The organism is Salmonella sp. SAL04214 (assembly GCF_046550615.1).
GTDB classification, from domain to species: Bacteria; Pseudomonadota; Gammaproteobacteria; order Enterobacterales; family Enterobacteriaceae; genus Salmonella; species Salmonella enterica.
The window spans coordinates 398191-455861 of record NZ_JBGDXT010000001.1; the positions used below are offsets into that span (position 1 = coordinate 398191).

The window sequence follows — 57671 nt, forward strand, 5'->3', positions numbered from 1 at the left end:
GTCATGGCGCTTCAGGATAATCCCCCTAAGCTACAAAGCGCGCCTGCTTATCGACGTAAAAGAGGTTAAGCCACGCAAATTATGCTCACTCGCCTGCGCGAAATAGTCGAAAAAGTGGCCAGTGCGCCGCGTCTGAACGAGGCGCTGAATATTCTGGTCACGGATATCTGTCTTGCGATGGATACTGAGGTTTGCTCGGTTTACCTGGCCGATCATGACCGACGCTGTTATTACCTGATGGCGACGCGGGGGTTGAAAAAACCGCGTGGTCGAACCGTTGCGCTTGCGTTTGATGAGGGGATCGTCGGTCTGGTGGGCAGACTGGCGGAACCCATTAACCTTGCCGATGCGCAAAAACATCCCAGCTTTAAATACATTCCTTCGGTAAAAGAGGAGCGTTTTCGCGCGTTTCTCGGCGTGCCGATCATTCAGCGTCGCCAACTTCTCGGCGTGCTGGTCGTACAGCAGCGCGAATTGCGCCAGTACGATGAAAGCGAAGAGTCTTTCCTCGTCACGCTCGCTACGCAGATGGCGGCTATCCTGTCACAGTCGCAGGTCACAGCGCTGTTCGGGCAATACCGGCAGACGCGAATCCGCGCGCTTCCTGCGGCGCCGGGCGTGGCTATCGCAACGGGCTGGCAAGACGCGACCATGCCGCTGATGGAACAGGTTTACGAAGCGTCTACGCTGGATACCTCTCTTGAACGCGAACGACTGACCGGCGCGCTGGAAGAGGCGGCGAACGAGTTCCGACGATACAGCAAACGCTTTGCCGCTGGCGCGCAAAAAGAGACGGCGGCCATTTTCGATCTGTACTCACACCTGCTTTCAGATGCCAGACTGCGTCGCGAACTCTTCGCCGAGGTCGACAAAGGCGCTGTTGCGGAGTGGGCCGTTAAAAAAATCATCGAAAAATTTGCCGAGCAATTTGCGGCGCTAACCGATAACTACCTCAAAGAACGTGCGGGAGACTTACGCACGCTGGGGCAGCGGCTGTTATTCCACCTTGATGATTCAGTTCAGGGGCCAAACGCCTGGCCGGAACGTTTTATTCTGGTCGCGGATGAGCTGTCGGCGACCACCCTGGCGGAGCTGCCGCAGGACAGGCTGGCGGGCGTTGTGGTGCGCGACGGCGCGGCAAACTCGCATGCGGCGATTATGGTGCGCGCGCTCGGTATCCCGACCGTCATGGGCGCTGATATCCAACCTTCGGTGCTACATCGCCGTACGTTGGTGGTGGATGGCTATCGCGGTGAATTACTGGTCGATCCTGAACCCGTGCTTATTCAGGAATATCAGCGGCTCATTAGTGAAGAGATAGAACTCAGTCGTCTGGCGGAGGACGACGTCAATCTTCCCGCCCAACTGAAAAGCGGCGAGCGAGTCAAAGTGATGCTGAATGCCGGGCTCAGTCCCGAGCATGAGGAAAAGTTAGGCAGTCGGATCGACGGTATCGGCCTGTACCGTACTGAAATTCCCTTTATGCTGCAAAGCGGGTTTCCCTCGGAAGAAGAGCAGGTGGCGCAGTATCAAGGGATGCTGCAAATGTTTAACGATAAACCGGTGACGCTGCGGACCCTGGATGTGGGAGCGGATAAGCAACTGCCCTATATGCCGATCAGCGAGGAGAACCCGTGTCTGGGCTGGCGCGGGATCCGCATTACGCTGGATCAGCCGGAGATCTTTTTGATCCAGGTCCGCGCGATGCTGCGCGCCAATGCGGCGACTGGCAACCTCAGTATTTTGCTGCCGATGGTCACCAGTATTGATGAAGTCGATGAAGCGCGACGTCTGATCGAACGCGCCGGGCGCGAGGTCGAGGAGATGATCGGCTATGCGATCCCGAAACCGCGTATCGGCATTATGCTGGAAGTACCGTCAATGGTATTTATGCTGCCGCATCTGGCTAACCGGATCGACTTTATCTCGGTCGGCACCAACGATTTAACGCAATATATCCTGGCGGTAGATCGCAACAATACCCGCGTGGCCAGTATTTATGACAGTTTGCATCCGGCTATGCTGCGCGCACTGTCCATGATTGCGCAGGAAGCCGAAAAACATGGTCTCGATCTTCGCTTGTGCGGCGAGATGGCGGGCGATCCGATGTGCGTGGCGATTCTTATCGGTCTGGGATATCGCCATCTTTCGATGAATGGCCGTTCGGTAGCGCGTGTGAAATATCTGCTGCGGCATATCGATTTTGAAGACGCGCAAACCCTTGCCAGACGCAGCCTTGAGGCGCAGATGGCGACCGAAGTGCGTCATCAGGTGGCGGCGTTTATGGAGCGCCGCGGGATGGGGGGATTGATTCGAGGAGGGTTGTAACGACTGGAGCGGGAAAAGAGAGTGACTGTGGATTCACGGCGCAGACAACACGCCTGCAAGGTGAAAGACAATGCGTATACATATCTTTTAACGGTAATCGGCATCTCGCTTTTAACCCTTGTGCTATTATTCGCACCTTTGGAGCGTCTGCAACGCGCAGGCGCGCTTATCAATCGCTATCTCTTCAGCGAAATAACAAGAAATTGTGGTGACAGATGACCAGTAGCTATCTGCATTTTCCGGACTTTGATCCGGTCATTTTCTCAATTGGGCCCGTCGCGCTTCACTGGTATGGCTTGATGTATCTGGTGGGGTTCGTTTTCGCGATGTGGTTGGCGGTGCGTCGCGCTAACCGTCCGGGAAGCGGTTGGACCAAAAACGAAGTTGAAAATTTACTCTATGCAGGTTTCCTGGGGGTCTTCCTGGGGGGACGTATTGGCTATGTCCTGTTTTATAACTTCCCTCTGTTTCTGGATAACCCGCTCTATTTATTCCGCGTCTGGGACGGCGGCATGTCCTTCCACGGCGGGCTTATCGGCGTGATACTGGTGATGATTATCTTCGCCAGGCGCACGAAGCGCTCGTTCTTTCAGGTGTCTGATTTTATTGCGCCGTTAATTCCGTTCGGCCTGGGCGCCGGGCGTCTGGGCAACTTTATCAACGGTGAATTGTGGGGGCGCGTCGATCCTGACTTCCGGTTTGCCATGCTCTTTCCTGGCTCACGCGCGGAAGATATTGCGCTGCTGCCGTCACATCCGCAATGGCAGCCTATTTTTGATACCTACGGCGTATTGCCGCGCCACCCTTCCCAGTTGTATGAGCTGGCATTAGAAGGCGTGGTGCTGTTTATCATCCTTAATCTCTTTATTCGCAAACCGCGTCCGATGGGCGCAGTCTCCGGATTATTCCTGATTGGCTATGGCGCGTTTCGTATCATTGTTGAATTCTTCCGCCAGCCGGACGCGCAATTTACCGGCGCGTGGGTACAGTACATCAGCATGGGGCAGATTCTCTCTATCCCGATGATTATCGCTGGCGCGATCATGATGGTTTGGGCATATCGCCGTCGCCCGCAGCAACACGTTTCCTGAGGAACCATGAAACAGTATTTAGAACTGATGCAAAAAGTGCTGGATGAAGGCACACAGAAAAACGACCGTACCGGCACCGGCACGCTTTCCATTTTTGGCCATCAGATGCGTTTTAACCTGCAGGAAGGCTTTCCTCTGGTGACGACAAAACGCTGCCATTTACGTTCAATTATTCACGAACTGCTATGGTTTTTGCAGGGCGATACCAACATCGCTTACCTGCACGAAAATAATGTCACCATCTGGGACGAATGGGCCGATGAGAACGGCGATTTAGGCCCGGTTTATGGTAAGCAGTGGCGTGCATGGCCAACACCGGATGGCCGCCATATCGATCAGATCGCCACGGTCTTAAGCCAGCTTAAAAACGACCCGGACTCTCGTCGTATTATCGTTTCTGCGTGGAACGTCGGCGAGCTGGATAAGATGGCGTTGGCGCCGTGTCACGCCTTTTTCCAGTTTTATGTCGCAGATGGAAAACTCTCCTGTCAGCTTTATCAGCGCTCCTGCGATGTGTTCCTCGGTCTGCCGTTCAACATTGCCAGCTACGCGTTACTGGTGCATATGATGGCGCAACAGTGCGACCTGGACGTCGGCGATTTTGTCTGGACCGGCGGCGACACGCACCTGTACAGCAACCATATGGAGCAGACGCACCTGCAATTAAGCCGTGAACCGCGCGCGCTGCCGAAGTTGGTCATTAAGCGTAAACCCGATTCGCTTTTTGACTACCGGTTCGATGATTTCGAAATTGAAGGCTATGATCCGCACCCCGGTATTAAAGCGCCGGTCGCTATCTAAGCGCTGACGATCCTGCCATAACCGACGTCATCGCGCGTCGGTTTTTTTTACCCTTCGTCTCAATCTTCGGCGCGGATTCCTGAAATTTTGCAACGCGCTGCAAGACATGAACTTTTTTCCGTAACGCGCCGAACAATCTGTATTTGGCGCTCGTTATTTTTCTTCCGCCCGCCATACTGCCGACATGAAAAAACAACAGGGCTATACGCTCATTGAAACGGTGGTCGCGATGTCGCTCATTATCATTCTCAGCGCCACAGGACTTTATGGCTGGCAACGCTGGCAGCAGCAACAGCGCCTGTGGCAAACCGCATGTCAGGTGCGGGATTACCTGCTGCAACTTCGTGAGGACGCTCACTGGCATAACCGCGATCATATTCTTCGCGTGGTCAGCGAAGGCGGTTCATGGTGCTTTGTCAGCTCTGTTGCTACGCAAACATCGTGTACGCCATCTTCCCCCTTTGTGTTTACGCCCGACTGGCGTGATGTCGTCCTTGCCGATATCACGCCGTCGTTAGCCTTCTTTGGCCTGCGCAATACGGCATGGGCAGGGCACATCGTACTGAAAAACGCTGCCGGAGAGTGGCGTCTGGTCGTCTCCTCCTGGGGGCGAATCAGGCTATGCGAGCATAATGAGGCCGCCACGTGTCAATAACCACGCGGGGGTTCTCGCTACTGGAGGTTGTGCTGGCGATGGCGATAGGTTCCATTTTACTGCTTGGGTCCGCACGATTTTTACCGGCGCTACAGCGTGAGATCTGGCACAACACGCGACAGTTATCGCTGGAAGATGAAATCTGGCAGCGCACCTATACCGTAGCGAAGCATCTTCAACGTGCGGGTTACTGCCATGGCCACTGTACTGGCGAAGGGTTACATCTTGCTGAACAGGGGCAATGCGTCATCGTTCAGTGGGACGGGAATAATAACGGTGTCTGGGATACCATACCGGCGAAAGAGGCCGACCAGACCGGGTTCCGTATGAAGGATAACGTTCTGGAGACATTACGCGGAGCAACATCTTGCCAGGGTAAGGGATGGGAAAAAATGACCGATCCCAATACGGTACTCATCACGGCGTTTACCGTTGAGCGCCGGGATATAACGGGATTCTCGCCAGTGCTCATGCTGCATCTGCGCGGCGCCAGCAAAGCCGAGCCTCAGACGGTTATTGACGCGCAATACAGCGTAACGGGATTTAATCTGTGAATCGGGAACGTGGCGCTTCTTCGCTAATACTGGCGCTTTTAATACTGATTCTGGGTAGTCTGCTACTGCAAGGCGTAAATCAGCAGCAGGCCGGCTATGCCGCCCGCGTAACGACGCAGAGCCTGGCGATACAACGCCAGGCGCTCGTACAGTCGGCGCTGGAATGGGGGCGGGGGCAGCTATGGTCAGGCGTAACCGAAATGGAATGTCGGCGCTATTCCCCTTCAGGAGCGAGGGTCTGTTTGCGGAGATTATCGGGGGATGAGGTGGTGATGGCGGCGCAAGATGACGGCATGACGTTATGGCGTTTGGGCAACGTCATTCAGGGAAGCATTGTCTTTTCTCCCCACGGCTGGAGCGATTTTTGTCCGTTAAAAGAGGTGGCGTTATGTCGCATCCCCTGAATTTACAACGCGGGTTTAGCCTCCCGGAAGTTTTAGTGGCGATGGTTCTAATGGTAATGATCGTCACCGCGCTGTCAGGCTATCAGCGGGTATTAATGCACAGTTTTGCATTACGACACCAGTATCTTCAGATCTGGCGGCAGGCGTGGCAGCAAACGGCGCTGTATCCATTTTCGCCTGCTGAAGGCTGGAAGGCCAACCGGATGCAGACAACGCAATCGGGATGTGTCAGCATCAGCGTCACGATGGTTTCACCCTCTGGCAGGCAGGGGCAGATGACGCGCTTGCATTGTCCAAATCGTTAATCGTCAGGAGTAATTATGTTAAGGGTCTACCACTCCAATCGTCTGGATGTGCTGGAAGCGTTGATGGAATTCATCGTCGAACGCGAGCGGCTGGATGATCCCTTTGAACCAGAAATGATTCTGGTACAAAGCACGGGTATGGCGCAGTGGCTGCAGATGACCCTTTCACAAAAGTTTGGTATTGCGGCGAATATCGCTTTTCCGTTACCGGCGAGTTTTATCTGGGAGATGTTTGTCCGCGTGTTGCCGGATATTCCCAAAGAAAGCGCTTTCAGCAAACAAAGCATGAGCTGGAAACTGATGACCTTGCTGCCGCAGTTGCTGGATAAGGATGAGTTTGTATTGCTGCGCCATTATCTGACCGACGACACCGATAAACGCAAACTCTTTCAGCTTTCCGCGCGCGCCGCTGACCTGTTCGATCAGTATCTGGTTTATCGGCCTGACTGGCTTACGCAGTGGGAAGCGGGAAAAACCGTGGAAGGTCTGGGAGAGGCGCAAAACTGGCAGGCGCCGCTGTGGAAAGCATTGGTGGAATATACCGCCGCGCTGGGGCAGCCGCGCTGGCATCGCGCCAATCTCTACCAACGCTTTATTCAAACGCTGGAGAGCGCGACCGCCTGCCCGCCAGGGTTGCCGTCCCGCATTTTTATTTGCGGCATTTCCGCGTTACCGCCAGTGTATCTCAGAGCATTGCAGGCGCTGGGTAAACATATTGAAATCCATCTCCTTTTTACTAATCCGTGTCGGTATTACTGGGGGGACATTAAAGACCCTGCCTGGCTGGCAAAACTCATGGCTCGCCAGCGTCGTCACAGTTTTGAAGACCGTCATTTACCGTTGTTCCGTGAAAACCAGAATCCGGAAGCCTTATTTAACAGCGACGGTGAACAGGATATCGGTAATCCGCTACTGGCCTCATGGGGAAAACTGGGACGGGATTATATCTACCTGCTATCTGAACTGGAAAACAGCCAGGAGCTGGATGCGTTTGTTGATATTACGCCAGATAATCTTTTGCATCGGATTCAGGCGGATATCCTTGAACTGGAAAGCCATGCGGTGGCGGGCGTAAATCTTGAGGAGTATTCGCGCAGCGACAATAAGCGTCTGCTCGATCCCGAGGATAACAGCCTCTCTTTTCACGTTTGTCACAGCCCGCAGCGCGAGGTGGAGATACTGCACGATCGCCTGCTGGCGATGCTGGAAGCCGATCCGACGCTAACGCCGCGCGACATTATCGTTATGGTGGCTGATATTGACAGCTATAGCCCGTTTATCCAGGCGGTATTTGGTAGCGCGCCAACGGAGCGCTATCTGCCTTATGCCATTTCCGATCGGCGGGCGCGTCAGTCACATCCGGTGTTACAGGCATTTATCAGCCTACTTTCGTTACCGGACAGCCGCTTTGTCTCCGAGGATGTTCTGGCGTTGTTAGACGTACCGGTATTGGCTGCCCGCTTTACGATCAACGAAGAAGGGCTGCGTTATTTGCGCTTGTGGGTCAATGAGTCAGGTATTCGCTGGGGAATTGACGATGACAACGTGCGCGAGCTGGAACTTCCTGCCACGGGGCAGCATACGTGGCAATTTGGCCTGACGCGTATGCTGCTGGGGTATGCGATGGAAAGCGCCCAGGGCGAGTGGCAGTCGGTTCTGCCTTATGACGAATCCAGCGGTCTGATTGCTGAGCTGGTCGGGCATCTGGCTTCGCTGCTGATGCAGCTTAATATCTGGCGGCGCGGTCTGGCGCAGGAGCGACCGCTGGAAGAGTGGTTGCCCGTTTGTCGCGACATGCTCAATGATTTCTTCCTGCCCGATGCGGACACGGAAGCGGCAATGACATTGATTGAACAGCAGTGGCAGGCCATTATCGCCGAAGGCGTCGCGGCGGAATATGGCGACGCGGTACCGATTTCGCTACTGCGGGATGAACTGGCGCAGCGTCTGGATCAGGAACGTATTAGCCAGCGCTTCCTGGCGGGCCCCATCAATATTTGTACGCTGATGCCGATGCGTTCCATTCCGTTCAGAGTCGTTTGCCTGCTGGGAATGAACGACGGCGTATACCCGCGCCAGCTTGCGCCGTTGGGCTTTGACCTGATGAGCCAAAAACCCATGCGCGGGGATCGAAGCCGTCGCGACGATGACCGCTACCTGTTTCTGGAAGCGTTAATTTCGGCGCAGCAGACGCTGTATATCAGCTACATCGGTCGCTCCATCCAGGATAATAGCGAACGCTTTCCCTCTGTACTGGTGCAAGAGTTAGTGGATTACATCGGGCAAAGCCACTATTTGCCGGGCGACGAAACGCTGACCTGTGATGAGAGCGAAACACGAGTCAAAGCGCATATTACGCGTCTGCATACCCGTATGCCTTTTGATGCGCAAAATTACCAACCCGGCGAACAGCAAAGTTATGCCAGAGAGTGGTTGCCTGCGGCGAGTCAGTCGGGGAAAGCGCATTCTGACTTTGTGCAGCCGCTTCCTTTTACGATGCCGGAAGCATTGACTCTGGAAAGTCTGCAGCGTTTTTGGGCCCATCCGGTACGCGCATTTTTTCAGATGCGGCTTCAGGTTAATTTCCGCTCGGAAGAGAGTGAGATTCCTGATGCGGAACCGTTTGAATTAGAGGGATTGACGCGATATCAACTTAACCAACAGTTGCTCAATACGCTGGTTGAAGAGGACGACGCCGAACGCTTGTTCCGCCGTTTCCGGGCTGCGGGAGAGTTGCCTTACGGCGCGTTTGGCGAAATATTCTGGGATGCGCAGTGTCAGGAGATGCAGCAACTGGCAAGCCGGGTTATCGCCTGTCGTAAGCCGAGCCAAAGCCTGGAAGTGGATCTGCTTTGCAATGGCGTTCAGCTAACCGGCTGGCTACCGCAGGTACAGGAGGATGGATTATTGCGCTGGCGTCCCGCTTTAATCAGCGTGGCGCAAGGTGTGCAACTTTGGCTGGAACACCTTGTCTATTGTGCCAGCGGCGGTAGTGGCGAAAGTCGCCTGTTTTTGCGCAAAGAGGGAGAGTGGCGATTTCCGCCTCTTGATAAAACGCAGGCAATGGCTTACCTGGCGCAACTGATTGAAGGCTACCGGGAAGGCATGTCTTCTCCGCTATTGGTACTGCCGGAAAGCGGCGGCGCATGGATAAAAGCCTGTTATGACGCTGAAAATGATGTCATGTTAGACGACGATGACACCTTACAGAAGGCCAGAACAAAGTTTCTACAGGCTTATGAAGGCAACATGATGGTGAGCGGCGAAGGCGAAGATATCTGGTATCAACGTCTTTGGCGTCAGCTGGAATCTGAAACGTTGCAGGCTATCATTGCGCAGTCACGGCATTACCTGTTACCGCTGTTTCGTTTTAATCAGTCTCGTTGATTGTATGAAAATCGCGCCATTAAAAGGCTTCGACTATGATGCGCTCTTCGTCACGGACTGATTACTGATAAAAAAATGCTGCCTGGTTCAGCACAATAATATCCCGTTCTGCTCAGGTCGATGGTTTACGTGGCCATACAGATGAGTGGGAATGAAAGTTAATGATGAGGTCCGTGAATGCCCCGCAGCACCTGGTTCAAAGCGTTATTGTTATTGGTCGCCCTCTGGGGGCCTGCAGTTCAGGCGGATATCGGTTGGCAACCGCTGCAAGAAACTATCCGTAAAAGCGATAAAGATACCCGGCAGTATCAGGCGATACGTCTTGATAATGACATGGTGGTGTTGCTGGTATCCGATCCGCAGGCTGTAAAGTCGCTTTCAGCGTTAGTGGTACCCGTTGGATCGCTTGAAGATCCTGAGGCTCATCAGGGGCTTGCTCATTATCTTGAGCATATGTGCCTGATGGGGTCAAAAAAATATCCGCAGGCGGATAGCCTTGCCGAATACCTTAAAAGACATGGCGGTAGCCACAACGCCAGCACCGCGCCTTATCGAACAGCCTTCTACCTGGAGGTTGAAAACGACGCGCTTCCAGGCGCCGTAGATCGCCTGGCCGACGCCATTGCCGCGCCATTGCTCGATAAAAAGTATGCCGAACGCGAACGAAACGCGGTGAATGCCGAGCTGACGATGGCGCGTACCCGCGACGGTATGCGTATGGCGCAGGTAAGCGCCGAAACCATTAACCCGGCGCATCCAGGCTCGCACTTTTCTGGCGGCAATCTGAAAACGCTAAGCGATAAGCCGGGAAATCCGGTGCAACAGGCGTTGATCGCTTTTCATGAAAAATACTATTCATCTAATCTGATGAAGGCGGTGATTTACAGTAATAAACCCTTGCCGGAACTGGCGCGTATTGCCGCCGCAACCTATGGTCGCGTGCCGAATAAACAGATTAAAAAACCGGAAATTAACGTACCTGTCATCACCGAGGCGCAGAAGGGCATCATTATTCATTACGTGCCGGCGCTACCGCGTAAAGTGCTGCGCGTGGAGTTTCGTATTGATAACAATAGCGCGCAGTTCCGTAGCAAGACCGATGAACTGGTCTCTTATCTGATTGGCAATCGTAGCCCGGGGACGCTCTCTGACTGGCTGCAAAAACAAGGACTGGTCGAAGGTATTAGCGCGGATTCCGATCCGATTGTTAATGGTAACAGCGGCGTATTTGCCATTTCGGCAACGCTGACTGATAAAGGTTTGGCCAATCGTGATGAAGTTGTCGCAGCTATCTTCAGCTATCTCAATACGTTACGTGAAAAAGGGATAGACAAACGTTACTTTGACGAGCTGGCGCATGTGCTGGATCTCGACTTCCGCTATCCGTCGATTACCCGCGATATGGACTATGTCGAATGGCTGGCGGACACTATGATCCGCGTCCCGGTAGCGCATACGCTGGATGCGGCGAATATCGCCGATCGTTACGATCCTGCCGCTATCAAAAATCGCCTGGCGATGATGACGCCGCAGAATGCGCGCATCTGGTACATCAGTCCCCAGGAACCCCATAATAAGATTGCGTATTTTGTGGATGCGCCTTATCAGGTCGATAAGATTAGCGAACAGACGTTTAAAAACTGGCAGAAAAAAGCACAGGGCATTGCGTTGTCGCTGCCGGAGTTAAACCCCTATATTCCTGATGATTTTACGCTTGTTAAGAATGACAAAAACTACGTGCAGCCAGAACTGATTGTCGATAAAGCGGATTTGCGCGTGGTTTATGCGCCGAGTCGTTATTTCGCCAGCGAGCCAAAAGCTGACGTGAGCGTGGTATTGCGTAACCCGCAGGCGATGGACAGCGCCCGCAATCAGGTACTGTTCGCCCTTAATGATTATCTGGCGGGAATGGCGCTAGATCAGCTCAGTAACCAGGCGGCAGTGGGCGGCATTAGCTTTTCTACTAACGCCAACAATGGTCTGATGGTCACTGCGAACGGTTATACCCAGCGTTTGCCGCAGCTTTTCCTGGCGTTGCTGGAAGGATATTTTAGCTACGACGCCACGGAGGAACAGCTGGCGCAGGCGAAATCCTGGTATACGCAGATGATGGATTCTGCGGAGAAGGGAAAAGCCTACGAACAGGCGATTATGCCGGTGCAGATGATTTCGCAGGTGCCTTATTTTTCCCGTGATGAACGTCGCGCTTTGCTGCCGTCCATTACGTTGAAAGAGGTGATGGCCTATCGTAATGCGTTAAAAACGGGCGCTCGTCCGGAATTTCTGGTTATAGGGAATATGAGCGAAGCCCAGGCGACCTCTCTGGCGCAAGATGTTCAAAAACAGCTCGCGGCGAACGGATCGGCGTGGTGTCGTAACAAAGACGTGGTGGTTGAGAAAAAGCAGTCCGTAATATTTGAAAAAGCGGGCAGTAGCACCGACTCCGCGTTAGCCGCGGTCTTTGTCCCGGTCGGCTACGACGAGTATGTCAGCGCCGCCTACAGCGCGATGTTAGGTCAGATTGTTCAACCGTGGTTTTACAATCAGCTACGAACCGAAGAGCAACTGGGATACGCCGTTTTCGCCTTTCCGATGAGCGTTGGCCGTCAGTGGGGAATGGGATTCCTGCTACAGAGCAACGATAAACAGCCCTCTTACCTGTGGCAACGCTATCAGGCATTTTTCCCTGACGCCGAGGCGAAGCTGAGGGCGATGAAGCCGGAAGAGTTCGCCCAAATTCAGCAGGCGATCATTACGCAAATGCGCCAGGCACCGCAAACGTTGGGCGAAGAAGCATCCCGTTTAAGCAAGGATTTCGATCGGGGTAATATGCGCTTTGACTCGCGTGATAAAATCATCGCTCAGATAAAATTGCTGACGCCACAAAAGCTTGCCGACTTCTTCCACCAGGCGGTGGTGGAACCACAAGGTATGGCAATATTGTCACAGATTGCTGGTAGCCAGAATGGAAAAGCAGAATACGTGCATCCGACAGGCTGGAAAGTGTGGGATAACGTCAGCGCATTGCAGCAAACGTTACCTCTAATGAGCGAAAAGAATGAATGATGTCGCCGAGACTCTTGATCCTCTGCGCTTGCCCCTGACAGGCGAGCGTTTGATTGAAGCATCAGCGGGCACAGGCAAAACGTTTACTATCGCGGCGCTGTACCTGCGGTTATTGCTCGGTTTAGGCGGCAGTGCCGCATTTCCCCGTCCGTTGACCGTTGAAGAACTGCTGGTGGTAACCTTTACGGAGGCCGCTACTGAAGAGCTGCGTGGGCGAATCCGCAGTAATATCCATGAGTTGCGCATCGCCTGTCTGCGGGAAAGCACGGATAATCCGCTGTATGCCCGCTTGCTGGAAGAAATTAGCGACAAAAAGCAGGCCGCGCAGTGGTTATTACTGGCGGAACGACAAATGGACGAGGCCGCGGTCTTTACCATCCACGGTTTTTGCCAGCGTATGCTCAGCCTGAACGCTTTCGAATCCGGTATGTTGTTTGAGCAACAGCTTATTGAAGACGAATCTTTGTTGCGTTATCAGGCCTGCGCCGATTTCTGGCGGCGTCATTGCTATCCGCTGCCGCGCGACATCGCGCAGGTGGTGTTTGACGTGTGGAAGGGGCCGAAGGCGCTCTTAAAAGATATCGATCGTTATCTGCAGGGCGAAGCGCCGGTCATTAAAGCGCCGCCATCGCAGGAGGAGACGCTGGCATCGCGTCATGAACAGATCCTGGCGCGCATCAACCAGGTGAAGCAGCAGTGGTGTGAGGCGGTTAGCGAGCTGGACGCGCTGATCGAATCATCCGGCATCGATCGCAGAAAATTCAACCGCGGCAATCAGGCGAAATGGATCGAAAAGATCACCGCGTGGGCGCAAGAAGAGACGAAAAACTATCAATTACCCGAGGCGTTGGGAAAATTTTCACAGCGTTTTTTAGCTGAGCGCACCAAAGCTGGCGGCGTGACGCCCCAGCACCCATTGTTTGTCGCCATTGATAACCTGTTGGGCGAACCGCTATCGATTAAAGATCTGGTTCTTACCCGAGCGCTATCAGAGATCCGTGAAACGGTGGCTCAGGAAAAACGCCGGCGCGGCGAGCTGGGGTTTGACGATATGCTCAGCCGTTTAGATACCGCGCTGCGTAGTGAAAGCGGCGAGGCGCTGGCTACGGCGATTCGTACCCGTTTTCCGGTGGCGATGATCGATGAATTTCAGGATACCGACCCACAACAGTACCGTATTTTTCGCCGTATCTGGCGACATCAACCCGATACGGCGCTATTGCTGATTGGCGATCCTAAGCAGGCGATTTATGCGTTTCGTGGCGCGGATATCTTTACCTACATGAAGGCTCGCAGCGAAGTGAGCGCGCACTATACGCTTGACACTAACTGGCGCTCCGCGCCGGGGATGGTGAATAGCGTTAACAAGCTGTTCAGTCAGATGAATAACGCCTTTATGTTCCGCGATATTCCCTTCAGTCCGGTAAAGTTTGCGCCCAGAAACCAGTCGCTGCAATTTAAAGTGAATGACGCGCCTCAACCGGCGATGACCCTGTGGCTAATGGAGGGGGAAAGCTGCGGTTCGGGCGATTATCAAAGTTATATGGCGCAGGTGTGCGCCACGCAAATTCGCGACTGGCTGCGTGCCGGGCAAACGGGCGACGCGCTGCTGACGAACGGCGATTCGTCGCGGCCCGTTCGCGCCTCGGATATTAGCGTGCTGGTGCGCAGCAGGCGGGAAGCCGCGCTGATACGGGATGCGCTGACCTTACTGGCGATCCCCTCCGTCTATCTTTCTAACCGCGACAGCGTATTCGAAACGCTCGAAGCGCAGGAGATGCTGTGGGTGTTGCAGGCGGTGATGGCGCCCGAACGTGAGAATACGCTGCGTAGCGCTCTGGCGACATCAATGATGGGCCTTACCGCGCTGGATATCGAAACGCTTAACAATGATGAAAATGCGTGGGATGCGGTTGTTGAAGAGTTTGATGGCTACCGACAGATTTGGCATAAACGCGGCGTGATGCCTATGCTGCGCGCGCTAATGTCGGCGCGCAATATTGCTGAAAACCTGCTGGCGACAGCGGGAGGCGAACGTCGGCTGACGGATATTCTGCATATTAGCGAACTGTTACAGGAAGCCGGTTCGCAGCTGGAAAGCGAACATGCGCTGGTGCGTTGGCTGGCGCAACATATCCTTGAACCCGATAGCAATGCTTCCAGCCAGCAACTACGTCTGGAAAGCGATAAGCATCTGGTGCAAATCGTCACCATTCATAAATCGAAAGGTCTGGAATACCCGCTGGTCTGGTTACCTTTTATCACCCATTTCCGCGTGCAGGACCAGGCTTTTTATCACGACAGGCACTCCTACGAGGCGGTGCTGGACCTTAGTCACGCCGAAGAGAGCATAGCACTGGCGGAAGCCGAACGCCTGGCGGAAGACCTGCGCCTACTTTATGTCGCGCTGACCCGTGCAGTGTGGCATTGCAGCCTCGGCGTCGCGCCGCTGGTGCGGCGTCGTAGCGATAAGAAAGGCGAGACGGATGTGCACCAAAGCGCGCTTGGGCGACTCCTGCAAAAAGGCGAACCGATGGATGCCGCAGGCCTTCGCGCCTGTATTGAGGCGCTATGCGACGAGGATATCGTGTGTCGAACGCCAGGCAATACGGATAACGACCGCTGGCAAATTGCCGCTGCATCGCACGCGGAACTCAGCGCCAGAACGCTGCAACGCCTGCTTTATGATAGCTGGCGCGTCACCAGTTATTCCGGTTTGCAGCAGCGGGGACATAGCGTGGCGCAAGATCTTATTCCTCGTCTCGACATTGACGCCGCAGGCGTTGGCGAAGCGGCGGAAGCGCCGGCAATGACGCCGCATCACTTTCCTCGCGGGGCATCGCCGGGAACATTTTTGCACAGCCTGTTTGAAGAACTTGATTTTACTCAACCGATAAACCCCCAATGGGTACAGGAAAAACTGGAGCTGAGTGGTTTTGAAACGCGATGGGAGCCCGTACTTACCCGCTGGCTGGACACCGTGTTACACGTTCCCCTTAACGAGACGGGCGTTAGTCTGAGCGTGCTGACCGAGCGTGAAAAACAGGTCGAAATGGAGTTTTATCTGCCGATTGCCCAGCCGCTTACCGCCGGAGAGCTGGATGCGTTGATTCGTCGATACGACCCGCTTTCAGCAGGTTGCCCTGCGCTGGATTTCATGCAGGTTCGCGGCATGTTAAAGGGCTTTATCGACCTGGTGTTCCGTTATGAGGGGCGCTATTACCTGCTCGACTATAAATCTAACTGGCTGGGCGAGGATAGCGCCGCTTATACCCAGACGGCGATGGCTGCGGCGATGCAGGCGCATCGCTATGATTTGCAGTACCAGCTTTATACGCTGGCATTGCATCGTTACCTTCGTCATCGAATGGCGAATTACGACTATGAACGCCATTTCGGCGGCGTCATCTATCTCTTTTTACGCGGGGTGGATAGCGAACGTCCGCAGCAGGGTATTTTTACCACTCGTCCTGCGGCGGCGTTAATTAACCAACTGGATGATATGTTTGCAGGTGAAATGAGTGAGGAGGCGCAATGACAATCCAGGAGCGGTTGCTGGAGGCCGTTGAACAAAAATTATTACGGCCCATTGATGCCCAGTTTGCTTTAACCGTCGCCGGTAACGACGATCCCGCCGTGACGCTGGCGGCAGCGCTGCTTAGTCATGACGCAGGTGAAGGTCACGTGTGTCTGCCGTTGTCGCGTTTAACGTTAACAGAGGAGGCGCATCCCTTACTGGTCGCCTGGATAAGCGAAACGGCTACGCCAATTGACTGGAAAAAGCGGTTACTGGCGTCTGCGGCGGTTAGCTGCGGCGATAGCCCCGCGCCGTTAATTCTGTGCGGCGATCGCCTCTACCTGAATCGCATGTGGTGCAACGAGCGTACGGTTGCGCGCTTTTTTAACGAGGTTAACCAGGCCATCGCCGTAGATGAAGCGCAGTTATCCCGTATTCTGGACGCGCTTTTCCCTCCGACAGAGGAGGTGAACTGGCAAAAGGTGGCCGCCGCCGTAGCGCTAACTCGCCGTATCTCCGTGATTTCAGGCGGTCCCGGCACCGGTAAAACCACCACCGTCGCGAAGCTGCTGGCGGCATTAATTCAAATGGCGGATGGCGAACGTTGCCGTATCCGGCTGGCGGCGCCGACCGGGAAAGCGGCCGCACGCCTGACGGAGTCGCTTGGCGCGGCGTTGCGTCAGCTTCCTCTTACCGATGCGCAGAAAAAGCGTATACCGGAGGACGCCAGTACGCTGCACCGACTGCTGGGCGCACAGCCCGGCAGCCAGCGATTACGCCATCATGCGGGCAACCCGTTGCATCTGGACGTGCTGGTGGTCGATGAAGCATCAATGATTGATTTGCCGATGATGTCACGTTTGATTGACGCTCTGCCGCCGCACGGGCGGGTCATTTTTCTTGGCGATCGCGATCAGTTGGCATCCGTTGAGGCGGGCGCTGTGTTGGGCGATATTTGCGCCTATGTCAACGCAGGGTTTACGGCGGAACGCGCCCGACAGCTAAGTCGACTAACAGGGAGCGCTATTCCGGCGGGGGCCGGAACGCAAGCCGCGTCTTTACGCGATAGCCTCTGTTTGTTGCAAAAGAGCTACCGTTTCGGCAGCGATTCTGGCATCGGCAAGCTGGCGGCGGCGATTAACTGCGGCGACAGGTCGGCAATCCAGGCGGTTTTTCAGCAGGGGTTTAGCGATATAGAGAAGCGTACATTGCAAAGCAGCGACGATTATGCCGGGATGCTGGATGAAGCGCTGGCGGGCTATGGTCGCTACCTGCGGTTGCTGCATGAGAAAGCGACGCCGGAGGCAATCCTTCAGGCTTTCAATGAGTATCAACTGCTTTGCGCGCTGCGCGAAGGCCCATTTGGCGTGAGGGGATTGAATGACCGCATTGAGCAGGCGATGGTGCAGCAACGAAAAATTCAGCGGCACCCGCATTCTCGCTGGTATGAAGGGCGTCCGGTAATGATTGCGCGCAACGATAGCGCGCTGGGGTTATTTAACGGCGATATTGGTATTGCGCTCGATCGCGGACAGGGGTTACGCGTCTGGTTTGTGATGCCGGACGGCACCATCAAGTCCGTTCAGCCCAGCCGTCTGCCGGAACATGATACAACCTGGGCGATGACGGTACATAAATCACAGGGGTCTGAATTTGATCACGCCGCGCTGATTTTACCCAGCCAGCGTTCGCCGGTCGTGACGCGGGAGCTGGTGTATACCGCTGTTACGCGAGCGCGGCGGCGGTTATCGCTGTATGCCGATGAACGGATCCTGGCAGGCGCGATTGTGACGCGTACGGAGCGGCGCAGCGGGCTAGCCACCTTATTTGATGAAGTCAGTCGTACCGGATAAGACGAGCTCTCGCCGGATGGCGACGCGTAGCGTCTTATCCGGCCTCCAAATGACGCTTTCGAGCGTAGGCCTGATAAGCGCAGCGCTATCAGGCCCCCTCGTTATCCTAAATCCGCCATCAGCACCTTTGAACGTCGCTGATAGTTATACATTTTTTTCTTGCTCTCAGGCAGTAACTCAATATCGACAGGCGTGAAACCGCGCTCCTGGAACCAGTGAATACTGCGCGTCGTCAGCACAAACAATTTACGCAGCCCCATTTGCCGCGCCTGGGCGGCAACCCGCTCCAGAAGCACTTCTCCACGCGATGAGCTGCGGTAATCCGGATGTACCGCTACGCAGGCCATTTCGCCTATTTTCTCTTCCACAAAAGGATACAGCGCCGCGCAGGCGATAGTCATATTATCGCGCTGAATAATGGTAAATTTATCGATCTCCATCTCCAGTTGTTCACGGGAACGGCGTACCAGAATGCCCTGCTGTTCCAGTGGGCGGATAAGCTCCAGAATACCGCCAATATCGTTGATGGTGGCGCGGCGGATCTGCTCGGCGCTCTCCATGACGATCTGCGTACCGATACCATCACGCGAGAACAGTTCCTGTAATAGCGAGCCATCTTCCTGATAGCTGATCAGATGGCAACGACGAACGCCGCTACGACAGGCTTTTACCGCGCCGCGCAAAAAACGTACGGTACCGGAGTTGTAATCGCCCTGCGCTTCCAACTCTTCCACCCGTGCCTGCGCTTCATTCGGGAAGAGTTCAGAAATGATGCCGCCCTCGCTATTGGTAACGCCCTGAGAAGAACAGAAACCGATCATTTTTTCCGCTTTCAGTTTAACGGCGAGTTGAGTAGCAATCTCTTCTGAGGTCAGATTAAAACTTTCGCCGGTCACTGAGACGGCGACCGGCCCCATCAGAACGATCGCGCCGTTATCCAATTGGCGGTTGATCGCATCTTCATCAATGCGCCGGATACGGCCGCTATGACAGTAGTCCACGCCATCATCAACGCCCAGCGGCTGCGCAATGGTGAAATTGCCGCTGACGACATTAATGTGCGCGCCCTGCAACGGCGTATTGTTCAGACTCATCGACAGACGGGCGGTAATATCAAGCTGGAGTAAACCGGCGGCCTGTTTCACCAGCTCCAGTGCTTTGGCGTCCGTCACCCGCGTGTTTTTGTGGTAAATCGGTTCATGATGATGCGCGGCCAGATTGGCGTCGATTTGCGGTCGCGCGCCATACACCACGACAAGGCGAATACCGAGGCTATGCAGTAGCCCGATATCGCTAACGATGCTGGAAAAATTGTCATGCTCAATGGCTTCGCCGCCGAGCATAATGACAAAGGTTTTTCCGCGATGGGTGTTGATATAGGGAACTGAATGGCGAAACCCTTCTACCAGTTCGGTTTTACGTTCCTTTATCATTGCGCGCCCCACTAGTGAATTATTATTCGAAATTAGTGTATTTTTATTCTGTTTTTGCCCTCTGTGCAAGCGTAAATTTTATGCGGTCCGATCGCTTTTCTTAGTAATGCCGTGAATATAAAAAGAATGTTTACCCTTTTATAGATGACAGATTATGCGTCATTCGCTAAAGTTTCCGGTCAATTTGGATGAACTTTGTATGATCTCTATTTAGTTTTTGCTCGGGAGAAGCATGTCGGGAGCCAATTCAGCAATCAGCCGTCGCCGTTTACTACAAGGCGCGGGCGCCATGTGGCTATTAAGCGTGAGCCAGGTCGGGCTGGCTGCCGTAAGCCAGGTCGTTGCGGTGCGTATCTGGCCTGCGTCCAGCTATACCCGCGTCACGGTAGAGTCGAATCGTCTGCTGAAATATAAACAATTTGCCTTAAGTAACCCGGACCGCGTGGTGGTAGATATTGAGGATGTGAATCTGAACTCGGTGCTTAAAGGCATTGGCGCGCAGATTCGCAGCGACGATCCGTATATCAAATCCGCAAGGGTAGGGCAGTTTGATCCTAAGACTGTGCGTATGGTCTTTGAGCTAAAACAAAACGTGAAGCCGCAGCTATTTGCGCTGGCGCCTGTGGCAGGCTTTAAAGAACGTCTGGTGATGGATCTTTATCCTGCCAATGCGCAGGATATGCAGGATCCGCTGCTGGCGCTGCTGGAAGACTACAATAAAGGCGATCTGGATAAACAGGTGCCGCCTTCGCAAAGCGGGCCGCAGCCCGGTAAAGCGGGGCGCGACCGTCCCATTGTCATTATGCTTGATCCGGGACACGGCGGCGAAGACCCCGGCGCGATAGGCAAATACAAAACGCGTGAAAAAGACGTGGTGCTCCAGATAGCCCGCCGCCTGCGCGCGTTGATCGAAAAAGAAGGCAACATGAAGGTCTATATGACGCGCAATGAAGACATCTTCATTCCGTTAAAAGTCCGGGTGGCGAAAGCGCAGAAACAGCGCGCCGACCTGTTTGTCTCTATTCATGCGGATGCCTTCACCAGCCGGCAGCCTAGCGGTTCATCCGTATTCGCGCTATCGACCAAAGGCGCCACCAGTACCGCGGCGAAATATCTGGCGCAAACGCAGAACGCCTCGGACTTAATTGGCGGCGTGAGCAAAAGCGGTGACCGTTATGTCGACCATACGATGTTCGATATGGTGCAATCGCTGACCATTGCCGATAGTTTGAAATTCGGTAAAGCGGTGTTGAAGCAGCTTGGTAAAATTAATGACCTGCATAAAAACAAGGTCGAGCAGGCGGGGTTTGCGGTGTTAAAGGCGCCCGATATTCCGTCTATTCTGGTCGAGACGGCGTTTATCAGTAACATTGAAGAAGAACGCAAGCTCAAGACTGCGACGTTCCAGCAACAGGTCGCAGAGTCGATTCTGGCGGGCATTAAAGCGTATTTTGCCGATGGGGCGACGCTGGCGAGAAGAAGTTAACCTGAGATGACGGCGAGTTTATTGCGCGGGTAAGTAGGATGCTGCCCGCACTGTCGTTGCGGACCAGACGACAGATACAAAAAAACACCCGTAAGGGTGTTCATTAAGTTGGTTGCGGGGGCCGGATTTGAACCGACGACCTTCGGGTTATGAGCCCGACGAGCTACCAGGCTGCTCCACCCCGCGTCCGTCTAAACTTGCATTCTCATTGTAATTGGTTGCGGGGGCCGGATTTGAACCGACGACCTTCGGGTTATGAGCCCGACGAGCTACCAGGCTGCTCCACCCCGCGTCCGTGGATGCGCACTATACTCCGCTGAGCTTTTGTTGCAACCCTTTTTTCATATAAATCGCTAATTTCTCATGAATTGCGCAAATACACCGCAGATAGCGCGATTTTTAAACGAATTTACATAATGAGATCGCGATCGCATTTCATTACTTCGGACGGTTTGTTATCTTCACCGGGCACTTTCGATTACGCAGAAGACGAGACACCATGAAAGGACGTTGGGCAAAATATGTGGCGACAGGCGTAATGCTGGCAATGCTGGCTGCCTGTTCATCAAAACCGACCGATCGCGGTCAGCAATATAAGGACGGGAAATTTACCCAGCCCTTCTCCCTGGTAAACCAGCCGGACGCAGTGGGCGCGCCGATTAATGCTGGAGACTTTGCCGAGCAGGTCAACCAGATCCGTTCCGCGTCGCCGCGTTTATACACCAATCAAAGCAACGTCTATAACGCTGTCCAGAACTGGTTACGTTCCGGAGGCGATACGCGCACTATGCGCCAGTTTGGTATCGATGCCTGGCAGATGGAAGGCACCGACAACTACGGTAACGTCCAGTTCACGGGCTACTATACGCCCGTCGTTCAGGCTCGCCATACGCGCCAGGGCGCGTTCCAGTATCCTATCTATAGTATGCCGCCAAAACGCGGACGCTTACCGTCCCGCGCTCAGATCTACGCAGGCGCGCTGAGCGATAAGTACATCCTGGCCTGGAGTAATTCGCTGATGGATAACTTTATTATGGATGTCCAGGGCAGCGGTTATATTGATTTCGGTGATGGTAGTCCGCTGAACTTCTTTAGTTATGCCGGTAAAAACGGCTGGCCTTATCGCAGTATTGGTAAAGTGCTTATCGATCGCGGTGAAGTGAAAAAAGAAGATATGTCGATGCAGGCTATACGCGAATGGGGAGAGAAGCACAGCGAAGCGGAAGTGCGTGAATTACTGGAGCAGAACCCGTCGTTCGTCTTCTTTAAGCCGCAATCTTTTGCGCCGGTCAAAGGTGCCAGCGCTGTACCGCTGATTGGGCGAGCATCCGTCGCCTCCGACCGCAGCATCATTCCGCCTGGCACGACCTTGTTGGCGGAAGTACCGTTGCTGGATAACAACGGTAAATTTAGCGGTCAGTATGAGCTACGTTTGATGGTCGCGCTGGATGTCGGCGGAGCGATTAAAGGCCAGCACTTTGATATTTACCAGGGGATCGGCCCGGATGCCGGGCATCGTGCCGGATGGTATAATCACTATGGTCGCGTCTGGGTGTTAAAAAGCGCGCCGGGCGCCGGTAACGTGTTTAGCGGCTGATTGTGGTATTCTGCGACAACCGGATTGCCCGATAACGCGATCGCTATCGGGCCTGAAAATAGTGAGCAGGGGTGAGGAATAACCTCACCTTTTTTTATTCTGAGGTCATATGTCAGTGGTGATAAGTGATGCCTGGCGCCAACGCTTTGGCGGCACCGCGCGTCTGTACGGTGAAAAAGCGCTGCAGCGGTTTGCTGAGGCGCATATCTGCGTCGTAGGAATCGGCGGGGTGGGATCATGGGCGGCAGAGGCGCTGGCGCGTACGGGCATCGGCGCGATTACGCTGATTGATATGGACGATGTCTGCGTGACCAATACGAACCGTCAGATCCATGCGTTGCGTGATAACGTCGGGTTGGCGAAAGCGGAAGTGATGGCCGAACGGATTCGGCAAATTAACCCGGAGTGCCGGGTAACGGTTATCGATGATTTCATCACGCCGGATAATGTGGCGGGTTATATGGACGCGGGTTTTACCTATGTCATTGACGCCATTGACAGCGTTCGTCCAAAAGCCGCTCTGATTGCGTACTGTCGCCGATATAAGGTTCCTTTAGTGACCACTGGCGGCGCGGGCGGGCAGATCGATCCGACGCAAATCCAGGTCGCTGATTTGGCGAAAACCATACAGGATCCGCTGGCGGCAAAACTGCGCGAGAGATTGAAACATAATTTTGGCGTAGTGAAGAACAGTAAAGGTAAGCTGGGCGTGGACTGTGTTTTTTCCACTGAAGCGCTGGTTTACCCACAGGCGGACGGTTCCGTATGCGCGATGAAAGCTACCGCAGAAGGGCCAAAACGGATGGATTGCGCCTCTGGCTTCGGCGCGGCGACGATGGTGACGGCAACGTTCGGTTTTGTCGCCGTTTCCCATGCGCTGAAGAAGATCATGGCTAAAGCGGCGCGACAAGAATAAAAGGACGGGGCGGAGTGTCACGCAGACGCGTATCCGGCCCTGCGCCCTTTGTTAGCGAAAGAAGCGCTGTACCCTGCCGAACACCGGTTTCAGACGGGCGCGGAGATAATGGGAATATAAATTTTCAGATATGCATAGAAACAACCCGAACCATACTGCACAAAAGCAGAGCAGTTCCGCGTAATTAATGTGCTCGCCAAATATCATAATGGCAAGTAAGAACTGTAACGACGGCTCTATATATTGCGCCAGTCCGGTGACAATCAACGAGGTGTGATTTAACGCGATGGCAAATAATACCAGTGGAATGATCGTCACTGGCGCCGTCATGACATACAAAAAGAAAGGAGTATTAGCGGATATAATTGGTCCGCTATCGCTAAAGAGAAAAATTAATAGTGAGACAGGCAATGCCCATAATGTTTCAATCGTTATCGATGTCATCACATCATAATATATAAACTTTCGCGCCAGGCCATATAGCGCAAATGATAATCCCATGGTTAGCGCCAGCGCCGGGAAATGCCGTAACATGATAATTTGAAAAGTCAGGCCACAGACACCAGAAAAAACGGCGATGGCCTGAAACAACGACAGTTTTTCTTTAAGAAAAATGCATCCCAGCGCAATAACAAATAGCGGGTTGATAAAATAGCCGAGGCTGGCATCAAGCACCAGATGATGGGTTAGCGCATAAATAAAAGATGACCATGAGACAATCATCAAAAGTCCGGCAATCATGCAGAAGAAAAAAGATTTTTTATCTTTCCAGGCATCATGAAATCGCGTTCGCTGCCGAAATAACAATCTTACTGCCAGTAATAATGGAATTGACCAGAACACCCGGTATATCAATATTTGTGCGAGGTTCCCCCCTGATAAATATTGATAATATAAAGGTGTTAACCCCCATAATATAAATGCCAGTACCACAAACATGGTACCGCTACGCAGATATTTTTCCACTTATCCATATCCTGTTATAACTTCACCCGATACGTATGAATTTTCCAGTTCTCCTGCTACGCTACATCGAGTGGCTTTATTTACTCTAAAATCTTCACGCCGTTTTAACATGGATTCTAACATTGTAATTTCATTGTGATAGCTGATAAAAATCAAAAGAATGTTTATCAGGGAAATCTGACGCCGAAACTAATAAAGTGACTGGATTATTTTATCTGCATCGCCTGACCGCTGCGGGCGGCGCTGTCAGGCGACAGAATATTTACGCTATTTCAACCCTTATGCGTTGCGGCAACAATCGCTTCGCTCAGCGCGTTCAGCCCCTGACTGCGTGAGGCGCTAAGCTGGGCGCGTAAACCCAGCTCATCAAATAGCGCCAGCGGTGAACGAGCCTGCAACTCGGCGGCGTTTTTTCCTTCCACCGCGGTGAGCAATACCGCCAGCAGGCCGCGGACAATCCGCCCCTCACTGTCGCCGAAAAAGTGCATCGTTCCGTTATCTGATCGGGTAAAGCCCAGCCAGACGCGGTTCTCGCAGCCGGCTATCTCCTTCGCCTGCGCTTTGCATTCATCCGGCAGCGCGGGGAGCTGTTTTCCTAACAGAATCAACTGACGATATTTATCCTCCCACTGGGTCAGCGGGAGAAAGATAGCGCGTAACGTCTCTTCCGTTACCGTTGTGCCGAACGGGTGTCCGGTATAAAGAGGGTTTGTCATTAATCCACCAGCAGTTCCAGCGCGCGGTCAACGGCGTTAACCAACGCATCCACATCATGTTGGGTATTATACGGCGCAAAAGAGGCGCGCAGAGTCCCTGTGACGCCAAGTTCCGCCAGCAATGGCTGGGCGCAATGTTGCCCGGCCCGGAGCGCAATACCGTATTCCGCCAGCAGCGTCACCATATCGCCGTGGTGCACGCCGACAAAATCAAAGGCCAGCAGGCTGGAGTCCTGGCAGCGGAACGAACGAAAGCCCGGACGTTTCGCCAGTGCGTCTTCCGCCAGCGTCGCCAGCCCCCGGCTCCAGTTTTCGGCCTGTTCAATATCGATATCGGACAGCCATTCCAGCGCAGCGCTCAGGCCGATGACCCCGGCGACGTTCGGCGTCCCCGCTTCCAGCTTCCAGGGAGCGCTTTGAGTGGTGAAGCCTTCAAAGCTAACGTCACGGATCATCTTGCCGCCGCCGAGCCAGGGCGACATCGCCTCAAGAAGCTCCGGCTTACCGTACAGCACGCCGATACCGGTCGGGCCATACAGTTTGTGAGCGGAAAAAGCATAAAAATCGATATCAAGCTGCTGAACATCCGCCGGGAAGTGTACCGCGCCTTGCGCGCCATCTACCATCACGACCATTCCCGCCGCGTGAGCGGCGCTGATAGCGCTTGCGAGATCCGGGCAGCCGCCCGTTACGTTCGACATTTGCCCCAGCGCCAGAATCCGGCTGCGCGACGTGATCAGTTCCGGCAGACGCTCAACATCAGGAAGACGTCGGTCATTAAGCGGCAGTTTTATGACCTGCGCGCCGGTTTGTTGCGCCACCATCAGCCAGGGCACAAGGTTGGCGTGATGCTCGGCGACGCTAACGATAATTTCATCGCCGGGGCGCAGACGAGGACGGGCGTAACACTGCGCTACCATGTTGATCGCTTCGGTGGTGCCGCGTGTCCAGACGATACTTTTTTCATCGGGCGCGTTTAACAGCCGCGCTGCTTTTGCTCTGGCCGCTTCATATTGCGCCGTCAGGCGCTGCGCCTGCGCAAACTGGCTACGATGAACGTTACCGGCGCTCAAACAATAAAACTGGTGCGTGGCGTTAATGACTGCCTGTGGCTTTAATGCCGTGGCGGCGCTATCGAGATAAACACCCGCATCGGCTAGCGCGGGAAACTGCGCGCGAAACTGCGTGGGATTAAAAGCGTTCATGATATTCCTCGGTTCAGTTTACCGATCGTGGCGTAAAAGCGCGGCTGATACAAGGTTTGTCCTAACCATCGGAATCGTCTGTATATCCTGGCGAATTATGTAAAGGAGGTTATGCTGAATAATGTTAGGCGAATGTTTAAGCCTGTTACGGAGTCCGCTTTAAATAGCACAAACAGCTTTAAGGAGAAGAAGATGAAAAAGACTGCCGCAATTATCTCTGCATGTATGCTGACTTTTGCCCTGAGCGCCTGTTCTGGTCCTAATTACGTTATGCACACCAATGATGGACGTAGCATTGTGACCGACGGTAAACCCCAGACCGATAACGATACCGGTATGATTTCGTATAAAGACGCTAATGGCAACAAACAGCAGATCAATCGTACTGACGTGAAAGAGATGGTGGCTCTGGAAAACTAACCGTTTGTTATACAAAAAAAAGCACCGCAATATGGCGGTGCTACATTAATCACTATGGACAGACAGGGTAAATGTACAGGAAGTGAAAAAGGGTAGTCTCGCTACCGTGGTCTGAATCGCAGACCAATTGCAAACACAACAACACAACATCACAACCGTAAGCCAAAAGCCCATCAGAACACGCATTCCGATAAAACTTTTCGTTCCGGCTCAGGAAGTGCCGCCACTATAGGTATTTGCTGGTAGAACCTCAACGGACAATTTATAATGTCTCAGATTAAAAAAACTAATAGGTTACATGTTGTTACCTATTTGTTAAATTCATTCGACATTAAGTCCAGAGGCCATGTCAAAACGATTACCTCCTTTAAATGCGTTACGCGTTTTTGATGCTGCCGCGCGCCATTTGAGCTTTACGCGAGCAGCGGAAGAACTTTTTGTGACGCAGGCCGCAGTAAGCCACCAAATTAAGTCACTTGAGGATTTTTTGGGGCTAAAACTGTTCCGCCGCCGCAATCGTTCGCTGTTGCTGACGGAAGAAGGCCAAAGCTATTTTCTCGACATTAAAGAGATATTTTCCCAGCTCACGGAAGCAACGCGTAAGCTCCAGGCACGCAGTGCCAAAGGGGCGCTGACGGTGAGTTTACCGCCCAGTTTTGCCATCCAGTGGCTGGTGCCCAGACTCTCCAGCTTTAACTCAGCTTATCCGGGAATTGACGTTCGGATACAAGCCGTTGACCGTCAGGAAGATAAACTGGCAGACGATGTCGATGTCGCGATTTTTTATGGCCGGGGAAACTGGCCGGGCTTGCGCGTCGAAAAATTATACGCAGAATATTTACTGCCCGTCTGTTCTCCTTTATTGCTCACAGGCGAAAAACCGTTAAAAACGCCGGAAGATCTGGCGAAACACACGCTATTGCACGACGCCTCCCGGCGTGACTGGCAGGCCTATACTCGTCAGTTAGGGCTCAACCATATTAACGTTCAGCAAGGGCCGATATTTAGCCACAGCGCGATGGTGCTACAGGCCGCTATTCACGGACAGGGGATCGCGCTGGCGAATAATGTTATGGCGCAGTCGGAAATTGAAGCCGGGCGACTGGTGTGTCCATTTAACGATGTTCTGGTGAGTAAGAATGCTTTTTATCTGGTTTGTCATGACAGCCAGGCAGAACTGGGTAAAATAGCCGCCTTCCGTCAGTGGATTTTGGCGAAGGCGGCGACGGAGCAAGAAAAATTCCGTTTTCGTTACGAACAATAATTAACTTAGGGTATGACCATGACCAGCCGTTTTATGCTGATTGTCGCCGCTATCAGCGGTTTTATTTACGTTGCTCTGGGCGCGTTCGGGGCGCATGTTTTGAGTAAAACCCTGGGCGTGGTTGAAATGGGCTGGATTCAGACCGGCCTGCAATATCAGGCGTTCCATACGCTGGCGATCTTTGGCCTGGCGGTGGCGATGCAGCGCCGTATCAGCATCTGGTTTTACTGGAGCAGCGTTTTTCTGGCGCTGGGCACGGTGCTGTTTAGCGGCAGTCTGTACTGCCTTGCGCTTTCGCATCTGCGCCTGTGGGCGTATATCACGCCTGTCGGCGGCGTCAGTTTCCTGGTGGGCTGGGCGCTATTGCTGATTGGCGCCATTCGTATGAAACGTAAGGGCGCGAGCCATGAATAAAGTTGTATTGCTCTGCCGTCCGGGGTTTGAAAAAGAGTGCGCTGCAGAAATTACCGATAAAGCGGGAAAACGGGAAATATTTGGTTTTGCACGCGTAAAAGAGAACGCAGGCTATGTCATTTATGAATGCTACCAGCCGGAAGATGGCGAAAAGCTGATTTCAGAACTGCCGTTCAGTTCGCTGATTTTCGCCCGCCAGTGGTTTGTGGTGGGTGAACTGCTGCAACATTTACCGCCGGAAGACAGAATTACGCCGATTGTCGGCATGTTGCAGGGCGTAGTGGAAAAGGGCGGCGAGCTGCGGGTTGAAGTCGCCGATACCAATGAAAGTAAAGAACTGATGAAGTTCTGCCGCAAATTTACGGTGCCGCTGCGCGCGGCTTTGCGTGATGCGGGCGTATTGACGAATTATGAAACGCCGAAGCGTCCGGTCGTTCATGTCTTTTTTATCGCGCCAGGATGCTGCTATACCGGTTATTCGTTCGCGCATAACAATTCACCGTTTTATATGGGCATCCCGCGTTTGAAGTTTCCGTCTGATGCGCCGAGCCGCTCAACGCTGAAACTGGAAGAGGCGCTCCACGTTTTCATCCCGGAAGATGAGTGGGATGAACGTCTGGCGAACGGCATGTATGCGGTGGATTTGGGCGCCTGTCCCGGCGGATGGACGTACCAGTTAGTGAAGCGCAATATGTGGGTCTACTCCGTAGATAACGGCCCGATGGCGCAAAGCCTGATGGACACCGGACAGGTGACCTGGTTGCGTGAGGATGGCTTCAGGTACCGTCCGAACCGGAATAATATTTCATGGATGGTCTGCGATATGGTGGAGAAGCCAGCCAAAGTCACCGCGTTAATGGCGCAGTGGCTGGTGAACGGCTGGTGTCGGGAGACGATTTTTAACCTTAAACTGCCGATGAAAAAACGCTATGAAGAGGTATCGCATAATCTGGCGTATCTTCAGGCGCAGTTGGATGAGCATGGCGTTAATGCGCAGATCCAGGCGCGTCAGCTTTATCACGATCGCGAAGAAGTGACGGTACACGTGCGTCGGTTGTGGGCGGCTGTTGGCGGACGTCGCGACGAGCGATAAAAACGCGCTGCCGTCATCCGGCGCGTCATCAGCGCCGGATAGCGCACGCTTATCCGGCCTATGACTGCGGCGCATCTGAAACAATATGCGTCACGTCATCCAGATGGCCGATGCGCGCCTCTCCTGAACGATTAAATTTACTTTTATCAATCAATAATAAAGACTGCGAGGCGCGCCTGAGCAGGATAGATTTAAAATCGGCGTTGATCGCATTGGAGTCCCACAGATCGCCGCCGCCGTCGATCCCCTCGCAGGAAAAGATGAACAGATCGATATCAAGCGATTTTAGCTGTGAGATAAGAGACGGGTTAACGTAACAGCCATATTTACGTTCAAGCTGGCCGCCGGAACTTATCAGCGCAATGCGTTCGCGTTTTCCCAGCTCCTGACAGATAGGATGGCTATTGGTAAAAACCTGAATGGGAATATCCGGCAACTGGCGGGCCAGATACCAGCAGGTTGAACTGGCATCCAACGCAATCGTCATTCCTTCTTCTATCCACGCTAACGCTTCACGGGCAATATCGGCTTTATGCGCATAATGGCTTTTCAGGCGGATATGGAATGGATCGCCGCTGTCCTGATTTTCACGATGAATATATTTAGCTCGTCCGTGATTACGCAGCACTTTTCCCTGCGTCTGTAGTTCACTGAGATCGCGGCGGATGGTCTCTTTACTGACGTTAAGCCGGGTGGCCAGCGCTTCGGTGGTCAGACTTTTATGATTGATCAGCAGATCGACTATCGCTTGTTGGCGTGCCGCTTTCATTTTTCTCACCCCATCATTCGATGAACGCCCGCGTCATGCGGGCGCACCGGCAAGAGATTACGGCGTTACCCCTTTTTTTAAAAGAATATTTCCGTACTTCGCGCACTCACCTGTGATAACGATCGCAAACGCTTTTTGCGCCCGCTCATAAAACGCATAGCGGTCGATACGAACGATATCCGGGCACGGCGCTTCTAATGACAAGGCATCGCGATAGCGCGCTTCAACGCTGGGGTCGAGCGTGTCGCCTTCCACGGCGGCCATCATCACCAGCGGCGGGGCGTAGCTATCCAGCTCAAAGAGCGGAATAATTGCCCGCAGTAGATCGCTGACGCTAAGACCATCGGCGCGAATCACCTGCGGGCCCAGGCTATGCGCGGGAAAGTGAGCGTCGGAAAAAATGATTTCGTCCCCGTGGCCCATCTCGGCCAGCACTTTGAGCAGTGTCGGGGAAATTAACGGTGAAATGGTTTTTAGCATTTCATACTCCCTTAATAATTTCAGGTTCGGTTTGCGGCCAGAAATAGCGATACTGATAATTGACCTGCGCGCGCGCCTGTTCCGGGCTACTAAATTCGCCTACGCCGTACCAGCCAAACATGGCAGCGCCGGCCACGGTGGTTTCCGCGTCGTCCAGCACTTTGATAGGGATATCAAGCTGATTCGCTTTAATTTGATTCCATAAAGCATTGCGACTGCCGCCGCCAACCAGTAACAGTTCTGTGGCGTTAAAATGACCGATTTTCTCCAGCGTGCGCAGATTACGCTGCAGTTGCGCCGTCAGGCCTTCCAGCGCGGCGCGATAGAAATGGCCGCGGGTGGTATTGAGCGTTACGCCCTGCCAGCCTGCATTTTGGCAGGCGAGTAGATCGCACTGCATCCGCACGCCTTCCGCGCCAGCGGGAATAGCGCGCGCTTCGTCGATCAGCGTTTGCCATGGCGTTTCCGGCGTCCACAGCAGTTTTCGTACCCATTCGAGTACGCCGGAGGCCAGCCACTGCATTCCGGGGTTATAAAGCCCCGACTGACTGTCCAGTTCACAGGTCGAGCCCGGATACTGACTGAGCATCGAGGTATCCACCTGACCGCTGCGCACCATCAGAATCTCCCATGTTCCTGAGGAGAGCACCGGTTCACCTTGCTGCGCGCCAGCGCCGAATAACGCGAACTGAGTATCGTGTCCGGCAGAGATCACCGGCACACCCGCCGGGAGACCGAGTAGCCTGGCCGCGTCTGTCTGTAGCGTGCCTATCTGGGCGCCCGCTTCCACGATACGCGGGAACAGGCGGCGCGCCAGGCCCGTCGCCTGCAGGATTTCCGGACTAAAGTCGCGCTGATGGATATCCAGTAGCTGGCTGGTGCCTGCCATAGTGATATCGGTCGTAAACTCGCCGGTCAGACGGTGGTTAATCAGCGACGAGATAAACAGCCAGCAGTGAGCTTGTTCCAGCAGGCGCGGATGATTCTCTTTAAGCCAGACCAGTTTATACAGCGTGTTAAAGCTGAACGCGCCGACGCCGGAGAGCGTCTGCAATTGCCGGGGCGAGATAAAGCGCCCAATCGTTTCCATCACGGCAGCGGTTCGCGGGCATTTCCAACTGATGACCGGGTAGAGCAGCTCGCCCTGCGCATCGACCAGCGCGCCATCGACGCCGAACGTAGTCACCGTAATACCGCGAACAACACACTCCGACAGGGCGCTGGAAAGTGACCTGCAACAATCGGCGAAACGTTGCAGGATGGCGTCCAGCGACCACTGATGCCAGGTGCTATTTTCTGCGGCAATGTCGCTGGCGTTAGCGGTTGAGGCGCGGGCGACAATTTTCCCCAGGCGATCAACGGCGATCGCCCGAACGTTAGTCGCACCGCAGTCGAGAACCAGGATAACGTCTTGTTTCATAGATAACTCCATAAACGCCGCCCGATGGCGCTACGCTTATCCGGCCTACGGTTCACGCGCCCGTAGGCCCGGTAAGCCTGCGCCACCGGGCTAAGCCGCATTAACGTTTATACAGCGGGCCATAATTCTGGCAGGCGCGATAATCCTGGCCTTCGATATCCATACCGTGAGCCGCCCAGGCGGAAGGACGGTAGATCTTCGCCTCCTCCACGTTGTGCATACATACCGGGATACGCAGCATCGCGGCGAGAGTAATAAAGTCCGCCCCTACATGGCCGATGGTGAGTACGCCGTGGTTAGCGCCCCAGTTCGCCATCACCGAATAGACATCGGTAAACGGACCTTTGCCGGTAAGACGCGGCGCAAACCAGGTGGTAGGCCAGGTAGAGTTGGTGCGGGCATCAAGCTGATCGTGCATCGCTTTCGGCAGTTCGACGCTCCAGCCCTCGGCGATTTGCAGTACTGGCCCCAGGCCTTTGATGATATTCACGCGGGTCATGGTGAATGGCACGCCGCCTTCGGTCAGGAAACGGGATGAGTAGCCGCCGCCGCGGAAGTATTCGTGAATCGCCGGGCACCATTCGGTGGCCGCCAGACACGCATCCGCCTCTTGTTGGCTGATTTCCCAGTGTGGTTTCATGGTCGGCTTGCCTTCGCTGTCGCGCTGTTTACAGGCACCGTCCAGAGCGGCAGAACCGGAGTTAATCAGGTGAATAATGCCGTGTTCCGCCAGGCCGCTGAGCGCCTGGCCGGTGACGCGTTCTACGGCTTCCGGCGACCAGTAGGTTCGCACGTCGGCGAAGATCTGCGCGGTACCGGTGAGTTGATGGCCGAACAGCATCGCTACGCCGTTCAGACTGTCATTTTCGGTGGCGACGACAAACGGTTCGCGTACGCCGTTCCAGTCAAAAGAGCTATTGAGCAGCGCTTCGGCGGTATCGCCGTTCGGGTATTGATCGGTCCAGTGGCGCTGGCCCTGGAAGCCGGCGGCAATGGCGTTGTAGCCCAGCGATTCTTCAACTAACCCTTTGTCTGCCAGCGTCTTGTTGCCCTGCATCATGTCGCGAATACACATCGCCATCAGCAGGCTCTCTTTTAACACCGCGCGGTTCTGGGCTTCATTGCGCTTATACTGCGAGGCGTTCTGATCTTCGCCGTAGCGGAAGTTTTTATCCGCCCACGCCAGCGCCATCTCCAGTTCGGCCTCATCATAAATTTTTTGATCGATACGGCGGCGCAGTTCGGTCATATCTACCGCTTGCACCTTCATGCCCAGCCAGGATTCAAAGAAGTTATGATCGACAATGGAACCCGCGATCCCCATCGACACGCCGCCGACGGAGAGGTAGCTTTTGCCTTTCATGCTGGCTACCGCTAACCCTGCCCGCGCAAAACGCAGCAGTTTTTCTTCGACGTCGGCAGGAATGGAGGTATCGTCGGCATCCTGCACGTCATGGCCATAAATGGAGAACGCCGGAATGCCTTTTTGGCTGTGCGCCGCCAGCGCCGCGGCAAGGTAAACCGCCCCGGGACGCTCTGTGCCGTTAAAGCCCCAGATGGCTTTCGGACGCATCGGGTCCATATCAATGGTTTCGCTGCCATAGCACCAGCACGGCGTAACGGTAATGGTCACGCCCACGTTCTGGCTACTGAATTTTTCTTCACAGGCGGCGGATTCCGCCATTCCGGCAATACAGGTATCCGCAATGACGCACTCCACCTGAGCCCCGCAGGCGTGGCGGATTTTCTCGGTGATGAGCGCCGCCGTCGCTTTCGCCATGGTCATGGTTTGTTCTTCGAGCGACTCGCGTACGCCCATACGACGTCCATCAATCACCGGGCGGATACCGATTTTCGGTAAGCTGATTTTTTTCATGACAGATTCCTCACGTTATTCGGATAAATGTTCAGTTTGTCGCCGCTTGTGAACGGAAACGGGCAAAGATGAAGATGACGGCAAAGCACAATGCCGGAACCAGTTCGGCGGTCGGGATTTTGCCTGCGGCGTCGCTAACGAAGCCCATTACTGGCGTGACAATACCGCCGCCAATAATGGTCATGACGATAAAAGACGAGCCGTACTTAGTGTCCTGTCCCAGATTTTTGATACCCAGCGAGAAGATGGTCGGGTACTGGATTGACATAAATGCGCTACACAACGTCAGCGCCAGCAGGCCGATATGTCCGCCGCTAAAGGCGGAAATCAGACACAGGAGCATGGCAAACAGGGCGTAGGCGGCCAGCACTTTATGCGGCGCGAAGCGGCTGATAAGCCAGGTCCCGGTGAAACGGCCGATAAAGAAGCACACCATCGTGCCGGTCAGGTAATTGGCGGCGAAACCGGGTGTCATTCCAGGGATCTCCTCAATGGCGTAGCGGATCAGATAGCTCCAGCAGGCGGTTTGCGCCCCCACGTAGCAGAACTGCGCCAGCACCGCCCAGCGCCAGTGGCGGATACGGATGAGTCGGGAGAGAGAAGATAAGAAAGAGCTTTGTTTCGCATCGCTATGATCGTCACTTTGCAGGGCCGGAAATTTGGTCAGCATAATCAGCAGCGCAACTACTAATACGATGGCGACGATAATCATGTATGGCGTTTGTACCGATAACACCAGGCTGTGTTTATAGGCGCTAAGCTGATCCGGCGTCATTTTATCAAGCGCTTCTTGCGATTGATGCGGCACGTTAGACAAAATAAGGCTTTGCCCAAACACAACGGCGATAATAGCGCCAAAGGAGTTAAAAGTTTGCGCCAGATTAAGCCGGAAATGTCCGCCGCTTTCTGGACCTAATACCGTAACAAAAGGGTTGGCTGCAGTTTCAAGACAGCCTAAACCGGCGGCGATGATAAACAGGCCAATTAAAAATAATGTGTAATTCATTATCTCGGCGGCAGGCCAAAATAATGCGGCGCCAACAGCATACAAAAAAAGCCCGGTGATAATCCCTGCTTTATAACTGAGTTTTTTCATCAAAATCCCAGCAGGAATTGGAATGACGAAATAACCGAAATAAAAGGCTGACTGAATAAGTCCGGCCTGAAAGTTAGTTAGCGTAAAAGCTTGTTGAAACTGCGGTAGTAAAATGTCATTCAGATTATTGGCGACGGCCCACAGAAAAAATAGCGAGCAAAGTAAGGCGAATGGAATAATGTAGCGCTTGCTCTTGCTTTGCTCTGCATCCACAGCACGAAAACTCTGCGTTTGTATTGTTGTGTTTCCCATAGCATCCTCATCGGTTCAGAAGCTTTTGCGTGCGGTCGGTTCTGGTCACCAGACCGTAAAATTAGGTGAGTTCGCTTTTCTTACCGGTAATAAATTGGCGTCCGGAATGAACTCATGGATTCATTTTCAAATAAAAAAGGCCTTTTAATATGATGGCGGTCACATTTATACCTGAGAGCAGAGCGTTCTGTGATTATCATCACTTTAATTTTCATAAAAAAATGACCGTTTGAGATGTTTAATTTAAAAAACCACAGACTGAATGCCCGAATTAAATTATTGCCACGAAAACGGGCAGTAGTAACTTATTCTTCATTTTTGCCCGTTTTAAAAAATATTATTAAGAGCGGGCATTTATCGGCGAGAGAAACGGTAGTCGTCTGGTTTACCGTGGCGAATTAATTGATGTGAATCACAAAATATCGTTATTTAAATTCCCTTCTCTTTATTCAGTATGATGATAGTTGCTAACTATTCGATTATTTCAACAGGACAGCAGCGCGATGCGAAAGGCGGTTTTGTTGTCTCATTTTGAATCACAGAGAGAGGTAAATAATGGAACGAAATAGACTGGCGCGGCAGATTATTGATACCTGTCTGGAAATGACGCGGTTAGGGTTAAATCAGGGGACGGCAGGTAACGTGAGCGTACGTTATCAGGGCGGATTGCTGATTACGCCGACGGGGATCCCCTACGAGAAGCTGACAGAGTCGCACATTGTTTTTATTGATGCTGACGGTCAGCATGAGCAGGGCAAGCTGCCTTCCAGCGAGTGGCGTTTTCATATGGCGGCATACCAGACGCGCCCTGACGCCAATGCCGTGGTACATAACCACGCTGTCCATTGTACGGCAGTCTCGATCCTGAATCGCCCGATTCCGGCGATTCACTACATGATTGCCGCCGCAGGAGGAAACTCTATTCCCTGCGCGCCCTACGCCACTTTTGGCACCCGCGAACTTTCTGACCATGTTGCCGTGGCGCTTAAAAATCGTAAAGCGACGCTGTTACAGCATCACGGGCTTATCGCTTGTGAAGAAAATTTAGACAAAGCGTTGTGGCTGGCGCATGAAGTGGAAGTGCTGGCGCAGCTCTATTTAAGTACGCTGGCCATTGTCGATCCGGTACCGGTACTGGATGACGAGGCGATCGCTATCGTACTGGAGAAATTTAAAACTTACGGATTACGTATTGAAGAGTGATGTCAGGAGACAGGCGATGGCGAACAGAATGATTCTGAATGAAACGGCATGGTTTGGCCGGGGAGCGGTGGACGCATTAACCGATGAGGTGACGCGCCGCGGTTATCATAAAGCGCTGATTGTTACGGATAAAACGCTGGTGCAATGCGGTGTGGTCGATAAAGTGACAAGCAGAATGGATGCCGCAGGGCTGGCGTGGGAGATCTATGCGGGCGTGATCCCTAATCCTACGATTTCCGTTGTCCAGGAAGGGCTTAAGGTCTTTACCCAAAGTGGCGCGGACTATCTCATCGCCATTGGCGGCGGTTCTCCGCAGGATACCTGCAAAGCGATCGGTATTATCAGTAACAATCCGGAATTTGCCGATGTGCGCAATCTGGAAGGGCTATCGCCGACCCGTAAACCCAGCGTGCCGATTATGGCGATCCCGACAACGGCGGGAACCGCGGCGGAAGTCACTATCAATTATGTGATTACCGATGAAGAGAAACGGCGCAAATTCGTTTGTGTCGATCCGCATGATATTCCGCAGGCGGCATTTATCGATGCCGATATGATGGACGGTATGCCGCCCGCGCTGAAAGCGGCAACGGGCGTGGATGCGCTAACCCATGCTATTGAAGGCTATATTACCCGGGCCGCATGGGCGCTGACGGATGCATTACATATCAAAGCCATTGAGATTATTGCTGGCGCGCTGCGCGGCGCCGTAGCCGGAGAAAAAGAGGCCGGTGAGGCGATGGCGCTGGGGCAATACGTTGCCGGGATGGGGTTTTCCAATGTGGGGCTGGGACTGGTGCATGGGATGGCGCATCCGTTGGGCGCGTTTTACAACACGCCGCACGGCGTCGCGAATGCTATTTTGCTCCCGCATGTGATGCGTTTCAATGCCGGGTCTACCAACGAGAAATTCCGTGATATCGCCCGGGCGATGGGGGTGAAGGTAGAAGGATTGAGCCTTGAAGAGGCGCGTAATGCCGCAGTGGAAGCCGTATTTACGCTAAATCGCGATGTGGGAATTCCGCTGCATTTGCGTGATGTCGGCGTTCGAAAAGAGGATATCCCGGCGCTGGCGCAGGCGGCGTTCGATGATGTCTGTACGGGCGGCAATCCGCGTGAAGCGAGTCTGGCGGACATTGTCGAACTGTATCATATCGCCTGGTAATTTTGCCGGATGGCGCTGCGCTTATCCGCTCTACATTTCGTGCAGTCCTGTAGGCAGGATAAGGCGTTCACGCCGCCATCCGGCAACAAAACTACCGCGCCAGCCGTAGCTGCTGTAAGTTTCCGTCGATATGTAAATCGGTTTGCAGACGTGCAATATCGCGGCAGAGAAATGCCATTTCTTTATGCGTCTCAAGCTTTTTGCGCCACTTTTCCGGCACCTCGTCCAGATGGGCGTAAATTCCCTCCAGATTTTGAAACTGAATCAACAGCTGGGTCGCGCTTTTGGGGCCGATACCGGCAACGCCGGGGACTTTCGAACTGCTGATTCCTGCCAGACCCCAGTAATCCGGCAACTGCCGGGGAAGTACGCCAAACTCTTTTTCAATAAACGGCGCGTCCAGCCAGCGTTTCTGGAAGTAGTCGCGAATGCGCAATCCCGGAGAGAGCAACTGGCAATAGCCTTTATCGGTTGACACAATGGTTGCCTGGTGTCCGGCTTCGGTAACTTTTAGCGCCAGCGTCGCCGCCAGATCGTCCGCTTCGTTACCGTCTGATGCCCAACAGCGTACGCCGCGCTGTTCAAACGCGGCGCGTAGGGCGGGCATTTCATTATGTAAATCGTCAGGCATCGGCGGACGTCCTGCTTTGTAGTCCGGCAAACGCTGATGACGCCAACCGCTACTGCGCGCGTCGTCATCAAATACCGCTACGGCATGGGTTGGCTGGCTGTGAATAATCAATTGATCGAGCGCGTGTTGGCAGGTTTCCACACAGGGCGATCCCTGAACGGCGTGAATACGGCGAATCAAATTGAGCGCGTCGACGATAAGCAGATGAGCAGCCACGGTGTTCTCCCTTACAAACCTGCGCGTAGGGTAACATTCACGGCGGGGGGAGGCGAGCATTGCGAAATAGCGCTATCCGTAGGCCTGATAAGCGAGGCGCCATCAGGCAACAAAAGCCGGATGGCGGCGAGCGCCTTATCCGGCCTACAGATCCTAAAATGTGCTGAGAATTAATCGCAGGTAACGATCTTCATCGCCAGGCCGCCGCGCGAAGTTTCGCGGTACTTAGCGTTCATGTCTTTACCGGTTTCGTACATGGTCTCAATCACTTTATCGAGGCATACGCGCGGTTCGCTGGTACGGCGCAGCGCCATACGCGCGGCGTTGACCGCTTTGACTGAAGCAATCGCGTTACGCTCAATGCAGGGAACCTGTACCTGACCGGCAACCGGATCGCAAGTTAACCCCAGATTATGCTCCATGGCGATTTCTGCGGCGATGCACACCTGCGCCGGGCTACCGCCCAGCAGCTCGGCCAGACCCGCTGCCGCCATGGAACAGGCCACGCCGACTTCTCCCTGACAGCCCACTTCGGCGCCGGAAATAGAGGCGTTCATCTTATACAGTGAGCCAATCGCGCTGGCGACCAGCATATAGCGAGCAAGTGAGTTAGCATTTACTTCGCGGATAAACTTGTCATAGTACGCCAGCACCGCCGGAACAATACCACATGCGCCGTTAGTCGGCGCAGTGACTACTCGTCCGCCTGCGGCATTCTCTTCGTTCACAGCCAGAGCGAACATATTGATCCAGTCGACGACCGCCATCGGATCGGTGGTGGTCTTATCCTGACTGACCAGCACCCGACGCAGCGCCGCCGCGCGACGCGGAACGCGCAGTTTGCCCGGCAATACGCCCTCGGTGGTGATACCGCGCTCAATACCGCTGCGCATTACCTCCCAGACCCTGGCGAAGTGCTGCTCCAGCGCTTCTTTACTGTGCAGGGCCAGTTCGTTTTGCATCATCAGACCGGAGAGCGACAGACCCGTCTCCTGGCAGTGGCGCTGTAAATCCGCGGCGGTTTTGTAAGGGTACGGCACGTTAACAGGTTCGCTATTCGTCAAACCAAAGTGCTCTTCATCGACGATAAAGCCGCCGCCAATGGAGTAGTAGGTTTGGCTGTAGAGCACCTTATCGCCCGCCAGCGCGGTAATACGCATCCCGTTTTCATGCAGAGACAGGTTGTCGGCGTGGAAATTCATGCATTTATCGACCGGAAATTCGACTTCATGCTGCCCATTAGCCAGTAGTAAACGCCCATGGGTGTTCACATCCTGGATAAAGGACGGAATGGCGTCGATATCGACGGTGTCCGGCAGATTCCCCGCCAGGCCCATAATAATGGCGATATCAGTGTGGTGGCCTTTACCCGTCAATGACAGAGAGCCGTAGACATCCACCACGACGCGGGTGACATCTGTAAGGATATGGCGGGCAATCAGATCGTCCGTGAACTGCTTGCCTGCTTTCATTGGCCCGACGGTGTGAGAACTGGAAGGGCCAATGCCGATTTTAAAAATATCGAATACGCTAATCATAGGGCATCCATTGCGGTTGTATCATAGAGAAGCGCCGCGGTAAGCGGCGCTAAAGGACTTAGCTGAACAGTGAGTAGAAAATAGCGGAGATGGCAATCAGGCCCATAATCACAACGAATACGTTGCTGATATGACCGCTGTACTTACGCATTGCCGGTACTTTCTGGATGGCATACATCGGCATCAGGAACAAAATCATCGCGATGATCGGGCCGCCCAGGGTTTCAATCATGCCCAGGATGCTGGGGTTCAGCGTCGCCACAATCCAGGTGGTGACCAGCATGAACAGCGCGGTAATTTTATTCAGTTTGTTGATTTCGATGGATTTACCTTTACCACGCAGCGATTTAATCACCATCCCGTTAAAGCCTTCACGCGCGCCCAGGTAGTGGCCGAGGAAGGATTTGGTGATAGCAATCATCGCAATGATCGGCGCCATCCAGGCGATGATCGGCGCGTTAAAGTGGTTCGCCAGGTAAGACAGAATAGAGATGTTCTGCTCTTTTGCCGCTGCCAGATCTGCCGGCGTCAGGCTCAGCACGCAGCTGAAGACGAAGAACATCACGGTCAGCACCATCATGATGTGGGCGAAGGCCAGAATTTTAGAACATTTCTTCTCAGCGCCTTCACCGTACTCTTCACGCTTCGCAACCGCGAAGGAGGAGATGATCGGGGAGTGGTTGAAAGAGAAAACCATCACCGGAATCGCCAGCCACAGCGTCATCCACAGACCGTTACCGGTAGACGCGGCGGAATCAAAGGACAGAGTTTCCAGCGCCGCGCCGTTCCACTGCGGGATCAGGTACAAGGCCAGCAGCATCAGCGCAGCGACGAACGGGAATACCAGGATACTCATCGCCTTAACGATCATTTGCTCGCCGAAGCGCACGATGGTCATCATGCCAACAATCAGGATCAGGGAAAGAATCGCCCGCGGCGGCGGATTAATCGCTAACTGGTGGGTCAGGAAGCTTTCCACGGTATTAGTAATCGCCACGCTGTAAACCAGCAGGATGGGGTAAATCGCGAAGAAGTAGAGCAGGGTAATCAGTTTACCTGCGCCGATACCGAAGTGTTCCTCAACGACTTCAGTGATGTCTTCACCCGGGTTTTTACCGGACAGCACGAAGCGGGTTAAACCACGGTGTGCGAAAAAGGTCATCGGGAAAGCGAGAATCGCCATGATAATGAGCGGAATCATGCCGCCGACGCCTGCGTTGATCGGCAGGAACAGAACGCCCGCGCCGATAGCCGTGCCGTAAAGGCCCAGCATCCACATGGTATCCGTTTTGCGCCATGCGCTTCGAGAGTCAATCGAAGCAATAGTGCTGGTCTGAGTGGTTTCCATCTATTTCTCCTGGAGGATGCTAAAAATCAGGTTGCTGGTCTAATCCAATGAAAAAAGACCTGATCGTAAAATGAAATCTGCTTAGGGACGCTTTTTATATAATTTTTCGCCGTAATAATTTTCGGGCGGAAAGATACATTTAAGTGATGAATCTATCAGTGATCCCGATCTCAAATGCAATAATCCGCTTCTTACATGGATAAATTTGGACCATTAATCTATTAAAAAAACGTCATAACGAATTTCCGGGCGCGAAGGCTACCATTAACGATATAAGGCCGGAAAGATTGGGGCGCAAGATACGGAGGTTTGACTATAAAAATCAAGGTTTTTAGTGAATTCTGGCGAAGAATAAGAGTTTGAACCGATAAATCACGGTAAGAGGAGTGAAGTAAACGTTTGCCTGGCAATCTATTTATGATGAATTATAAATGGTGTTTATAAAACAATGCGGGCTATGCCTCTGATGATCATCATAAAAAATGAAGGCATGCGTTAATTGCCGTACCGCAATGAAAGGAATGGGAGAAGCGCCCGGCTGCTGGCGGCAACCGGGCATAAGCGCTAAGCGCAGATCTCGTAACAGGGGATGTAGGCGGAACCTGGCAATTTCATACGATGCTGCGCGACGAATCCCTGCAGCAGATCGTCCATGCGACGCATCATCTCTCGATCGCCGTGGATTTTATACGGACCATTAGCTTCAATGGCGCGTATCCCGACCTCCTTCACGTTCCCCGCGACAATACCGGAGAAGGCGCGTCGCAGATCCGCCGCCAGAATCTCAACCGGCTGATCCGGGTACAGTTTCAGGTTGGCCATATTCTCATGCGACGGTTCAAACGGTACCTGCAGATCCGGTGCAATACGCATCGACCAGTTAAAACTATAGGCGTCGCCGGTATCGCGGCGATTCTCTTTCACTTGCGGCATCGCTTTCTTCATCAGCCGCGCTACCTCCGCCGCATCGTCAATGATGATGCGGTAATGACGGCGGGCCGCTTCGCCCAGCGTATGGGTAATAAACTCATCCAGCACGCGGAAGTAATCGGCGCTCTCTTTTGGTCCGGTCAGGATCAGCGGCAGCACCTGATTTTTATTGGCTGGATTCATCAGAATCCCCAGCAAATAAAGCAGCTCTTCCGCCGTACCCACGCCGCCCGGGAAGATGATGATACCGTGTGCGATACGGACGAACGCTTCCAGGCGTTTTTCAATATCCGGCATGATGATCAGTTCGTTCACCAGCGGATTAGGCGGTTCAGCCGCAATAATGGAAGGTTCAGTCATGCCGATAAAGCGGCTGTCTTTATAGCGCTGCTGTGCGTGACCGACCGCCGCTCCCTTCATGGGGGCTTCCATCGCCCCAGGGCCGCAGCCGGTGCAGATGTTCAGCTCGCGTAATCCCAACTGCGTGCCGACGCGACGGGCATACAGGTACTCGTTTTCGTTAATTGAGTGGCCGCCCCAGCATACCACCATGTTTGGCGCTTCGCCGACGTGCAGCGCCCGGGCGTTGCGCAAAATGGAGAACACCAGATTGGTGATATGTGTTGAGCTTTCAAGATCCAGATGCTGGAAACGACCAGCATTGTGGATCTGCCCATTCACAAAGAGAATGTCGCGCAGCACCGCGAACAGGTTAGCCTGTAGCGCACGAATAATCCGCCCGTCAACAAAGGCGTCTTCAGGCGGATTAATCAATTCCAGCTTCACGCCGCGCTCGCGGCGCAGTACGTTAATATCGAAATTTTCAAAGCGGGACAGCAGCTCTTTGCTGTTGTCGGTCAGGCTGCCGGAGTTAAGAACGGCAAGTGAACAGTTACGAAACAGTTGATACAGGTCGCTACTGGCCGTGCGTTTCAGCATGTCCACTTCCAGTTGCGACAACATATCCATTGAGCCAAGCGGGCTAATATGTGTAATCAAGTAAACTCCTTATGGGACGCAACACGCCATTCCCTGTTGATTACAATAGCCTTGGCTGATGACCTTTCACAACCTTACATGCGCAATCCGGCACGCAAAATTGACAAAAAAATTACTGTCGCGCCAGCCTGCCCGTGGCGGGCACGAAATCGGTATTGCTGCGCCAGGGATTAATGTCCAGCCCGCCGCGACGGGTATAACGCGCATAAACGCTTAACGTTTCCGGCTGGCAGAAGCGCAGAATGTCATTAAAAATACGCTCTACGCACTGCTCGTGAAATTCATTATGGTGACGGAAGGAGACCAGATAACGCAGCAGTTTTTCCCTGTCGATTTTGCGCCCGCGATACTGAATTTGTATCGAGCCCCAGTCCGGTTGGTGGGTGATCAGGCAGTTGGATTTCAACAGATGACTGACCAGCGTCTCTTCTACTTGCTTCTCGCCGCTGACCGCATGTTGCAGATAGTCGGTAGTAAACTGGTAGTTGTCGATACTGATATCCTGATCGTCAATACAGGCGCCGTGGAAATGGGCGACAGGCTGTCCTTCCAGCTCATCAAGACGATGAAGCTTCACGCTAACGTTGCCCTGCGCGCAGGCGCGCAGATCGCGCTCCAGCGTCTGGCGCACCGTCTCCCAGGTGTCAAAGCGCGTCTGGTTAAAGCTGTTCAGATACAGTTTAAAGCTTTTGGATTCGATTAAATTAACGCTGGTGTAATCCAGTTCGACATGCCCGACGGCGACCTGCGGAAGACCCTGGCTGTTAAGCCAGGAAAGTTCATACAACGTCCAGATATCCGCGCCGTGGAACGGCAAATTATCGGCTGTTAATCCGAGCGGGTCGCGATTCAAACTGCGCGGTACGCCCTGCAGCAGGCTGGCGTCATAATTGTCCCGGTAATCCGTTGATTTTCCGAGAGTCAGGCCATCAAGAGCCTGATGGTTTTCATAAGAAGACATGTTTCACCGTCATAAACCAGATACACTATGCGCCAAGTGTATCCTGGCTTTTATGAAGAGAGAAACTGGTGGACGAACTGACAGCGCAGGCATTGAAAGCCTTTACGACGCGTTACTGCGACGCGTGGCAAGAAAAACACGGTAGCTGGCCGTTGAGCGAAGAACTGTATGGCGTACCTTCTCCGTGCATTATTTCTTCAACCCGCGATGCCGTTTACTGGCAGCCGCAACCTTTTGAAGGCGAAGAAAATGTAAACGCGGTTGAACGCGCCTTCGATATTATGGTACAACCTGCGCTCCACGCGTTTTACACCACGCAGTTTGCTGGCGACATGCCCGCGCAGTTCGCGGATGAAAAGCTTACGCTACTGCAAACCTGGAGTCAGGATGACTTTCGGCGCGTGCAGGAAAATCTGATAGGCCACCTGGTCACGCAAAAGAGGCTCAAGCTTCCTCCCACGCTTTTTATTGCGACGCAGGAAAATGAGCTTGAGGTCATTTCGGTCTGTAATCTGTCCGGCGAGGTGATTAAAGAAACGCTGGGCACCCGCAATCGTACCGTTCTTGCCGCAACGCTTGCGGAATTCCTTACGCAACTTAATCCTCTTCTGTAATCGTTTGCCCTAACAGGTGTGAGAGATCTCTTACAAAGTCTGTAGGAGATCGCCAGGATATCAGCGGATACTGAGCCCCGTTTTCTTATGTAAGTCTATATAAAACAACTAATTAAAATGTTTTTGCGCACTTTCATATGAAAATTTACTTAAGGTATTGTCTGTAAGCGTCTTGTAAGACAAGGTGAAACAGGCGATTCTATCTTCGTCGACAGGGAGTCGTACAACGAAGCGAACGTCAGGATGATGACGCTTCAGCAGGACACGCCAAGATGGTGTTACAAGGAAAGGCTTCAGGATGAAGCAAAATGGAAAGCGCAGGATGCGTTAAAGGACACCTCCAGGACGGAGAACGAGAGCCGATCAGGATGTTCGGCGGGTCTGGATGACCAGGGACGCTTCAGGAAGAAGCTATCACATCGGGCGATGTGCGCAGGATGCAAACGTTCAGGATGAACAGGCCGTAAGGTCACAGGAAAAGTTGTCACGGATGAGCAGGGAGCACGAAAAGTAGCTGGAATGCTGCGAAACGAACCGGGAGCACTGTTTATACAGTGCTCCCTTTTTTTTGTTATTCTTCGCGCCAGATTTTCATCATTGAGGTTTTTAACATGACGACTCATGACCGTGTGCGTCAGCAGTTACATGCGCTTGAAACGCTGCTGCGCGAGCATCGCCACTGGCGGCAGGATGCGCCGCAGGCGCACTTGTTTACCAGCACCCAACCATTTTTTATGGATACCATGGAACCGCTGGAATGGCTGCAATGGGTATTGATCCCACGTATGCATACCCTACTTGATAATGCGCAGCCGCTGCCCGAGGCATTTGCCGTCGCCCCTTATTATGAAATGGCGCTGGCGGCGGATCATCCGCAGCGGGAGGCGATCCTGGCGGTTTTGCAGGATCTGGATGCGCTATTCGTCCGCGATAAATCCTGATGCTGGAGATCCTCTATCAAGACCCGTGGCTGGTTGCCGTGAATAAACCCGCAGGCTGGCTTGTTCACCGGAGCTGGCTGGATCGCGACGAAAAAGTCGTGGTCATGCAAACGGTGCGCGACCAAATCGGCCAGCATGTTTTTACCGCCCACCGTCTCGACAGGCCCACGTCGGGCGTACTGTTAATGGGGCTGTCCAGCGAAGCGGGACGCCGTCTGGCGCAGCAGTTCGAGCAGCACCACATCCGTAAACGCTACCATGCCATTGTGCGCGGCTGGCTGATGGATGACGCGGTACTGGATTATCCGCTGGTGGAAGAGCGCGATAAAATTGCCGATAAATTCGCCCGCGAAGATAAAGCGCCCCAGCCGGCTGTAACGCAGTATCGCGGGCTGGCGACGGTCGAAATGGCGGTGCCGACCGGGCGTTATCCCACCACGCGTTATGGCCTGGTTGAGCTGGAACCAAAAACGGGACGCAAGCACCAGCTTCGTCGTCATCTGGCGCATCTGCGTCATCCTATCATCGGCGACAGCAAGCATGGCGATTTGCGACAAAACCGCAGCGCCGCAGAGCATTTTGCCTGTCGTCGCCTGATGCTTCATGCCAGTCGGCTTGAACTGACGCACCCCTTCACCGGACAGCCGTTGATAATTCAGGCCGGGTTGGATGAAACCTGGATGCAGGCGCTGACACAGTTTGGCTGGCGTGGACTTCTCCCTGACAATGAAAGGGTTGAGTTTACGGCGGCGTCCCGGCAGGATGAGACTCATCAGGCATAATTCAGGGAGATACGCATAATGGCAGAAATTGGTATTTTTGTCGGGACCATGTATGGCAACTCACTGCTGGTGGCGGAAGAAGCGGAAGCGATCCTCGCCAGACAGGGCCACAGCGCGACCGTGTTTGAAGCTCCTGAACTGTCCGACTGGCAGCAATATCAGGATAAGGTTGCGCTGGTCGTTACCTCGACGACCGGGCAGGGCGATCTACCGGATAGCATTGCGCCGCTCTTTCACGGCATTAAAGATACAGTCGGTTTTCAACCAAACCTGCGTTACGGGGTGATTGCGCTAGGTGATAGCAGCTACCCCAATTTCTGTAATGGCGGCAAACAGTTTGATGCCCTGTTGCAAGAGCAAAGCGCGCAGCGGGTGGGGGAGATATTATTCATTGACGCCAGCGAACATCCGGAGCCGGAGAGCCAGTCCAATCCCTGGGTTGAAAACTGGGGAACTTTACTTTCCTGAGGTAAATCCCTCCCCCCTACGGGAGGGTACCTTTTCGTTTGCTTGCGTTGCCAGTAAGCAAAATCACGACCTGTATACAGTGTAAAGTAACTGAATCGTGTTAGCTTTGGGCATATGCCCGCAAAAGCGGCAGTTTTTTACGGGCGTTTTCATGTAATCAAGCGACCTGTTTCACATTCTTCTCTTTTTATTCCTCCTGCGTCGACGCCTGGCGCCTTCTGATTTCATTTCCGTGAAGTGGCTTCCACTGTCCTGGGCTTTTGCCATAAACAGGCGTAATTCATCGCCAAAATACTGTGTTGTTGCACGGTGAGTGTGTGTGGCGCGCTTTTTATACTTCTCCTGCCAGTGAATAAAAGCATGCAGCGTGCAAAGCAAACGACCTAATAAAAGCTGCAACAAGGAAACGTTATCTCTGATTCCCTACCGGTTGTGCAGTTCAGAGTGAGCGTAGCTAACGCGAAATTTCAGGAGTGCAACAATGAGTTCATTAAGTCACGCGGCGAGCAGTGCGGAGAAACGCACGAACGCCCGCTACTGGATAGTGGTGATGCTGTTTATCGTCACATCCTTCAACTACGGCGACCGCGCCACATTGTCCATTGCCGGCTCAGAAATGGCCAAAGATATCGGCCTTGATCCGGTAGGTATGGGCTATGTTTTTTCTGCTTTTTCATGGGCCTATGTTATCGGGCAGATCCCGGGCGGCTGGCTGCTGGACCGCTTTGGTTCCAAACGCGTCTATTTCTGGTCTATTTTCATTTGGTCAGTCTTCACCCTGTTGCAGGGTTTTGTCGATATCTTTAGTGGTTTCGGCATTATTGTCGCCCTCTTTACGCTTCGTTTCCTGGTTGGTCTGGCGGAATCGCCTTCTTTCCCGGGTAACAGTCGCATCGTTGCAGCCTGGTTCCCGGCGCAGGAGAGGGGAACGGCGGTGGCCATCTTTAACTCCGCGCAATACTTTGCCACGGTTATTTTCGCGCCGATTATGGGCTGGCTGACGCACGAAGTGGGCTGGTCGCATGTCTTCTTCTTTATGGGCGGGTTAGGGATCATCATCAGCTTTATCTGGTTGAAAGTTATCCATGAACCAAATAACCATCCGGGCGTAAATAAGAAAGAGTTGGAGTACATCGCAGAAGGCGGCGCGCTGATCAATATGGATCAGAAAGACACCAAAGCGAAAGTACCGTTTAGCGTCAAATGGGGCCAGATCAAACAGCTGCTGGGCTCTCGTATGATGATTGGCGTTTACATCGGTCAGTACTGTATTAACGCATTGACCTATTTCTTTATTACCTGGTTCCCGGTCTATTTGGTCCAGGCGCGCGGCATGTCGATTCTCAAAGCGGGCTTTGTCGCCTCGGTTCCTGCGGTCTGCGGCTTTATCGGCGGCGTGTTGGGCGGCATCATTTCCGACTGGCTGATGCGTCGTACCGGCTCCCTGAATATCGCGCGCAAGACGCCGATTGTGCTGGGGATGTTGCTGTCAATGGTTATGGTGTTCTGTAACTATGTGAACGTGGAATGGATGATCATCGGCTTTATGGCGTTGGCCTTCTTCGGTAAAGGTATCGGCGCGTTGGGCTGGGCAGTAATGGCGGATACCGCGCCGAAAGAGATCAGCGGTCTTTCCGGCGGCTTGTTTAATATGTTCGGCAATATCTCCGGTATTGTGACGCCAATCGCGATTGGTTACATCGTTGGCACCACCGGTTCCTTCAACGGCGCGTTGATCTATGTCGGCGTACATGCCCTGGTGGCCATCATCAGCTATCTGGTGCTGGTAGGTGATATTAAGCGTATTGAACTGAAACCTGTCGCAGGACAATTATCATGACAACGCAATCCAGTCCCGTTATTACGGACATGAAGGTCATTCCGGTTGCCGGACATGACAGTATGCTACTCAACATCGGCGGCGCGCATAACGCGTACTTCACCCGTAACATCGTCGTCCTCACCGATAACGCCGGGCATACTGGCGTCGGCGAGGCGCCGGGCGGAGAAGTGATTTATCAGACGCTGGTCGATGCTATTCCGATGGTATTAGGCCAGGAAGTCGCCCGCCTGAACAAAGTGGTGCAACAGGTGCATAAAGGCAACCAGGCTGCTGATTTTGACACCTTTGGTAAAGGCGCATGGACGTTTGAACTGCGGGTTAACGCGGTGGCGGCTTTGGAAGCGGCGCTGTTTGATCTATTGGGACAGGCGCTTAATGTGCCGGTCTGTGAACTGTTAGGGCCAGGTAAACAGCGCGATGCCGTCACCGTGTTGGGCTATCTCTTCTATATTGGCGATCGCACTAAAACCGATCTGCCGTATCTGGAAAGCACGCCGGGCAGCCATGAATGGTATCGCCTGCGCCATCAGGAAGCGCTGAACAGCGACGCGGTCGTGCGGCTGGCGGAAGCGTCTCAGGATCGCTACGGCTTTAAAGATTTTAAACTCAAGGGCGGCGTGCTGCCGGGCGAACAAGAGATTGATACCGTTCGCGCGCTAAAAAAACGCTTCCCGGACGCGCGTATTACCGTGGATCCGAACGGCGCCTGGCTACTGGATGAAGCCATTGCGTTGTGCAAAGGGCTGAAAGATGTACTGACCTACGCGGAAGATCCGTGCGGCGCGGAGCAAGGATTCTCTGGTCGTGAAGTCATGGCGGAGTTCCGCCGCGCGACAGGACTGCCGGTGGCGACCAATATGATCGCCACCAACTGGCGCGAAATGGGGCATGCGGTGATGCTCAACGCGGTAGACATTCCTCTTGCCGACCCGCATTTCTGGACTCTCACCGGCGCCGTTCGCGTGGCGCAACTGTGCGATGACTGGGGGCTAACCTGGGGCTGCCATTCGAATAACCATTTTGATATTTCACTGGCGATGTTTACCCATGTCGGCGCGGCGGCGCCAGGCAAACCCACCGCTATTGATACGCACTGGATCTGGCAGGAGGGCGATTGCCGCCTGACTAAAAATCCGCTGGAAATTAAAAACGGCAAAATTGCCGTTCCGGATGCGCCAGGACTGGGCGTGGAGCTTGACTGGGAACAGGTGCGAAAAGCGCATGACGCGTATAAAAAGCTGCCAGGCGGCGCGCGTAATGATGCAGGCCCGATGCAATACCTGATCCCCGGCTGGACTTTTGACCGCAAACGCCCTGTTTTTGGTCGTCACTAATTCTGAATAAGGACACAGTTATGAGTACTCAATTTACGACGCCTGTAGTCACTGAAATGCAGGTTATCCCGGTTGCGGGTCATGACAGTATGCTGATGAACCTGAGCGGCGCGCACGCCCCGTTCTTCACGCGCAACATCGTCATTATTAAAGATAACTCCGGCCATACCGGGGTCGGCGAGATTCCGGGCGGCGAAAAAATTCGCAAAACGCTGGAAGATGCGATCCCACTGGTGGTGGGAAAAACGCTGGGTGAATATAAAAATGTCCTGACTGCCGTTCGCAACCAGTTTGCCGATCGCGATGCGGGCGGACGCGGTTTACAAACGTTCGATCTCCGTACCACTATCCATGTGGTGACTGGTATTGAGGCGGCAATGCTTGACCTTTTGGGCCAACACCTGGGCGTCAACGTCGCTTCGCTGTTAGGCGACGGTCAGCAGCGCAGCGAAGTCGAAATGCTGGGTTATCTGTTCTTTGTCGGTAATCGCAAGGCCACGCCGCTGCCGTATCAGAGCCAGCCGGATGAGCAATGCGACTGGTATCGTCTGCGCCATGAAGAGGCGATGACGCCGGAAACGGTAGTGCGTCTGGCGGAAGCCGCCTATGAAAAATACGGCTTCAACGACTTCAAACTGAAAGGCGGCGTGCTGGCGGGCGAAGAAGAGGCCGAGTCAATCGTGGCGCTGGCGAAACGTTTCCCACAAGCGCGCGTCACGCTCGATCCAAACGGTGCCTGGTCGCTGAACGAAGCGATCAGCATTGGTAAATACCTGAAAGGTTCTCTGGCCTATGCAGAAGATCCGTGCGGCGCGGAGCAGGGTTTTTCCGGACGTGAAGTGATGGCGGAATTCCGTCGCGCGACCGGATTACCGACGGCCACCAATATGATAGCGACCGACTGGCGTCAAATGGGGCATACGCTGTCGCTGCAATCTGTAGATATCCCACTGGCGGACCCGCACTTCTGGACTATGCAAGGCTCTGTACGCGTGGCGCAAATGTGTCATGAGTTCGGTCTGACCTGGGGCTCGCACTCTAACAACCACTTTGATATTTCGTTGGCGATGTTTACCCATGTTGCCGCGGCGGCGCCGGGCAAGATCACCGCGATCGATACCCACTGGATCTGGCAGGAAGGCAACCAACGTCTGACTAAAGAACCGTTTGAAATTAAAGGCGGCATGGTGCAAGTACCGACCAAACCGGGGCTGGGCGTTGAGCTCGATATGGATCAGGTGATGAAAGCGCATGAGCTCTATCAAAAACATGGCTTAGGCGCGCGTGACGACGCGATGGGAATGCAGTACTTAATTCCTGGCTGGACGTTTGATAATAAGCGTCCTTGCATGGTGCGTTAAGTCAGAACCGGTTCCGTAAGGAACCGGTGCTTCTCTGGGTGTATGCTTAACAGGATCAACATGCGTAAGGACGACTTATGAAAATAGTGATCGCACCAGACTCGTATAAGGAAAGTTTGAGTGCTCTTGAGGTAGCGACCGCCATTGAACAAGGATTTCGCGAGATCTGGCCTGACGCCGATTACCTGAAATTGCCGCTGGCTGATGGCGGAGAAGGTACTGTCGAAGCGATGGTTGAAGCGACGGCGGGTCGAATCGTGCATGTTGAGGTCACCGGGCCGTTGGGGCATCGCGTCAATGCGTTTTATGGGCTTTCCGGCGATGCGCGTTCCGCGTTCATTGAAATGGCGGCCGCCAGCGGGCTGGAGCAGGTGCCGCCCGCGCAACGCGATCCGTTGAAGACCACATCATGGGGAACCGGCGAGCTGATCCGTCATGCGCTGGATGCGGGCGTTGAGCATATCATTATTGGTATCGGCGGTAGCGCCACCAACGATGGCGGCGCGGGGATGGTACAGGCGCTGGGTGCCAGGCTACGGGATGCGCAGGGCAATGATATTGCGCAAGGCGGCATTGGGCTGGAAACACTCGCCAGCATTGATATCAGCGGCCTGGATAAGCGTTTGTCGGCGTGCCATATAGAGGTCGCCTGCGATGTCACGAATCCCCTTACCGGCAAAGAGGGCGCGTCTGCGGTTTTTGGTCCGCAAAAAGGGGCGACGCCGGAAATGATTGAACGCCTGGATACGGCATTGACTCGCTATGCGCATTTGATTGCCCGCGATCTGCATGTCGATGTGTTGGATCTGGCAGGCGGCGGAGCGGCAGGCGGCATGGGGGCGGCGTTATACGCGTTTTGCGGCGCGCAGCTACGGCGTGGCATTGAGATTGTCACCGATGCGCTTCATCTGGAAGCGTGTCTTGCGGATGCTGATTTAGTCATCACCGGCGAGGGACGCATCGACAGCCAGACCATTCACGGTAAAGTCCCTATTGGCGTGGCAAACATCGCCAAACGGTATAACAAGCCGGTAATTGGTATTGCGGGTAGCCTGACGGCGGACGTTGGCGTGGTTCATGAACATGGGCTTGATGCCGTTTTCAGCGTGATTTATACCATCTGCACGTTGGAGGACGCGCTGAAGAATGCGAGTGAAAACGTACGAATGACCGCGCGCAACGTGGCTGCAACGCTGAAAGCGGGGCAACAGTTACGCTGAGTTGTAGGCCGGATAAGGCGGTCACGCCGCCATCCGGCGAATATCAGCCTAATATCTTCTTCGCTTCACGCGCGACATTATCCATCTCATCCAGCAGCTCCAGAAACTCAGGCTCCAGCTCCTCTTCGTGGACGCCGCTGCGAAGCTGTTGCTCAATAAGCTGGCAAAGGTTCTTCATCCGCGGTACGCCGCTATAGCCGCAGCTCCCGTGTAGCTTATGGACCAGATCGACCAGACCGTTGGGATTTTCTCCCACCAGTTGTTCTTCAATTTTGTTGCGCACTTCCGGCAGAAAATCAATCAGCATTTGCAGCATATCCCGCGCCAGATCGGGCTTACCGGCAGCCTGGCGGAGCGCAAGCTGCCAGTCGAGCGTCGCATTCGGATTGAAGATAAACTCAGCCGGTTCCGGCGCCATCAGGCGCGCTGCTACGTTGGCGCCAGGTTTATAGCGCAGCAACAGATTATGCAACTTCTCTTCTTCTATCGGTTTAGCCAGATAGTCGTTCATGCCCGCGCTGAGCAACTTCTCTTTTTGCCCGGCCATCGCATGTGCCGTAACGGCAATAACCGGTGTTTGCTGCTGATGAGGAAGCTGGTGAATCAATTCGCAGGCGCGTATGCCGTCCATATCCGGCATCTGAATATCCATCAAAATCAGATCAAACTGCATTTGTTTCGCCCGATCCACCGCCTGATGTCCGCTATCACAAAGTTCTACGTGCTGGACTTTATCTTCCAGTAACGCGCCGATAAGCTTCAGATTAGCGGGATTATCATCAACCGCCATAACCGTCATGGTGATTTTACTGGTATCCATTAGCAGCGGTTCAGGATGGTGAGTCAACTGGCAATATTCCGTCAGCGCTGGCAACAGGCGCGTTGACGTCAATGGTTTTAACAGACAGGCCGCCGCGCCTCCTTGTTTCAGCTTTTCGGCGTTAATTTGCGCATGGCAAGGTAGCGCCAGCAGTAGAAAGTCCGTCATTGACGCCGCTTTCGCCAGACGTTCATGCTGCATGGTGAGCGGCTCGCGGAAGGTCACCGGAACGCTCAAAATCATAATATCGTAGTGCGCTAACGGCAGCGCGGAGAAGGTCGGGCTGTAAACCACTTCCACCGGCGTGTCGCTCAGTAGATCCAGGGTACATTGCGCGGCAGTAGCATTCGGTTCGACATAAGCCAGCCGTTTTCCGGCCAGACATGCGGTCGACGGCCCGTCAATAATAACATTTGGGTTAAGATCAAGATTAATATGAAACCAGAAGGTCGAGCCGCGATTAGGCTGGCTGTGGAAAGAGATATCCCCGCCCATTTCGTTGACCAGCTTTTGCGTAATCACCAGCCCAAGGCCGGTGCCGCCGTGACGGCGAGAAATACTGGCATCGGCCTGGCGAAACGCCTGAAACAGTCGCGACTGGTCGCGTTCCGGAATGCCGATCCCCGTATCGCGGATCTGCACTTCAATCTGTACTTTGGTGTTACTGAGCGCCCGCTTTTCTACCAGAATATCGATATTGCCACTCTCGGTGAACTTAATGGCATTACCCACCAGATTAGTAATGACCTGTTGCAGGCGCAGCGGGTCGCCAATCACATTATCCGGGACGTCGTTTTTAATATTTAACGTCAACTCCAGCCCTTTATCATGCGACGAGTGGGCCAGCAGCGTAACCACTTCATCCAGCGTGTTGCGCAGTGGAAAAGGGATACTTTCCAGAATGAGCTTACCGGCTTCCAGCTTGGAGAAATCAAGCACGTCATTAATGATCGCCAGCAGATTATTCGCGGAACGCTCAATGGTGTTCAGATGGTCACGCTGGGTGGGGTTCAGCTCCGTTTTTAATGTCAGGCGGGTAAAGCCAATGACGCCGTTCAGCGGCGTTCGCAGTTCGTGCGACATGTTCGCCAGGAACTCCGACTTAATACGCGCCGCTTCCTGGGCACGCTTTTTCGCCAGATCCAGCTCAACGTTTTGGATTTCCATCTGCTCAAGGGTTTCACGCAGGTCCGAAGTGGCCTGATCGATATTATGCTGCATCTCTTCGTGATAGGCGGCAAGCGACATCGCCATGGAATTAATGCCGTTTTTCAGCATATCCAGTTCGCCCAGCATAAATCCTTCCACACGGCTATCCAGTTGTCCGCGGCGAATGCGGTCAACGGTATTCACCATGTTACGGATAGGCCCGGTGACATCGCGCATAAGCCGCCAGCCAAAGATCAGCGCAATGCCAATACAAAAAAGCATCATTACGCTGGAGATAAAAATCTCTTTGTATTGCTGTAGCCTTACCGACTTGAGATCCAGTTCAAGTGCCACATATCCCAGCATATTTTTGGTATTTTTTGCGTCGGCAATCGCTGACTCGTCCGGCGAATAGCTCTCCGAGATAATCGGGGTGCGCAGAATCATAATATCGCCGTGGCGATCGACGCTCAGACGACGTGGAAACGGCGCTCCGGCGGGAAGCTGCATCTGTGAGGGGTCCAGATGGAAATTAGACGTTACAAACAGGCGGTTATGATCGTCATAAACGGAAATCGCCCGCACAATATCAGAGTGTCTGCGGTGCAGGACGCTGATAAGTTGGCCGATAGACTCCCGGTTTTGTAAGTTCATACCATATTCGCTGGAGACGGCGAGCGGTTCAATAATACTGGCGCCGGCATCTTCCAGTTGACGCTGCAGGTCGTTATAGCGGTGCACTACAAAAAAGATACTGAGCAGCAAACCTATCAGGACGGTCGGGGCCAGGATCAGAATCATCATGCGTGCGCGCAGGCTGTAGTTGGTCATGGAGTTCCGTTATGGGACAATTAGGGTCACACTGTTAAATTGAGAAAAAGCTGGTCGATGGCGCAATTCTACTCTGCAAAACGGCGCGTGACGACGCGTCAGATCATAACCGTTAAAGTCAATGACCTCGATTCATTTGGTCAGGGCGTAGCCCGTCATAACGGAAAGGCGCTGTTTATCCCCGGTTTATTGCCTGAGGAAAGCGCAGAAGTCATTATTACAGAAGATAAAAAGCAATTTGCCCGCGCACGCGTTTCGCGCCGTTTGAATGATAGCCCGGAACGAGAAACGCCGCGCTGCCCGCATTTTGGCGTCTGCGGCGGTTGTCAGCAACAGCATGTCAGCATCACCCTGCAACAACGCAGCAAAAGCGCGGCGCTGGCGCGTTTGATGAAACACGAGGTGAATGACATCATCGCCGGCGCGCCCTGGGGTTATCGGCGTCGTGCGCGGTTAAGTCTGAATTGCCCGTCGGATAAACCGCTGCAAATGGGATTTCGCAAAGCGGGTTCCAGCGATATCGTCAATGTCGAACAGTGCCCCGTTTTGGCGCCCCAGCTTGCAGCATTGCTGCCCAGAATCAGGGCGTGTCTGGCGAGTTTACACGGCACCCGACATCTTGGGCATGTTGAGCTGGTACAGGCGGGAAGCGGTACGCTGATGATTCTGCGCCATACCGCGCCATTAAGTGCGGCGGATAAAGAAAAACTGGAACGCTTTTCGCATTCTGAGGGATTGTCTCTGTTTCTGGCGCCGTTTAGCGAGATACTGGAAACGGTATCTGGCGAGGCGCCCTGGTATGATTCGCACGGCTTACGTTTAGCCTTCAGTCCGCGAGACTTTATTCAGGTTAATGAGGCGGTAAACCAGCAAATGGTCGCCCGCGCGCTGGAGTGGCTTGATGTGCGCGCCGAGGATCGTGTCCTGGATCTGTTCTGCGGAATGGGGAATTTTACGCTGCCGCTGGCAACGCGCGCGGCAAGCGTGGTAGGGGTTGAGGGCGTTCCGGCGCTGGTAGAAAAAGGCCGTGAAAACGCCATCCGCAATGGTTTACATAATGTGACATTCTTCCATGAGAACCTGGAGGAAGATGTCACTAAGCAGCCGTGGGCGAAAAACGGCTTTGACAAAGTCTTACTCGATCCTGCGCGTGCGGGGGCTACAGGAGTGATGCGACATATTATAAAATTAAAACCTATTCGCATTGTTTATGTATCCTGTAACCCGGCGACGCTGGCGCGCGATAGTGAAGCGCTGGTCAATGCGGGATATGAGGTTACGCGTTTAGCGATGCTCGACATGTTCCCGCACACAGGACATCTGGAATCAATGGTTCTGTTCGAGCGCATGTAATGATTACCGGCTTACCGACTTCGGTAGGCCTGGTCCCTTAAGGAGAGGACGATGGTCGCGGTAAGAAGTGCACATATTAATAAAGCTGGTGAATTTGATCCGAAAAAGTGGATCGCAAGCCTGGGAATTTCCAGCCAGCAGTCGTGTGAGCGCTTAGCCGAAACCTGGGCGTATTGCCTGCAACAGACACAAGGACATCCGGATGCGGATCTGTTGCTGTGGCGTGGCGTGGAGATGGTAGAAATTCTTTCCACGCTGAGTATGGATATCGACACGCTGCGGGCGGCGCTACTGTTCCCTCTGGCCGACGCCAACGTAGTCAGCGAAGATGTACTGCGCGAAAGCGTCGGCAAATCTATCGTGACCCTGATTCATGGCGTGCGCGATATGGCGGCGATCCGTCAGCTAAACGCCACTCATAACGACTCTGTTTCTTCGGAGCAGGTTGATAACGTCCGTCGAATGTTATTGGCGATGGTGGATGATTTCCGCTGCGTGGTGATCAAACTGGCCGAGCGAATCGCTCATTTGCGCGAAGTGAAAGAGGCGCCGGAAGATGAGCGCGTGCTGGCGGCGAAAGAATGTACCAACATCTATGCG

At 53.7% G+C, this 57671-nt stretch carries 46 protein-coding genes and 2 tRNA genes (2 of these 48 only partly in view); 31 read left to right on the forward strand and 17 right to left on the reverse strand.

Going from position 1 to position 57671, the window contains the following annotated elements; genetic code table 11:
- The 12 genes from rppH to recD all read left to right on the forward strand — a co-directional run.
- Positions 1-69, forward strand: the end of a protein-coding gene (rppH, locus tag ACLJQD_RS01975) for an RNA pyrophosphohydrolase (protein ID WP_000564481.1). The gene continues 462 nt to the left of window position 1, outside the view; the window shows 69 of its 531 coding nt (coding positions 463-531); its start codon lies beyond the left edge, outside the window; the stop codon is at positions 67-69.
- Between the two features lie 12 nt (positions 70-81).
- The gene (ptsP, locus tag ACLJQD_RS01980; protein WP_000957887.1) at positions 82-2328 is read left to right on the forward strand and encodes a phosphoenolpyruvate--protein phosphotransferase; all 2247 of its coding nucleotides are present in this window, start codon (positions 82-84) and stop codon (positions 2326-2328) included.
- 215 nt (positions 2329-2543) lie between these two features.
- Positions 2544-3419 carry a prolipoprotein diacylglyceryl transferase gene (lgt, locus tag ACLJQD_RS01985; RefSeq protein WP_000204645.1) on the forward strand — a complete coding sequence of 292 codons (876 nt, stop codon included), beginning with the start codon at positions 2544-2546 and terminating at the stop codon, positions 3417-3419.
- A 6-nt stretch (positions 3420-3425) separates the two neighbouring features.
- Positions 3426-4220 carry a thymidylate synthase gene (gene thyA / locus ACLJQD_RS01990; RefSeq protein WP_000816247.1) on the forward strand — a complete coding sequence of 265 codons (795 nt, stop codon included), beginning with the start codon at positions 3426-3428 and terminating at the stop codon, positions 4218-4220.
- Between the two features lie 184 nt (positions 4221-4404).
- On the forward strand, positions 4405-4875 hold the full coding sequence (locus ACLJQD_RS01995) for a prepilin peptidase-dependent protein (protein ID WP_017441103.1): 471 nt from the start codon (positions 4405-4407) through the stop codon (positions 4873-4875).
- Positions 4866-5429: a prepilin peptidase-dependent protein gene (locus ACLJQD_RS02000; RefSeq protein ID WP_000029156.1), complete on the forward strand. Its 564-nt coding sequence runs from the start codon at positions 4866-4868 to the stop codon at positions 5427-5429. The genes ACLJQD_RS01995 and ACLJQD_RS02000 overlap by 10 nt, the downstream gene beginning before the upstream one ends.
- Positions 5426-5833, forward strand: a complete 408-nt coding sequence (locus ACLJQD_RS02005; protein WP_017441104.1) for a DUF2509 family protein — start codon at positions 5426-5428, stop codon at positions 5831-5833. Before ACLJQD_RS02000 ends, ACLJQD_RS02005 begins: the two co-directional genes overlap by 4 nt.
- Positions 5818-6138: a prepilin-type N-terminal cleavage/methylation domain-containing protein gene (locus ACLJQD_RS02010; RefSeq protein ID WP_000019294.1), complete on the forward strand. Its 321-nt coding sequence runs from the start codon at positions 5818-5820 to the stop codon at positions 6136-6138. The genes ACLJQD_RS02005 and ACLJQD_RS02010 overlap by 16 nt, the downstream gene beginning before the upstream one ends.
- Before the next feature lie 15 nt (positions 6139-6153).
- On the forward strand, positions 6154-9525 hold the full coding sequence (gene recC, locus ACLJQD_RS02015) for an exodeoxyribonuclease V subunit gamma (RefSeq protein WP_017441105.1): 3372 nt from the start codon (positions 6154-6156) through the stop codon (positions 9523-9525).
- A gap of 177 nt (positions 9526-9702) precedes the next feature.
- Positions 9703-12591, forward strand: a complete 2889-nt coding sequence (ptrA, locus tag ACLJQD_RS02020; protein ID WP_017441106.1) for a pitrilysin — start codon at positions 9703-9705, stop codon at positions 12589-12591.
- Entirely contained in the window at positions 12584-16129 is a 3546-nt protein-coding gene (recB, locus tag ACLJQD_RS02025) for an exodeoxyribonuclease V subunit beta (protein ID WP_017441107.1), read from the forward strand. Before ptrA ends, recB begins: the two co-directional genes overlap by 8 nt.
- Complete coding sequence (gene recD, locus ACLJQD_RS02030; protein WP_017441108.1) at positions 16126-17961, forward strand: exodeoxyribonuclease V subunit alpha; 1836 nt, start codon at positions 16126-16128, stop codon at positions 17959-17961. The genes recB and recD overlap by 4 nt, the downstream gene beginning before the upstream one ends.
- 101 nt (positions 17962-18062) lie before the next feature.
- Here recD and argA read toward each other — a convergent pair whose 3' ends face one another.
- Positions 18063-19394, reverse strand: a complete 1332-nt coding sequence (gene argA / locus ACLJQD_RS02035) for an amino-acid N-acetyltransferase (RefSeq protein WP_000588964.1) — start codon at positions 19392-19394, stop codon at positions 18063-18065.
- A gap of 232 nt (positions 19395-19626) precedes the next feature.
- Here argA and amiC point away from each other — a divergent pair, with 232 nt between their 5' ends.
- Positions 19627-20880: an N-acetylmuramoyl-L-alanine amidase AmiC gene (gene amiC / locus ACLJQD_RS02040; protein WP_000011919.1), complete on the forward strand. Its 1254-nt coding sequence runs from the start codon at positions 19627-19629 to the stop codon at positions 20878-20880.
- A gap of 109 nt (positions 20881-20989) precedes the next feature.
- Here amiC and ACLJQD_RS02045 read toward each other — a convergent pair.
- Together ACLJQD_RS02045 and ACLJQD_RS02050 are read right to left on the reverse strand one after the other, a co-directional pair.
- Positions 20990-21066 (reverse strand) — tRNA-Met (locus tag ACLJQD_RS02045).
- 29 nt (positions 21067-21095) lie between these two features.
- Positions 21096-21172, reverse strand: a tRNA-Met gene (locus ACLJQD_RS02050).
- Between the two features lie 207 nt (positions 21173-21379).
- Here ACLJQD_RS02050 and mltA point away from each other — a divergent pair.
- Both mltA and tcdA read left to right on the forward strand, forming a co-directional pair.
- Positions 21380-22477 carry a murein transglycosylase A gene (gene mltA, locus ACLJQD_RS02055; RefSeq protein ID WP_000678626.1) on the forward strand — a complete coding sequence of 366 codons (1098 nt, stop codon included), beginning with the start codon at positions 21380-21382 and terminating at the stop codon, positions 22475-22477.
- Positions 22478-22586: 109 nt separating this feature from the next.
- A complete protein-coding gene (tcdA, locus tag ACLJQD_RS02060) occupies positions 22587-23393 on the forward strand; it encodes a tRNA cyclic N6-threonylcarbamoyladenosine(37) synthase TcdA (protein ID WP_000117742.1) in 807 nt (268 codons plus the stop codon).
- Between the two features lie 51 nt (positions 23394-23444).
- Here the strand turns inward: tcdA and rarD are convergent, their stop codons facing one another.
- From rarD to csdA, 3 genes are all read right to left on the reverse strand, one after another.
- Positions 23445-24332: an EamA family transporter RarD gene (gene rarD / locus ACLJQD_RS02065; protein WP_077907225.1), complete on the reverse strand. Its 888-nt coding sequence runs from the start codon at positions 24330-24332 to the stop codon at positions 23445-23447.
- A 299-nt stretch (positions 24333-24631) separates the two neighbouring features.
- On the reverse strand, positions 24632-25075 hold the full coding sequence (gene csdE, locus ACLJQD_RS02070) for a cysteine desulfurase sulfur acceptor subunit CsdE (RefSeq protein WP_000184198.1): 444 nt from the start codon (positions 25073-25075) through the stop codon (positions 24632-24634).
- Complete coding sequence (gene csdA, locus ACLJQD_RS02075; RefSeq protein WP_017441110.1) at positions 25075-26280, reverse strand: cysteine desulfurase CsdA; 1206 nt, start codon at positions 26278-26280, stop codon at positions 25075-25077. Before csdA ends, csdE begins: the two co-directional genes overlap by 1 nt.
- A gap of 192 nt (positions 26281-26472) precedes the next feature.
- Here csdA and ACLJQD_RS02080 point away from each other — a divergent pair, with 192 nt between their 5' ends.
- The 4 genes from ACLJQD_RS02080 (at position 26473) to rlmM (ending at position 29471) form a co-directional block, all read left to right on the forward strand.
- On the forward strand, positions 26473-26700 hold the full coding sequence (locus tag ACLJQD_RS02080) for a YgdI/YgdR family lipoprotein (protein WP_000750393.1): 228 nt from the start codon (positions 26473-26475) through the stop codon (positions 26698-26700).
- Between the two features lie 346 nt (positions 26701-27046).
- The gene (gene gcvA / locus ACLJQD_RS02085; protein WP_000044409.1) at positions 27047-27964 is read left to right on the forward strand and encodes a glycine cleavage system transcriptional regulator GcvA; all 918 of its coding nucleotides are present in this window, start codon (positions 27047-27049) and stop codon (positions 27962-27964) included.
- Positions 27965-27982: 18 nt separating this feature from the next.
- Positions 27983-28378, forward strand: coding sequence for a DUF423 domain-containing protein (locus ACLJQD_RS02090; RefSeq protein WP_000203913.1), 396 nt, complete (start codon positions 27983-27985; stop codon positions 28376-28378).
- The gene (rlmM, locus tag ACLJQD_RS02095) at positions 28371-29471 is read left to right on the forward strand and encodes a 23S rRNA (cytidine(2498)-2'-O)-methyltransferase RlmM (RefSeq protein ID WP_001045494.1); all 1101 of its coding nucleotides are present in this window, start codon (positions 28371-28373) and stop codon (positions 29469-29471) included. Before ACLJQD_RS02090 ends, rlmM begins: the two co-directional genes overlap by 8 nt.
- Before the next feature lie 58 nt (positions 29472-29529).
- Here rlmM and fucR read toward each other — a convergent pair whose 3' ends face one another.
- The 5 genes from fucR to fucP all read right to left on the reverse strand — a co-directional run bounded on the left by fucR (position 29530) and on the right by fucP (position 35364).
- Complete coding sequence (fucR, locus tag ACLJQD_RS02100; RefSeq protein WP_000642330.1) at positions 29530-30240, reverse strand: L-fucose operon activator; 711 nt, start codon at positions 30238-30240, stop codon at positions 29530-29532.
- Positions 30241-30297: 57 nt separating this feature from the next.
- Complete coding sequence (gene fucU, locus ACLJQD_RS02105; RefSeq protein ID WP_000920848.1) at positions 30298-30720, reverse strand: L-fucose mutarotase; 423 nt, start codon at positions 30718-30720, stop codon at positions 30298-30300.
- A 1-nt stretch (position 30721) separates the two neighbouring features.
- Positions 30722-32140, reverse strand: a complete 1419-nt coding sequence (fucK, locus tag ACLJQD_RS02110; RefSeq protein ID WP_017441111.1) for an L-fuculokinase — start codon at positions 32138-32140, stop codon at positions 30722-30724.
- Positions 32141-32240: 100 nt separating this feature from the next.
- Complete coding sequence (gene fucI, locus ACLJQD_RS02115; protein WP_017441112.1) at positions 32241-34016, reverse strand: L-fucose isomerase; 1776 nt, start codon at positions 34014-34016, stop codon at positions 32241-32243.
- Between the two features lie 31 nt (positions 34017-34047).
- Entirely contained in the window at positions 34048-35364 is a 1317-nt protein-coding gene (gene fucP / locus ACLJQD_RS02120) for an L-fucose:H+ symporter permease (RefSeq protein WP_000528622.1), read from the reverse strand.
- A gap of 555 nt (positions 35365-35919) precedes the next feature.
- On the opposite strand from fucP, the gene fucA reads away from it, so the two are divergent.
- Positions 35920-36567, forward strand: a complete 648-nt coding sequence (fucA, locus tag ACLJQD_RS02125) for an L-fuculose-phosphate aldolase (RefSeq protein ID WP_000440819.1) — start codon at positions 35920-35922, stop codon at positions 36565-36567.
- A gap of 16 nt (positions 36568-36583) precedes the next feature.
- Complete coding sequence (fucO, locus tag ACLJQD_RS02130; RefSeq protein ID WP_017441113.1) at positions 36584-37732, forward strand: lactaldehyde reductase; 1149 nt, start codon at positions 36584-36586, stop codon at positions 37730-37732.
- Positions 37733-37823: 91 nt separating this feature from the next.
- On the opposite strand, the gene xni is transcribed toward fucO, so the two are convergent.
- From xni to queF, 5 genes are all read right to left on the reverse strand, one after another.
- Positions 37824-38579, reverse strand: coding sequence for a flap endonuclease Xni (gene xni, locus ACLJQD_RS02135; protein ID WP_001519360.1), 756 nt, complete (start codon positions 38577-38579; stop codon positions 37824-37826).
- Positions 38580-38749: 170 nt separating this feature from the next.
- Positions 38750-40117: an L-serine ammonia-lyase II gene (gene sdaB / locus ACLJQD_RS02140; RefSeq protein ID WP_000626384.1), complete on the reverse strand. Its 1368-nt coding sequence runs from the start codon at positions 40115-40117 to the stop codon at positions 38750-38752.
- A 58-nt stretch (positions 40118-40175) separates the two neighbouring features.
- The gene (sdaC, locus tag ACLJQD_RS02145; RefSeq protein WP_000450462.1) at positions 40176-41465 is read right to left on the reverse strand and encodes an HAAAP family serine/threonine permease SdaC; all 1290 of its coding nucleotides are present in this window, start codon (positions 41463-41465) and stop codon (positions 40176-40178) included.
- A 564-nt stretch (positions 41466-42029) separates the two neighbouring features.
- Positions 42030-43394, reverse strand: a complete 1365-nt coding sequence (gene ppnN / locus ACLJQD_RS02150; protein ID WP_000627973.1) for a nucleotide 5'-monophosphate nucleosidase PpnN — start codon at positions 43392-43394, stop codon at positions 42030-42032.
- Between the two features lie 112 nt (positions 43395-43506).
- The gene (gene queF / locus ACLJQD_RS02155) at positions 43507-44355 is read right to left on the reverse strand and encodes an NADPH-dependent 7-cyano-7-deazaguanine reductase QueF (protein ID WP_000100456.1); all 849 of its coding nucleotides are present in this window, start codon (positions 44353-44355) and stop codon (positions 43507-43509) included.
- 68 nt (positions 44356-44423) lie between these two features.
- Here queF and syd point away from each other — a divergent pair, with 68 nt between their 5' ends.
- From syd to ACLJQD_RS02195, 8 genes are all read left to right on the forward strand, one after another.
- Positions 44424-44969 carry a SecY-interacting protein gene (gene syd / locus ACLJQD_RS02160; protein WP_000343990.1) on the forward strand — a complete coding sequence of 182 codons (546 nt, stop codon included), beginning with the start codon at positions 44424-44426 and terminating at the stop codon, positions 44967-44969.
- A gap of 611 nt (positions 44970-45580) precedes the next feature.
- Positions 45581-45910 (forward strand): YqcC family protein, encoded by a 330-nt coding sequence (locus ACLJQD_RS02165; protein WP_000207015.1) that lies wholly within the window; start codon positions 45581-45583, stop codon positions 45908-45910.
- On the forward strand, positions 45910-46692 hold the full coding sequence (gene truC / locus ACLJQD_RS02170; protein ID WP_000890028.1) for a tRNA pseudouridine(65) synthase TruC: 783 nt from the start codon (positions 45910-45912) through the stop codon (positions 46690-46692). The genes ACLJQD_RS02165 and truC overlap by 1 nt, the downstream gene beginning before the upstream one ends.
- 18 nt (positions 46693-46710) lie before the next feature.
- On the forward strand, positions 46711-47160 hold the full coding sequence (locus tag ACLJQD_RS02175) for a flavodoxin (protein WP_017441114.1): 450 nt from the start codon (positions 46711-46713) through the stop codon (positions 47158-47160).
- Positions 47161-47641: 481 nt separating this feature from the next.
- Positions 47642-49000 carry a galactarate/glucarate/glycerate transporter GudP gene (gene gudP / locus ACLJQD_RS02180; RefSeq protein WP_000097015.1) on the forward strand — a complete coding sequence of 453 codons (1359 nt, stop codon included), beginning with the start codon at positions 47642-47644 and terminating at the stop codon, positions 48998-49000.
- Positions 48997-50337: an enolase C-terminal domain-like protein gene (locus ACLJQD_RS02185; RefSeq protein WP_017441115.1), complete on the forward strand. Its 1341-nt coding sequence runs from the start codon at positions 48997-48999 to the stop codon at positions 50335-50337. Before gudP ends, ACLJQD_RS02185 begins: the two co-directional genes overlap by 4 nt.
- Positions 50338-50357: 20 nt before the next feature.
- Complete coding sequence (gene gudD / locus ACLJQD_RS02190) at positions 50358-51698, forward strand: glucarate dehydratase (RefSeq protein ID WP_000107113.1); 1341 nt, start codon at positions 50358-50360, stop codon at positions 51696-51698.
- Positions 51699-51775: 77 nt separating this feature from the next.
- On the forward strand, positions 51776-52918 hold the full coding sequence (locus ACLJQD_RS02195; protein ID WP_000706477.1) for a glycerate kinase: 1143 nt from the start codon (positions 51776-51778) through the stop codon (positions 52916-52918).
- Between the two features lie 43 nt (positions 52919-52961).
- Here the strand turns inward: ACLJQD_RS02195 and barA are convergent, their stop codons facing one another.
- On the reverse strand, positions 52962-55718 hold the full coding sequence (gene barA, locus ACLJQD_RS02200; RefSeq protein ID WP_017441116.1) for a two-component sensor histidine kinase BarA: 2757 nt from the start codon (positions 55716-55718) through the stop codon (positions 52962-52964).
- A gap of 57 nt (positions 55719-55775) precedes the next feature.
- On the opposite strand from barA, the gene rlmD reads away from it, so the two are divergent.
- Both rlmD and relA read left to right on the forward strand, forming a co-directional pair.
- A complete protein-coding gene (rlmD, locus tag ACLJQD_RS02205) occupies positions 55776-57071 on the forward strand; it encodes a 23S rRNA (uracil(1939)-C(5))-methyltransferase RlmD (RefSeq protein WP_017441117.1) in 1296 nt (431 codons plus the stop codon).
- 51 nt (positions 57072-57122) lie between these two features.
- Positions 57123-57671: the 5' portion of a GTP diphosphokinase gene (gene relA / locus ACLJQD_RS02210; protein ID WP_000226841.1), read on the forward strand. 1686 nt of this gene lie beyond the right edge of the window; 549 of the gene's 2235 nt are visible here — the first part of the coding sequence; its start codon is at positions 57123-57125; its stop codon lies off the right edge, out of view.

Bases quoted from the DNA above. Each gene is read 5' to 3' on its own strand.
- ptsP (WP_000957887.1), top strand. From the start codon at position 82: ATGCTCACTCGCCTGCGCGAAATAGTCGAAAAAGTGGCCAGTGCGCCG.
- lgt (WP_000204645.1), top strand. From the start codon at position 2,544: ATGACCAGTAGCTATCTGCATTTTCCGGACTTTGATCCGGTCATTTTC.
- thyA (WP_000816247.1), top strand. From the start codon at position 3,426: ATGAAACAGTATTTAGAACTGATGCAAAAAGTGCTGGATGAAGGCACA.
- ACLJQD_RS01995 (WP_017441103.1), top strand. From the start codon at position 4,405: ATGAAAAAACAACAGGGCTATACGCTCATTGAAACGGTGGTCGCGATG.
- ACLJQD_RS02010 (WP_000019294.1), top strand. From the start codon at position 5,818: ATGTCGCATCCCCTGAATTTACAACGCGGGTTTAGCCTCCCGGAAGTT.
- recC (WP_017441105.1), top strand. From the start codon at position 6,154: ATGTTAAGGGTCTACCACTCCAATCGTCTGGATGTGCTGGAAGCGTTG.
- ptrA (WP_017441106.1), top strand. From the start codon at position 9,703: ATGCCCCGCAGCACCTGGTTCAAAGCGTTATTGTTATTGGTCGCCCTC.
- recB (WP_017441107.1), top strand. From the start codon at position 12,584: ATGAATGATGTCGCCGAGACTCTTGATCCTCTGCGCTTGCCCCTGACA.
- recD (WP_017441108.1), top strand. From the start codon at position 16,126: ATGACAATCCAGGAGCGGTTGCTGGAGGCCGTTGAACAAAAATTATTA.
- argA (WP_000588964.1), bottom strand. From the start codon at position 19,394: ATGATAAAGGAACGTAAAACCGAACTGGTAGAAGGGTTTCGCCATTCA.
- amiC (WP_000011919.1), top strand. From the start codon at position 19,627: ATGTCGGGAGCCAATTCAGCAATCAGCCGTCGCCGTTTACTACAAGGC.
- mltA (WP_000678626.1), top strand. From the start codon at position 21,380: ATGAAAGGACGTTGGGCAAAATATGTGGCGACAGGCGTAATGCTGGCA.
- tcdA (WP_000117742.1), top strand. From the start codon at position 22,587: ATGTCAGTGGTGATAAGTGATGCCTGGCGCCAACGCTTTGGCGGCACC.
- rarD (WP_077907225.1), bottom strand. From the start codon at position 24,332: ATGTTTGTGGTACTGGCATTTATATTATGGGGGTTAACACCTTTATAT.
- csdE (WP_000184198.1), bottom strand. From the start codon at position 25,075: ATGACAAACCCTCTTTATACCGGACACCCGTTCGGCACAACGGTAACG.
- csdA (WP_017441110.1), bottom strand. From the start codon at position 26,280: ATGAACGCTTTTAATCCCACGCAGTTTCGCGCGCAGTTTCCCGCGCTA.
- ACLJQD_RS02080 (WP_000750393.1), top strand. From the start codon at position 26,473: ATGAAAAAGACTGCCGCAATTATCTCTGCATGTATGCTGACTTTTGCC.
- gcvA (WP_000044409.1), top strand. From the start codon at position 27,047: ATGTCAAAACGATTACCTCCTTTAAATGCGTTACGCGTTTTTGATGCT.
- ACLJQD_RS02090 (WP_000203913.1), top strand. From the start codon at position 27,983: ATGACCAGCCGTTTTATGCTGATTGTCGCCGCTATCAGCGGTTTTATT.
- rlmM (WP_001045494.1), top strand. From the start codon at position 28,371: ATGAATAAAGTTGTATTGCTCTGCCGTCCGGGGTTTGAAAAAGAGTGC.
- fucR (WP_000642330.1), bottom strand. From the start codon at position 30,240: ATGAAAGCGGCACGCCAACAAGCGATAGTCGATCTGCTGATCAATCAT.
- fucU (WP_000920848.1), bottom strand. From the start codon at position 30,720: ATGCTAAAAACCATTTCACCGTTAATTTCCCCGACACTGCTCAAAGTG.
- fucK (WP_017441111.1), bottom strand. From the start codon at position 32,140: ATGAAACAAGACGTTATCCTGGTTCTCGACTGCGGTGCGACTAACGTT.
- fucI (WP_017441112.1), bottom strand. From the start codon at position 34,016: ATGAAAAAAATCAGCTTACCGAAAATCGGTATCCGCCCGGTGATTGAT.
- fucP (WP_000528622.1), bottom strand. From the start codon at position 35,364: ATGGGAAACACAACAATACAAACGCAGAGTTTTCGTGCTGTGGATGCA.
- fucA (WP_000440819.1), top strand. From the start codon at position 35,920: ATGGAACGAAATAGACTGGCGCGGCAGATTATTGATACCTGTCTGGAA.
- fucO (WP_017441113.1), top strand. From the start codon at position 36,584: ATGGCGAACAGAATGATTCTGAATGAAACGGCATGGTTTGGCCGGGGA.
- sdaB (WP_000626384.1), bottom strand. From the start codon at position 40,117: ATGATTAGCGTATTCGATATTTTTAAAATCGGCATTGGCCCTTCCAGT.
- sdaC (WP_000450462.1), bottom strand. From the start codon at position 41,465: ATGGAAACCACTCAGACCAGCACTATTGCTTCGATTGACTCTCGAAGC.
- queF (WP_000100456.1), bottom strand. From the start codon at position 44,355: ATGTCTTCTTATGAAAACCATCAGGCTCTTGATGGCCTGACTCTCGGA.
- ACLJQD_RS02165 (WP_000207015.1), top strand. From the start codon at position 45,581: ATGACGACTCATGACCGTGTGCGTCAGCAGTTACATGCGCTTGAAACG.
- truC (WP_000890028.1), top strand. From the start codon at position 45,910: ATGCTGGAGATCCTCTATCAAGACCCGTGGCTGGTTGCCGTGAATAAA.
- ACLJQD_RS02175 (WP_017441114.1), top strand. From the start codon at position 46,711: ATGGCAGAAATTGGTATTTTTGTCGGGACCATGTATGGCAACTCACTG.
- gudP (WP_000097015.1), top strand. From the start codon at position 47,642: ATGAGTTCATTAAGTCACGCGGCGAGCAGTGCGGAGAAACGCACGAAC.
- ACLJQD_RS02185 (WP_017441115.1), top strand. From the start codon at position 48,997: ATGACAACGCAATCCAGTCCCGTTATTACGGACATGAAGGTCATTCCG.
- gudD (WP_000107113.1), top strand. From the start codon at position 50,358: ATGAGTACTCAATTTACGACGCCTGTAGTCACTGAAATGCAGGTTATC.
- ACLJQD_RS02195 (WP_000706477.1), top strand. From the start codon at position 51,776: ATGAAAATAGTGATCGCACCAGACTCGTATAAGGAAAGTTTGAGTGCT.
- barA (WP_017441116.1), bottom strand. From the start codon at position 55,718: ATGACCAACTACAGCCTGCGCGCACGCATGATGATTCTGATCCTGGCC.
- rlmD (WP_017441117.1), top strand. From the start codon at position 55,776: ATGGCGCAATTCTACTCTGCAAAACGGCGCGTGACGACGCGTCAGATC.